At 56.9% G+C, this 56606-nt stretch carries 53 protein-coding genes and 2 pseudogenes (1 of these 55 running past the window's edge); 31 read left to right on the top strand and 24 right to left on the bottom strand.

The genetic code is table 11. The annotated features are described in order from the left end of the window. Positions 1 to 366, bottom strand: partial view of a D-serine transporter DsdX gene (dsdX, locus tag A9G06_RS12430; RefSeq protein WP_069555444.1) — the start only. It extends 972 nt beyond the left edge of the window; the window shows 366 of its 1338 coding nt (coding positions 1-366); it begins with the start codon at positions 364 to 366; its stop codon lies off the left edge, out of view. A gap of 223 nt (positions 367 to 589) precedes the next feature. On the opposite strand from dsdX, the gene dsdC reads away from it, so the two are divergent. Beyond that, a complete protein-coding gene (gene dsdC, locus A9G06_RS12425) occupies positions 590 to 1534 on the top strand; it encodes a DNA-binding transcriptional regulator DsdC (RefSeq protein WP_069555443.1) in 945 nt (314 codons plus the stop codon). 168 nt (positions 1535 to 1702) lie between these two features. Here the strand turns inward: dsdC and A9G06_RS21960 are convergent, their stop codons facing one another. The 3 genes from A9G06_RS21960 to A9G06_RS12415 form a co-directional block, all read right to left on the bottom strand. Then, positions 1703 to 1879, bottom strand: coding sequence for a hypothetical protein (locus A9G06_RS21960; RefSeq protein ID WP_005337704.1), 177 nt, complete (start codon positions 1877 to 1879; stop codon positions 1703 to 1705). 311 nt (positions 1880 to 2190) lie between these two features. Then, positions 2191 to 2640, bottom strand: a complete 450-nt coding sequence (locus tag A9G06_RS12420) for an NlpC/P60 family protein (RefSeq protein ID WP_069555442.1) — start codon at positions 2638 to 2640, stop codon at positions 2191 to 2193. 194 nt (positions 2641 to 2834) lie between these two features. Next, positions 2835 to 3743, bottom strand: a complete 909-nt coding sequence (locus A9G06_RS12415) for a hydrogen peroxide-inducible genes activator (RefSeq protein WP_005337702.1) — start codon at positions 3741 to 3743, stop codon at positions 2835 to 2837. 146 nt (positions 3744 to 3889) lie between these two features. Between A9G06_RS12415 and A9G06_RS12410 the strand changes: the two genes are divergently transcribed. Beyond that, complete coding sequence (locus A9G06_RS12410) at positions 3890 to 4492, top strand: peroxiredoxin C (RefSeq protein WP_005337701.1); 603 nt, start codon at positions 3890 to 3892, stop codon at positions 4490 to 4492. 247 nt (positions 4493 to 4739) lie between these two features. Here A9G06_RS12410 and A9G06_RS12405 read toward each other — a convergent pair whose 3' ends face one another. The 6 genes from A9G06_RS12405 to A9G06_RS12380 all read right to left on the bottom strand — a co-directional run bounded on the left by A9G06_RS12405 (position 4740) and on the right by A9G06_RS12380 (position 10936). Continuing rightward, positions 4740 to 5705, bottom strand: a complete 966-nt coding sequence (locus A9G06_RS12405; protein WP_069555441.1) for an alpha-L-glutamate ligase-like protein — start codon at positions 5703 to 5705, stop codon at positions 4740 to 4742. Positions 5706 to 5708: 3 nt separating this feature from the next. After that, on the bottom strand, positions 5709 to 7247 hold the full coding sequence (locus tag A9G06_RS12400) for an inactive transglutaminase family protein (protein ID WP_005337699.1): 1539 nt from the start codon (positions 7245 to 7247) through the stop codon (positions 5709 to 5711). Between the two features lie 3 nt (positions 7248 to 7250). Then, positions 7251 to 8039 carry an ATP-dependent zinc protease gene (locus A9G06_RS12395; RefSeq protein ID WP_005337698.1) on the bottom strand — a complete coding sequence of 263 codons (789 nt, stop codon included), beginning with the start codon at positions 8037 to 8039 and terminating at the stop codon, positions 7251 to 7253. Positions 8040 to 8091: 52 nt separating this feature from the next. Next, on the bottom strand, positions 8092 to 9069 hold the full coding sequence (gene cmoB, locus A9G06_RS12390; protein WP_019446645.1) for a tRNA 5-methoxyuridine(34)/uridine 5-oxyacetic acid(34) synthase CmoB: 978 nt from the start codon (positions 9067 to 9069) through the stop codon (positions 8092 to 8094). After that, positions 9066 to 9812 carry a carboxy-S-adenosyl-L-methionine synthase CmoA gene (gene cmoA, locus A9G06_RS12385; protein WP_005353159.1) on the bottom strand — a complete coding sequence of 249 codons (747 nt, stop codon included), beginning with the start codon at positions 9810 to 9812 and terminating at the stop codon, positions 9066 to 9068. The genes cmoB and cmoA overlap by 4 nt, the downstream gene beginning before the upstream one ends. A 275-nt stretch (positions 9813 to 10087) precedes the next feature. After that, positions 10088 to 10936, bottom strand: coding sequence for a DUF72 domain-containing protein (locus tag A9G06_RS12380; protein WP_069555440.1), 849 nt, complete (start codon positions 10934 to 10936; stop codon positions 10088 to 10090). A 162-nt stretch (positions 10937 to 11098) separates the two neighbouring features. Here A9G06_RS12380 and A9G06_RS21540 point away from each other — a divergent pair, with 162 nt between their 5' ends. The 3 genes from A9G06_RS21540 (at position 11099) to A9G06_RS12370 (ending at position 13989) form a co-directional block, all read left to right on the top strand. Further along, a complete protein-coding gene (locus A9G06_RS21540) occupies positions 11099 to 11350 on the top strand; it encodes an FmdB family zinc ribbon protein (protein WP_005337686.1) in 252 nt (83 codons plus the stop codon). 32 nt (positions 11351 to 11382) lie between these two features. Next, a complete protein-coding gene (aspS, locus tag A9G06_RS12375; protein ID WP_069555439.1) occupies positions 11383 to 13146 on the top strand; it encodes an aspartate--tRNA ligase in 1764 nt (587 codons plus the stop codon). Positions 13147 to 13248: 102 nt separating this feature from the next. After that, positions 13249 to 13989 carry a YebC/PmpR family DNA-binding transcriptional regulator gene (locus A9G06_RS12370; RefSeq protein ID WP_005337681.1) on the top strand — a complete coding sequence of 247 codons (741 nt, stop codon included), beginning with the start codon at positions 13249 to 13251 and terminating at the stop codon, positions 13987 to 13989. 524 nt (positions 13990 to 14513) lie between these two features. Here the strand turns inward: A9G06_RS12370 and adhE are convergent. Further along, complete coding sequence (gene adhE, locus A9G06_RS12365) at positions 14514 to 17180, bottom strand: bifunctional acetaldehyde-CoA/alcohol dehydrogenase (protein WP_019446648.1); 2667 nt, start codon at positions 17178 to 17180, stop codon at positions 14514 to 14516. A gap of 840 nt (positions 17181 to 18020) precedes the next feature. On the opposite strand from adhE, the gene A9G06_RS12360 reads away from it, so the two are divergent. From A9G06_RS12360 to A9G06_RS12330, 7 genes are all read left to right on the top strand, one after another. Next, a complete protein-coding gene (locus tag A9G06_RS12360; protein ID WP_005337678.1) occupies positions 18021 to 18656 on the top strand; it encodes a YchE family NAAT transporter in 636 nt (211 codons plus the stop codon). Between the two features lie 279 nt (positions 18657 to 18935). Further along, on the top strand, positions 18936 to 20555 hold the full coding sequence (locus tag A9G06_RS12355; RefSeq protein ID WP_069555438.1) for an ABC transporter substrate-binding protein: 1620 nt from the start codon (positions 18936 to 18938) through the stop codon (positions 20553 to 20555). Positions 20556 to 20653: 98 nt separating this feature from the next. Continuing rightward, complete coding sequence (gene oppB / locus A9G06_RS12350; protein ID WP_069555437.1) at positions 20654 to 21574, top strand: oligopeptide ABC transporter permease OppB; 921 nt, start codon at positions 20654 to 20656, stop codon at positions 21572 to 21574. 14 nt (positions 21575 to 21588) lie between these two features. Beyond that, entirely contained in the window at positions 21589 to 22500 is a 912-nt protein-coding gene (gene oppC, locus A9G06_RS12345; protein WP_005347162.1) for an oligopeptide ABC transporter permease OppC, read from the top strand. 55 nt (positions 22501 to 22555) lie between these two features. After that, positions 22556 to 23536 carry an ABC transporter ATP-binding protein gene (locus A9G06_RS12340; protein ID WP_069555436.1) on the top strand — a complete coding sequence of 327 codons (981 nt, stop codon included), beginning with the start codon at positions 22556 to 22558 and terminating at the stop codon, positions 23534 to 23536. Next, on the top strand, positions 23537 to 24532 hold the full coding sequence (oppF, locus tag A9G06_RS12335) for a murein tripeptide/oligopeptide ABC transporter ATP binding protein OppF (protein WP_005337666.1): 996 nt from the start codon (positions 23537 to 23539) through the stop codon (positions 24530 to 24532). It begins immediately after the preceding gene. Between the two features lie 302 nt (positions 24533 to 24834). Then, complete coding sequence (locus tag A9G06_RS12330) at positions 24835 to 25779, top strand: TerC family protein (RefSeq protein ID WP_005337664.1); 945 nt, start codon at positions 24835 to 24837, stop codon at positions 25777 to 25779. Positions 25780 to 25844: 65 nt separating this feature from the next. On the opposite strand, the gene alr is transcribed toward A9G06_RS12330, so the two are convergent. Next, positions 25845 to 27071, bottom strand: coding sequence for an alanine racemase (alr, locus tag A9G06_RS12325; RefSeq protein ID WP_069555435.1), 1227 nt, complete (start codon positions 27069 to 27071; stop codon positions 25845 to 25847). Positions 27072 to 27244: 173 nt separating this feature from the next. Between alr and A9G06_RS12320 the strand changes: the two genes are divergently transcribed. Then, the gene (locus tag A9G06_RS12320; RefSeq protein WP_069555434.1) at positions 27245 to 27694 is read left to right on the top strand and encodes an isoprenylcysteine carboxylmethyltransferase family protein; all 450 of its coding nucleotides are present in this window, start codon (positions 27245 to 27247) and stop codon (positions 27692 to 27694) included. 94 nt (positions 27695 to 27788) lie between these two features. On the opposite strand, the gene tapW is transcribed toward A9G06_RS12320, so the two are convergent. Together tapW and A9G06_RS12310 are read right to left on the bottom strand one after the other, a co-directional pair. Next, the gene (gene tapW, locus A9G06_RS12315; RefSeq protein ID WP_069555433.1) at positions 27789 to 28928 is read right to left on the bottom strand and encodes a type IVa pilus ATPase TapW; all 1140 of its coding nucleotides are present in this window, start codon (positions 28926 to 28928) and stop codon (positions 27789 to 27791) included. A 58-nt stretch (positions 28929 to 28986) separates the two neighbouring features. Then, complete coding sequence (locus A9G06_RS12310; protein ID WP_005353120.1) at positions 28987 to 29343, bottom strand: DMT family protein; 357 nt, start codon at positions 29341 to 29343, stop codon at positions 28987 to 28989. Between the two features lie 112 nt (positions 29344 to 29455). Here A9G06_RS12310 and A9G06_RS12305 point away from each other — a divergent pair, with 112 nt between their 5' ends. From A9G06_RS12305 to A9G06_RS12295, 3 genes are all read left to right on the top strand, one after another. Continuing rightward, positions 29456 to 30187, top strand: coding sequence for an ABC transporter substrate-binding protein (locus A9G06_RS12305; RefSeq protein WP_021230624.1), 732 nt, complete (start codon positions 29456 to 29458; stop codon positions 30185 to 30187). A 97-nt stretch (positions 30188 to 30284) separates the two neighbouring features. Then, positions 30285 to 31292 carry a vitamin B12 ABC transporter permease BtuC gene (gene btuC / locus A9G06_RS12300; protein ID WP_069555432.1) on the top strand — a complete coding sequence of 336 codons (1008 nt, stop codon included), beginning with the start codon at positions 30285 to 30287 and terminating at the stop codon, positions 31290 to 31292. A 65-nt stretch (positions 31293 to 31357) separates the two neighbouring features. Further along, entirely contained in the window at positions 31358 to 32158 is an 801-nt protein-coding gene (locus A9G06_RS12295; protein WP_069555431.1) for an ATP-binding cassette domain-containing protein, read from the top strand. Positions 32159 to 32274: 116 nt separating this feature from the next. Here A9G06_RS12295 and A9G06_RS12290 read toward each other — a convergent pair whose 3' ends face one another. Beyond that, a complete protein-coding gene (locus A9G06_RS12290; protein ID WP_064336455.1) occupies positions 32275 to 33336 on the bottom strand; it encodes a 3-deoxy-7-phosphoheptulonate synthase in 1062 nt (353 codons plus the stop codon). Between the two features lie 144 nt (positions 33337 to 33480). Between A9G06_RS12290 and A9G06_RS12285 the strand changes: the two genes are divergently transcribed. Beyond that, entirely contained in the window at positions 33481 to 33861 is a 381-nt protein-coding gene (locus A9G06_RS12285; protein ID WP_069555430.1) for a diacylglycerol kinase, read from the top strand. An 81-nt stretch (positions 33862 to 33942) separates the two neighbouring features. Here the strand turns inward: A9G06_RS12285 and serA are convergent, their stop codons facing one another. The 9 genes from serA to pseF form a co-directional block, all read right to left on the bottom strand. Beyond that, complete coding sequence (gene serA / locus A9G06_RS12280) at positions 33943 to 35175, bottom strand: phosphoglycerate dehydrogenase (protein WP_005337639.1); 1233 nt, start codon at positions 35173 to 35175, stop codon at positions 33943 to 33945. 324 nt (positions 35176 to 35499) lie between these two features. Then, a complete protein-coding gene (gene rpiA / locus A9G06_RS12275) occupies positions 35500 to 36153 on the bottom strand; it encodes a ribose-5-phosphate isomerase RpiA (RefSeq protein WP_005353106.1) in 654 nt (217 codons plus the stop codon). Positions 36154 to 36314: 161 nt separating this feature from the next. Continuing rightward, a complete protein-coding gene (locus A9G06_RS12270) occupies positions 36315 to 36911 on the bottom strand; it encodes a 5-formyltetrahydrofolate cyclo-ligase (RefSeq protein ID WP_069555429.1) in 597 nt (198 codons plus the stop codon). Positions 36912 to 37122: 211 nt separating this feature from the next. Next, positions 37123 to 38457: a Na+/H+ antiporter NhaC family protein gene (locus tag A9G06_RS12265; protein WP_069555428.1), complete on the bottom strand. Its 1335-nt coding sequence runs from the start codon at positions 38455 to 38457 to the stop codon at positions 37123 to 37125. Positions 38458 to 38765: 308 nt separating this feature from the next. After that, on the bottom strand, positions 38766 to 39023 hold the full coding sequence (locus tag A9G06_RS12260) for a hypothetical protein (protein ID WP_069555427.1): 258 nt from the start codon (positions 39021 to 39023) through the stop codon (positions 38766 to 38768). Beyond that, positions 39020 to 40312 (bottom strand): 6-hydroxymethylpterin diphosphokinase MptE-like protein, encoded by a 1293-nt coding sequence (locus A9G06_RS12255; RefSeq protein WP_069555426.1) that lies wholly within the window; start codon positions 40310 to 40312, stop codon positions 39020 to 39022. The genes A9G06_RS12260 and A9G06_RS12255 overlap by 4 nt, the downstream gene beginning before the upstream one ends. Then, positions 40305 to 41351, bottom strand: a complete 1047-nt coding sequence (gene pseI, locus A9G06_RS12250; RefSeq protein ID WP_069555425.1) for a pseudaminic acid synthase — start codon at positions 41349 to 41351, stop codon at positions 40305 to 40307. Before pseI ends, A9G06_RS12255 begins: the two co-directional genes overlap by 8 nt. Before the next feature lie 6 nt (positions 41352 to 41357). After that, positions 41358 to 42614 (bottom strand): UDP-2,4-diacetamido-2,4,6-trideoxy-beta-L-altropyranose hydrolase, encoded by a 1257-nt coding sequence (gene pseG / locus A9G06_RS12245; RefSeq protein WP_069555424.1) that lies wholly within the window; start codon positions 42612 to 42614, stop codon positions 41358 to 41360. Then, complete coding sequence (gene pseF / locus A9G06_RS12240) at positions 42604 to 43299, bottom strand: pseudaminic acid cytidylyltransferase (protein WP_069555423.1); 696 nt, start codon at positions 43297 to 43299, stop codon at positions 42604 to 42606. Before pseF ends, pseG begins: the two co-directional genes overlap by 11 nt. Positions 43300 to 43463: 164 nt before the next feature. On the opposite strand from pseF, the gene A9G06_RS12235 reads away from it, so the two are divergent. From A9G06_RS12235 to A9G06_RS21955, 14 genes and pseudogenes are all read left to right on the top strand, one after another. Then, entirely contained in the window at positions 43464 to 44000 is a 537-nt protein-coding gene (locus A9G06_RS12235; protein ID WP_069555422.1) for a GNAT family N-acetyltransferase, read from the top strand. Beyond that, positions 43997 to 44230, top strand: coding sequence for an acyl carrier protein (locus A9G06_RS12230; RefSeq protein ID WP_042012685.1), 234 nt, complete (start codon positions 43997 to 43999; stop codon positions 44228 to 44230). The genes A9G06_RS12235 and A9G06_RS12230 overlap by 4 nt, the downstream gene beginning before the upstream one ends. Beyond that, positions 44230 to 44979 (top strand): SDR family NAD(P)-dependent oxidoreductase, encoded by a 750-nt coding sequence (locus A9G06_RS12225; protein WP_069555421.1) that lies wholly within the window; start codon positions 44230 to 44232, stop codon positions 44977 to 44979. Before A9G06_RS12230 ends, A9G06_RS12225 begins: the two co-directional genes overlap by 1 nt. After that, positions 44976 to 46334 (top strand): AMP-binding protein, encoded by a 1359-nt coding sequence (locus A9G06_RS12220; RefSeq protein WP_083243786.1) that lies wholly within the window; start codon positions 44976 to 44978, stop codon positions 46332 to 46334. Before A9G06_RS12225 ends, A9G06_RS12220 begins: the two co-directional genes overlap by 4 nt. Next, positions 46331 to 47386, top strand: a complete 1056-nt coding sequence (locus A9G06_RS12215; RefSeq protein WP_069555420.1) for an acyl-protein synthetase — start codon at positions 46331 to 46333, stop codon at positions 47384 to 47386. The genes A9G06_RS12220 and A9G06_RS12215 overlap by 4 nt, the downstream gene beginning before the upstream one ends. Further along, a complete protein-coding gene (locus A9G06_RS12210) occupies positions 47365 to 48570 on the top strand; it encodes an acyl-CoA reductase (RefSeq protein WP_069555419.1) in 1206 nt (401 codons plus the stop codon). Before A9G06_RS12215 ends, A9G06_RS12210 begins: the two co-directional genes overlap by 22 nt. 168 nt (positions 48571 to 48738) lie before the next feature. Further along, positions 48739 to 49710, top strand: a complete 972-nt coding sequence (locus A9G06_RS12205; protein WP_069555418.1) for a glycosyltransferase — start codon at positions 48739 to 48741, stop codon at positions 49708 to 49710. Further along, positions 49707 to 50834: pseudogene (gene glf / locus A9G06_RS22555) on the top strand (UDP-galactopyranose mutase); the annotation flags it as partial. The gene A9G06_RS12205 and the pseudogene glf, both read left to right, overlap by 4 nt. Then, complete coding sequence (locus A9G06_RS22550; RefSeq protein WP_367141887.1) at positions 50808 to 51827, top strand: glycosyltransferase family 2 protein; 1020 nt, start codon at positions 50808 to 50810, stop codon at positions 51825 to 51827. The pseudogene glf and the gene A9G06_RS22550, both read left to right, overlap by 27 nt. A 71-nt stretch (positions 51828 to 51898) precedes the next feature. Then, positions 51899 to 53122 (top strand): hypothetical protein, encoded by a 1224-nt coding sequence (locus A9G06_RS12195; protein ID WP_069555417.1) that lies wholly within the window; start codon positions 51899 to 51901, stop codon positions 53120 to 53122. 40 nt (positions 53123 to 53162) lie between these two features. Continuing rightward, on the top strand, positions 53163 to 54278 hold the full coding sequence (locus A9G06_RS12190) for a bifunctional 2-polyprenyl-6-hydroxyphenol methylase/3-demethylubiquinol 3-O-methyltransferase UbiG (RefSeq protein WP_171903396.1): 1116 nt from the start codon (positions 53163 to 53165) through the stop codon (positions 54276 to 54278). A gap of 7 nt (positions 54279 to 54285) precedes the next feature. Then, complete coding sequence (locus tag A9G06_RS12185; protein WP_069555416.1) at positions 54286 to 55473, top strand: glycosyltransferase family 2 protein; 1188 nt, start codon at positions 54286 to 54288, stop codon at positions 55471 to 55473. A 139-nt stretch (positions 55474 to 55612) separates the two neighbouring features. Beyond that, the gene (locus A9G06_RS21530; protein ID WP_083243783.1) at positions 55613 to 56248 is read left to right on the top strand and encodes a class I SAM-dependent methyltransferase; all 636 of its coding nucleotides are present in this window, start codon (positions 55613 to 55615) and stop codon (positions 56246 to 56248) included. 264 nt (positions 56249 to 56512) lie between these two features. Further along, positions 56513 to 56606 (top strand): annotated as a pseudogene (locus A9G06_RS21955) (IS5/IS1182 family transposase); the annotation flags it as partial.

The following is a 56606-nucleotide window of genomic DNA, read 5'->3' as shown; positions in this document are numbered from 1 at the left end:
CACCCCGACTTCGACAAACAGGGTGATGCCGCACACCAGACCCACCAGCACCATGATGACCTGAGGCGAAAGCCAGCGGCATCTCTGCAGGGCGAGGCCGATGCGCTCTGCAGCCCCAGACACCTCCATCATCTTGCCAAGTATGGTGCCAAGACCAATGACGGCGGCGAGAAAACCGAGGGTGCCACCAATGCCCGCTTCCATGGCGTTGACCATCTTGAGGGGCTCCATCCCCATCAGGGTGCCGACATAGAAGCTGGCCAGCAGCAGGGCAAGGAAAGGATGCACCTTGCCCTTCACTATGGTGACCACGATAAGAACGATGCTACTTAGCAAGGTAGCGATGACCCATACCTCTGAACTCATACTGCGCCTCGACATCTATTGTTTGTGATTGTTTATGCGCTTATTGAATGAAAATGAGGCGGGGCTGACAAATGATGAAATTGACCACTTGGGTGAGCTGAGGTGATGCAAAGGCGCTACATTGGTCACAATTTATCTAAATCACACTCTTTGGGTCTTTTGACTTCATCCTGAAGGTGGCCTGTGGGTGTATCATCGGTGGCCATTGCGAAGAGGGGGATGAATGTATAACGGGGATAATTACATATCGCGCAACAAGCTGCTGAGTGGCTACCAGCTGGCCAAGCTGCACACCTTCGAGGCGGCCGCCCGCCACGGATCCTTTGCCATGGCAGCAGATGAGTTGTCGCTGAGCCCCAGTGCCGTGAGTCACCGGATCAGCGCGCTGGAAGAGGAGCTGGGGTTCAAGCTCTTTGAGCGTTTTCACCGCAAGGTGGTACTGACGGCGGATGGGCAGCGGGTGTTCTGGGCGCTCAAATCTTCGCTGGAGTTCATCAATCAGGAGATCCTGGAGATCAAGAATCAGGAGCTCTCCGGCACCCTGACCATCTATTCGCGCCCCTCTATCGCCCAGTGCTGGCTGGTGCCCAGGTTGGCTGATTTCTCCCGCCTGCATCCGCAGATCGAGCTCAATATCATCACCGGCAACGAGAACATCAACCTGCATGGTTATGGCATCGATTTGACCCTCTATTTCGATGAGAAGAGCCAGGAGCGGCTTGCCATCCACCCACTGATGGATGAGTACATGCTGCCGGTCTGCAGCCCGGAATATGCCGAGCAGCACGGGCTTGTCGGCAATCCAGCCAACTTGTCCTTGTGCCGTTTGCTCCATGATCGGCAGGCATGGGGATTTCACTCGGATACTGACGAGTGGAGCAGTTGGGCTCGCCACGCCGGGGTCAGCCTCGAGGCATGTCAGCTGAGCATGGGTTTTGATCGTTCGGATCTCGCCATCATCGCCGCCATGAATCACGCCGGGATCGCCATGGGGCGCAAGAATCTGGTGAGCAAGCGACTGGCCCGCAACGAGCTGGTGGCCCCTTTTGCCGGGCTGGAGATCAAGTGCGAGCAGCGTTATTACATGGCGACCCTGCCCAATCGGGCGTGTCCCAAGATCCAGGCCTTTATCGACTGGGCGCAGAAAATGGCTGCCGAGATGGAATGAACAGAGGCCGGTGCGCAAGAGCAAAATGAAGATGGTAAAGCGCGAGTGAACGAAGGTAGCGGTTTAACGTAGCGGGAAAATTAGGGGAGAGGGGTTGGCTGATGGTGGTTGGTCGCGAGTGGCCTTGCTGCCAACACCTGATGGCTGGCAGCAAGGCAACGGTCGGGATCAGGTGGTCTTTTCCAGATGGTTCTGGTAAATCTGCTGCCACTTGTCCAGTTCGTTTTCATCTCCCTGCTGCTGCCAGAACTCGCAGATGGAACTCGCCATCTCGCATGCCATGGCGTGGTCACCGTCACGGCGACTCATCAGGTATTGCCCCAGCCAGCTTTGATACTGTTTCATTGCACGATCTCCTTATCTATTTAACCCTTGATACTGCAGCTGTGGGACACCCGTCCGGCAGTGTCGCGCCACACTCCACTTTCGCCGCGCGCTGCTTGTTATTGCCTCGCTTGTTGTCAATCAGGACAGAGAGCGTATGAGAAAAAGGCGAAAGTGTTAAAAATTGGCCACCACCTTATCACAAAATGGTGTGATATGCAGGTTTTGGGGCCAATTGAGTTATAAGCGCGGGTTGTGTGTCCCGACATAGCGACAGGGATTGACGGAGAGTATCGGCACGCAACTTGTGCCGCAAGCAGGCGTTTGAGTGGTTACTGGGTCACCCGACGTGCCTGCCAGTAGCGACTGTTCCAGTAGACGTTGTCGAGGCGGGAGCGGATCACTCCCTTGCTGGTGGAGGCGTGAATAAACTCGCCGGCACCTGTGTAGACACCCACATGGTACTGCTGCCAGCCGGTTTTGAAGAAGACCAGATCCCCGTGTTGCAGCCGGTAGCGATCCACCGGTTTGCCAATGCTGGCCTGAGATTCGGTGGTTCTTGGCAGGTTGAAGCCCAGCACCTGACTGTAGGCGAGCTGGGTGAAGGCGGAGCAGTCTAGCCCGGCGCGGCTGGCGCCGCCCATGCGGTAGGGAACACCGCGCCACTGTTGGTAGAAGTCATCAAAGGCACTGCTCTGCCGGGGGGCCGGAGGTGGCTCCGGCGTGCTGGAGCAGGCGGCCAGCAGCAGAGTCAGCAGGGATAGCAGCAGCTTGCGATACATCGGGCTCTCTCCACGGACGGGTCTACCAAACGAGACATTTATCGAGCGCCATATCCTGCCAAATCGTTCTGTCGGCAGGAGGGCTCGCGACAACTTTTCCATCATAAACAGGGATCTGGCTCCAGACCTAGTCTCCGAGGGGAAAAATGTGGTGGGGAACTGAAAAACGCCAACCCGAGGGCTGGCGTTTGTTGTCACTCGTTGTGGCTGATCAGCGGTTTAAGCAGCTCGGCCAGTTTGTAGAAGGTCTGCACCCGGGTGGTGCTGGGGCGCCAGACCAGCCCAATCTCGCGATAGGAGGTCTCTCCCGGCAGCGGGATGGCCACCAGATCGGAGTTGGCAAGAATGCCGGCATCGATGGCCATCTGTGGCAGGAAGGTGGTGCCAAGACCCGCTTCCACCATCTGCACCAGGGTGTGCAGACTGGTTGCAGCAAACGGGTTGATCTTGCTTTTGTCCCGCAGGCGGCAGGCGCTCACTGCGTGCTCGGTGAGGCAGTGCTCCCGCTCCAGCAGGAAGATGCTCTGGTTGGGCAGCTCCTTGTAGTCGAACGGGGTATGCAGACCGGCCGCCATGCTGGCGGGCATCACCATGTGGAACGGATCCTGGCCGACGGTCTTGCAGTGAAATCCACCGATCTCGATGGGCAGGGCGAGGATCAGCAAGTCGAGCTGACCCTGTTCCAGCTGCTTGAGCAGATTGCTGGTGGTGTCTTCACGCAGCAACAATTCGAGGTCAGGATAGGTTTTGCTGCACTCTTTCAGCAGCTTGCTCAGTAGGAAGGGGGCGATGGTGGGAATGCAGCCAAGACGTACCGTCCCCTGCATCACACCACCCTGATGTTGCCCGAGCTCCATCAGATCCCGCGCATCGGAGAGCAAATTGCGAGCGCGCTCGACGATTTCCATGCCGACCGGGGTCATAATGAAGCTCTTGTGGTCCCGCTCCACCAGTTGCAGGTTCATCATGTCCTCCAGCGTCTGGATCCCGGTACTCAGGGTCGACTGGCTGACATGACAGGCCTTGGCGGCGCGGTTGAAGTTCTTGTGCTCATCGAGAGCGACCAGATATTGCAGCTGTTTGAGGCTGGGCCAACGTTGCATAGAAAAACCCGATTAATGCTATCTATTTAATTTGATTTAACTAATCTACCACCGGGTCTATAGTTTGTCGCTTGAATTAGATGGACTTGGCTCTAGGTAGCCCAATCCTCACCGGATTGTTCACTTCACATAAAGAGGAATTGAATATGGTATTGGTAGGCCGTCCCGCACCCGATTTTACCGCCGCAGCTGTTCTGGGTAATGGCGAGATCGTTGATTCATTCAACCTGTCATCCCACATCAAAGGCAAAGCTGCCGTTGTCTTCTTCTACCCGCTCGATTTCACCTTCGTCTGCCCGTCCGAGCTGATTGCCTTCGATCACCGTTATGAAGAGTTCCAGAAGCGTGGCGTGGAAGTGATCGGTGTTTCCATCGATTCCCAGTTCTCCCACAACGCATGGCGCAACACCAAAGTGGAAGATGGCGGTATCGGTCAGGTCAAGTACCCGCTGATCGCCGACGTGAAACACGAAATCTGCAAAGCCTATGACGTTGAGCATCCGGAAGCCGGTGTGGCGTTCCGTGGCTCCTTCCTGATCGACAAGAACGGTGTCGTTCGCCATCAGGTTGTCAACGATCTGCCGCTGGGCCGCAACATCGACGAGATGCTGCGCATGGTTGATGCCCTGCAATTCCACGAAGAGCACGGCGAAGTGTGCCCGGCTCAGTGGGAAAAAGGCAAAAAAGGTATGCAAGCCTCTCCGGACGGCGTTGCCAAGTACCTGTCCGAGAACGCTGACTCCCTGTAATCGGATCGTACTCTCCTTGAAAAACCGGTGCCTTGGCACCGGTTTTTTTATATCTGAGATTTCTCTATCCCCTGACATTGCGGTCACACTTTTCTCGCTCCATTGTTATGCCAAGCAGCCGTTCGCTGGCGTACTCGTTGTTTCGAAATGAGGTGCTGATCCGAATGGCTGGGTGGGGGGATATGCCGACAGACAATAGCCATAAAAAAAGCGCGCCACAGGCGCGCTCAGTTCACAAGCGGAGGCGTTATTCCTCAAAGATCCCGAAGTGATCCTTGGCGAAATTGACCCGTTGCTCCACGTTCATCTTCACCTGTCCCAGCTTCTCGATGGTCTTGAGGTTGGGCACCAGGCCGCGACCGTTGGCGATCTGGATGGCAAGGCCGGGGCGGGCGTTGAGCTCCAGCAGCATGGGGCCGCGGAACTTGTCCAGCACCATGTCAGTACCGATATAGCCCAGACCCGACATCTCGTAGCAGGAGGCGGCCAGAGTTAGCAGGGTATCCCAGTGGGGCACCTTGAGCTCATAGAGGTCGCGGCCGGTATCCGGATGGTGGCGCAGCGGATTGCCAAACTGCACCGCCCGCAGTGCACGACCGGTACGCAGGCACAGACCCACCCCCACGGCGCCCTGGTGCAGGTTCGCCTTGCCGTCCGAGGCGGCGGTGGAGAGGCGCATCATCGCCATCACCGGGAACCCCTTGAAGATGATGACCCGGGCATCAGGTACCCCTTCGAAGGAGTAGCCGTCGAACACATCATCAAAGTTGATGAGGCCTTCCACCAGCGCCACGTCGGGCTTGCCGCCGAGGGAATAGAGCCCCGCCAGAATGTTGGAGACATGGCGCTCCAGATCCTGACCGGTAGAAGCGCTGCCGTTGGGTTTATAGAAGAGGCCATCTTCCTGACGCAGGATCACCAAGATCCCCTTGCCGCCCGAGCCACGAGCCGGCTTGATGCAGAAGCCCGGCCAATCTTTTACCAGCTCGGTGATGCGACCCACATCGTGCTGGGCACGGATGGTACCGATCAGCTCAGGTACGGTAACGCCTGCATCCAGCGCAATTTGCTTGGTCTGCAGCTTGTCATCCACCAGCGGATAGAGGCTGCGCGGATTGTAGCGGCTGATGTAGGAGTGGTTGCGCTTGTTCATGCCGAGGATGCCTGATTGGGACAGGCTCCACGGGGTGGTGTATTTTTCCCAGAACCACATCGGTTACTTGTCCTTACCCGGGGTGACGCCAGATTTCATCTCGTCCACCAGCGGCTTGAAGCGCTTCAGTTCGCTCAGCTTGTAGCCGGTGTAGTTACCCATCAACAGCACGGTCGCCATCAGCACCAGCTGCAGGCCGAGGAAGTTGAAGGTGAGGTGACGAATTAGCTCGTTATCCATGGCCAGATAGGCGATGACTGCAACCAGCAGAGAGCCGCCGCCCTGGCGGAACACCTCTTTCGGGCCCTCTTCTTCCCACAGGATGGACATCCGTTCGATGGTCCAGGAGAGGATGATCATCGGGAAGAAGGTGATCTTCATACCGTCGGTCAGCCCCAGCTTGAAGGCGAACGCGGAGAAGATACCGATCATCGAGATAACCATGATGATGATGGCCGATATTCGGGCGACCAGCAGCAGGTTAAGCCGAGACAGATAGGAGCGAATGATGAGACCGGTGCCGACGATCAGCAGGAAGCCGATGAGACCGGTGACCAGCGAGGTCTGGATAAAGGCGACCGCGATCAGCACCGGCATAAAGGTACCTGAGGTCTTGATCCCCACCAGCACCCGCAGGAACACCACCATCAGCACGCCGATCGGGATCAGCAGCAAGCCCTTGAACAGGGTCTGCTCTTCCAGTGGCAGGCTGTGGATGGAGAAGTTCATCATCTCCGATTTTTCGAACTTCTGCGCCAGTGCCACGCTGACCGGCTGCTCCTGTTCGATCATCGAGAAGCTGACACGGGAGTTGTGACCACCGGTCACGTCCAGCAGGGCGCCGGAGTTGTATTCCCACAGCAGCAGGTTGGCCGGACGGCCCTGTTCACCGGTTTGCGGGTTAAACAGCTTGTAGTCGGTCGGGCTGTTGAATACCTGCAGGTAATCCACCAGCTCCTGACGACGGCGCCCATCTTCCAGATTCAGGGCATGCACCACGCGGGTGGGGACGTCAGCATTGTTGAGCAACTCGGCGATCAGGTTGGCGCGGCTCTTGTGCTTTTTCAGCAGCTCGGCATTCTGCTCCTGTTTCTCGATCTCTTTGATGATCTCGCGAGTCAGAGTGTAGCCGTCGGCAGAGCGCTCCTGTGCCCGCTCGAGGATCTGCTTCATCGCGGTGGCATAAGGCTCACTCTCGATCTGCTTCTCGATGGCAGGCGGCTGCGGATTGGCGGCCGGTTTGGCGTGGGCATCCGCCATCATGTCGACGCGGTAGTAGAGCTCCTGACGGCCAGAGGCGGTGCGGATGGACCACTCGGCGCGGGCATCGCCATCTTTCTCGACAAAGGAGAGGCCGTAGCCGGGGCTGGCGGCGTTCTCGTTCATCAGGGTGAAACCGGGCTGGGTGCCCGGAATGGCCAGGGAGGCGATCACCGGCTCACCGGTCGCCTCAAACTCCAGCTTGGCTTCGATGGACCAGATCTGGCGCTTTTCACCGGGCGTCAGCGGCACATCCAACGCGATATGGTGATAGATCGTCATCCCCAGGCCGACAATGTACAGCAGGGCTACCAGCAAATAGAACGGCTTACGGGAAACCATGGATTATTTCACATCCTTGAGCTTGGGTTTGGGTTGGATATATTCGCGGGCAACATCAACCACGGCGATGTCTTTCAAAAATTCGCGACCCAGCAGCACAGGGAAGGTCATGTCGCTACGGTCTTTCAGGGTAAATTCGGCTTTCTCGGTCATGTCGCCAATGCGCACGGCCAGACGCACCACCGGACGGCGGTCCAGATCGTCGGCAGAGGCCTGACGCACCCGTACATGGCGTACCAGCGGCGCTTCGATCTGGATCTTGTCGTCCACTTCCTGATGGCTCAGGAAGAAGCGCACCCAGTTTTTGCCGTTGCGCTCGAAAATGGTGATCTCCTGCGCACTGATGGAGGAGGTGGTCGCACCGGTATCGACCCGCGCCTGGAAGGCGTCGTTGGCCGCATCAACCCAGATCCACTCGGCTTCACCGACCATCAGCTTGCCATCGATGGTGTGACCCTGATTGGGGGCCGGGCACTTCTCGGTGGGGATGGCCATCGGCTTGGGCGGCTCGGAGGGGAGGGTGGCGAGCTTGTGGTCTACTTGCTTGACGGACTCTTTCATATTGGTGACATCTGTGTTGAGCTGAACCAGCAGGTGCTGTTGCTGCACATACTGCTTCTGTTGCTGTTCCATGGATGTTTGCAGGCGTTGCTCGCTCTGGCTCAGCTCGCTACGAAGCTCGGCCAGCGTCAGAGCAGGGACCTGAGGCGCTTTTTCCATATTGACACACCCGCCGAGACTAAGCAGGGAGAGCAGGGTCATTCCTTTTAATTTGCTTTTCATGTCATTCATTTAACTGTGCTTCCTGGAATTGGGTCAGTGTAACTTCCACAAGCGCCACCGGCTAGTCTTTGGCCTTGCGGGCAATCAGTACGGCACGTTTCGGCGCCGGGTGTCCTTCTACCGTGAGTGCCGGATTGTCTGGATCCAGATAGTCACTCAGGGATTCATTAATCATCCAGTCGGTACGACGCTGTTCGTCGGTGCTGGTCATATTCTCGTCTACTATCCGCACGTCGGTGAAGCCGCAGCGCTCGACCCACAGCTTGAGGGCGCGGCTTGAGGGAATAAACCAGACGTTGCGCATCTTGCCGTAACGATCGGTGGGCATCAGCACGTCGTTGACCCCGCCGTCAATCACTAGCGTTTCCAGCACCAGCTCGCCATCATCTTTCAATTGATTGCGCAGTTGCTCGATGTGCTCGATGGGGGATTTGCGGTGATAGAGCACCCCCATGGAGAAGACGGTGTCAAAAGCACGCAGCTCCGGCAGCTCCTGAATGCCGAGCGGCAGCAGGTGGGCACGCTGATCATTGCCTGCGAAGTGGCGAATGGCCTCGAACTGGCAGAGGAACAGCGGACTCGGGTCTATGCCGACCGCCAGCTTGGCCCCTTCACCCACCATGCGCCAGAGGTGGTAACCGCTGCCGCAGCCCACATCCAGCACGTAACGGCCTTCGAGCGGGCTGATATGGGGCAGCACCCGATCCCACTTCCAGTCAGAGCGCCACTCGGTATCGATGTGGATGCCGTGCACGGTGAACGGCCCCTTGCGCCAGGGCATGAAGTGGCGCAGCAGGCTCTCCACCTTCTTGCGCTCCCCTTCGCCAAGGCTCTCGGCCGAGCCAATCTCGACCCGGCTTTTCAGCTCGACGTTGCCGGGGGAGACCACCGGCAGCTTGTTGAGGGCGCGGTTCCAGCGCGGCAGGTCGCCATGCTGGTTGTCATGTTGCCAGGCGTGCAGCTGGGCGGGCAGGGTATGCAGCCAGTGGCTCAGCCGGTTTTTGGCTATCAGTTGATAGAAATTGGCAAAGTCGATCATGGCTGGGCGTCGCTGGATTTGATGGCAATCATGGAACCGAAGTTGAAACACTGGAACCAGAGATCCTGATGGACGAAACCGGCATCCCGCAGACGAGCCTGATGCACCGGCAGGCTGTCGGTGCGCATCACGTTCTCAAGGGCGGTGCGTTTCTGGCTGATCTCCAGCTCGCTGTAGCCATTGGCCCGCTTGAAGTCGAGATGCAGATCGATAAGCAGCTCGTTGACCGGTTCATCTTCGAAGCGGAACTTTTCGCTCAGGATCAGGATCCCGCCCGGGCGCAGACCATCGTGAATGCGCTGGATCAGGGCGGCCCGTTTTTCTGGCTCGACAAATTGCAGAGTGAAGTTGAGCACCACAACGGAGGCGTTCTCGATCTCGATGTCGCAGATATCCGCCTCTACCAGCTCCACCGGCACCTCGGATTTGAAACCGGAGAGGTGGGCGCGGGCACGCTCGATCATCGGATGGGAGAGATCCACCGCGGTGATGCGGCAGCCGGGCTGGCTGACATGGCGACGCATCGCCTGGGTCGCGGCGCCCAGTGAGCAGCCGAGATCATAGAGTCGGCTCTCGGGTTGGGCGTAGCGGGCGGCCATCATGCCGATGGCAGAGATGATGTTGCTGTAACCCGGCACCGAGCGCTGGATCATATCGGGAAAAACGTCGACGACCTGTTCGTCAAAACAGAAGTCTCCCAATCGGGCGATCGGGGCGGCAAAAATTTGATCTTTGGTATGCATGCTGGCGCAACCTGACAGTCGGGACATCACCCGGCTGTATTGTTCAATTGAGTCGTTGGGTGACACCCATCAGAGTAGATTTATCACCTGTTTACGAACGGGGTGGCTGGTCATGAAATCCTTTGGACCTGTCCTGTTCGTACGGGCCATGTTCCGGACCCTTACTTGGGGCGGTAGTGTAGAGGATTGATGGCCGTTTGTCTTGACGCCAGGGCTTGCCACGCCACAAAAAAGCACTTTTTTTGCAGCGAAACGATGGCCGCAGAATGGGTTGGCTAAAAGCGCAGCACTCCCTGCCGTGCGCGATCGTTTTCCCCCGGCCAGGGGGCCATCTCCTGCTCCAGCAAGCGGGTGATCTGACGGGCCAACTCAGGTGCCTGGGCGTTGTCGGCAGTATGTATATAGAGGTAGAGGTCCTTGCCCTCCGCGAGCCACTGGCGCCAGTGGGGGAGCCAGCTGGGCAGGAAGGGGTGATTGGCCGCCGGATCCGGCAGGCCGATAAAGCGCACCATGGGGGCGTTGGCGGTGGCCAGCAGATGCACCGGCAGGCGCGGTTTCTTGCCCTGGGCATCGACAAGGGCTGGCGTGGTTGCTTGCACCGAGAAGAGTGGCCGGCTGTCGAGCATCACCCGGTTCACACCCTGTTCCATCAGCAGCCGGTTCAATGCCCGCTCGGCCTCCCCCTTGGCGAAGAAGTCGGGGTGACGCACTTCGAGGGCGTAGCGAAACGCCCGCGGCAGCCGATCGATGAAGGCCGCCAGTCTGGCCAGCCCCAGTGGCCCGAAACGGGCGGGCAACTGTAGGGTGAGCAGCCCCAGCTTGTCGTGCAGCGGGGCGAGCAGACGAATAAAGTCGGCGACTTGTTTGTCTGCGCTCACCAGATCGCTCTGGTGGCTGATGGTTTGCGGAAATTTGAAGTTGAAACGAAAGTGATCGGGCACCGCATCGGCCCAGCGCTGTACCGTGTCCGGTGTCGGCAGGGCGTAGAAGGTGGTGTTACCCTCCACCGAGTTGAAGACGGTCGCGTAGTGGGCGAGGTGTTCGGCAGGCTTGGCGCCAAGGCCCAGCAACTGGCCGGGCCAGCTGGGGTGGGACCACTGTGGCAGGCCCAAATAGAGGCTCATGGTGGCTAATCTCTTCGCTCTTGGTGCATTCGTGCCGATTTTTTGCCCGCTTTTTGCCATCGAGTGCAAAAAACTGGCGAAAGGAGGCTGCTGGCCATTTTACCCAAAAGGGGGTTTTCCTCTATAATGCCAGCCCTTTTGTTTTTCAATTTCTTGTGACCCATGCCTATCTACGAATATCGTTGCGACGTCTGTGGCCATGAATTGGCAAAACTGCAAAAGCTTTCCGATGCCCCCCTGACCGACTGTCCGGCCTGTAGCAAGCCGAATCTGGTCAAGCTGATATCGGCGGCAGGCTTCCGGCTCAAGGGAACCGGATGGTACGAGACTGATTTCAAACCGGGTAAGAAAAAGAATCTGGCCAGCTGTGAGACAGACGGTGCTTGCCAGTCGTGCCCGGCGGCCCAAGGTTAACCGTCTCTCTACAATTTCGAAGGAAGAAGTCCATGCGCTCTATCTATTGCGGACAGGTCAATGAGGCCCATGCAGGGCAGACCATTACATTGTGCGGTTGGGTTCATCGTCGTCGTGATCTCGGCGGTCTGATCTTTATCGATATGCGCGACCGGGAAGGGATCGTTCAGGTGTTCTTCGATCCGGACAAGCCGGACGCGTTCGCCTTGGCCTCCGAGCTGCGCGGCGAGTTCTGCATCCAGGTGACCGGCGTGGTGCGCACCCGTCCCGAGTCCCAGCGCAACAGCGACATGGCCACTGGCGCCATCGAAGTGTTCGCCCACGAACTCAACATCATCAACCGTGCCGAACCGCTGCCGCTGGACTTCAATCAGGTCAACAGCGAAGAGATCAGCCTCAAGTATCGCTACCTGGATCTGCGTCGTCCCGAGATGGCCAAGTACCTGAAGACCCGTGCCAAGGCCAGCGCCTTCGTACGCCGCTTCATGGACGAGCACGGCTTCCTCGATATCGAGACCCCGATGCTGACCAAGGCCACTCCGGAAGGTGCCCGTGACTATCTGGTGCCGAGCCGCGTGCACAAGGGCAAGTTCTACGCTCTGCCGCAATCCCCCCAGCTGTTCAAGCAGTTGCTGATGATGTCCGGCTTCGATCGCTACTACCAGATCGTCAAGTGCTTCCGCGACGAAGACCTGCGTGCCGACCGCCAGCCGGAATTCACCCAGATCGACGTGGAGACCTCCTTCATGACCGCGCCGCAGGTGCGTGAAATCATGGAAGAGATGATCCGCAAACTGTGGCTGCACATCCTGAACGTGGATCTGGGCGACTTCCCGATCATGACCTTCGACGAAGCCATGCGTCGCTTCGGCTCAGACAAGCCGGACCTGCGTCTGCCGATGGAGCTGGTTGATGTGGCAGACCTCTTGACCGCTGTCGAGTTTTCCGTGTTCGCTGGCCCTGCCAATGATCCGAAAGGCCGCGTGGCTGCCCTGAAAGTCCCGGGCGGTGCCGTGCTCTCTCGCAAGCAGATCGACGAATACACCAAGTTTGTCGGCATCTACGGTGCCAAGGGCCTGGCCTGGATGAAGGTCAACTCAGAAACAAACATTGAACGTGTACAATCCCCGGTGGCCAAGTTCCTATCCGACGATATCGTGTGCGGGATCCTGAATCGTACCGGTGCTGTTGACGGCGACATCATCTTCTTCGGCGCCGACTCCAAGAAAGTGGTCTGCGATGCCATGGGCGCTCTGCGCCTGAAAGTGGGCCGCGATCTGGGTCTGCTGGAGAACAGCTGGAAGCCGCTGTGGGTTATCGACTTCCCGATGTTCGAAGAGGATGGCGAAGGCGGTCTGGCTGCCATGCACCACCCGTTCACCGCGCCGAGCAACATGAGCCCGGCCGAGCTGAAAGCCAATCCGGTGGGTGCTTACGCCAACGCCTACGACATGGTGATCAACGGCTACGAAGTGGGTGGCGGCTCTGTCCGTATCCACAACAGCGAGATGCAATCCACCGTGTTCGATATCCTGGGTATCACCCCGGCCGAGCAGCGTCTGAAGTTTGGCTTCCTGCTGGATGCCCTGAAGTACGGCACCCCGCCGCACGCCGGTCTGGCCTTCGGTCTGGACCGTCTCAGCATGCTGCTGACCGGCACCGAAAACATTCGGGACGTCATCGCCTTCCCGAAAACGACCGCGGCTGCCTGTCTGATGACAGACGCCCCCAGCCTTGCCAATGCCGCCCAACTGGGTGAGCTGGCGATTGCAACCACCGTCAAGGGCGACGAGTAAGCCGATACCGGCACCGGAGGCCGCCGCCGTGCGGCCTCTGTGTTTCCCTTGGGTTAGTCATGATCAGTGTTACTGACATTTAAAAAATAACGGAGAGTCTCTATGGCAGGTCACAGTAAATGGGCCAACATCAAACACCGCAAGGCCGCTCAGGACGCCAAGCGTGGCAAGATCTTCACCAAGCTGATCCGCGAAATCACTACCTCCGCGCGTCTGGGTGATGCCGATCCGGCCAACAACCCGCGTCTGCGTGCTGCGGTGACTGCCGCCCTGACCAACAACATGACCCGCGACACCATCAACCGTGCCATTCAGCGTGGCGCCGGTGGTGGCGATGGTGAACAGCTCGAGACCATCGTATACGAAGGTTACGGCCCGGCTGGCTCTGCCGTGATGGTAGAGTGCCTGACCGACAACCGTAACCGTACCGTAGCCGAAGTGCGTCACGCCTTCAGCAAGTGCGGTGGCAACCTGGGCACCGACGGCTCCGTTGCCTATCTGTTCAGCAAGAAAGGTCTGCTGACTTTCGTGGGTGTAGACGAAGATGCCCTGATGGATGCCGCGCTGGAAGCGGGCGCCGATGACGTGGTCACCGAAGAGGATGGCACCATCGAGGTGTACACCACCCCGAACGACTTCGGTACCGTGCTGGACGGTCTGGAAGCTGCCGGCTTCAAGGCCCAGAGCGCCGAAGTGACCATGATCCCCTCCACTGAAGCGGAGCTGGATGCAGAAACTGCACCCAAGCTGATGCGTCTGATCGACATGCTGGAAGATCTGGACGATGTGCAAGAGGTGTATCACAACGGCTCCATCTCCGATGAAGTCGCTGCGACCCTGTGATCGCTTAATCGTGCTCTCCCGATGGCAGCCTGATGGCTGCCATTTTTTTATCTTTGCATCGTGGCATCTGCTGATGTGTCGGTTGAGCACCCGGTGCAACAACTCTCTTTACTGACAATCTTTCCAGCTTTCTCTGCGAATTATCATTGCTCTGTCCATGCCAGTCGGTTGGCCCTGCACGTATGCCAGTCGCAGTTCTGCTGCGTTGCGTTAGCGAGGCTCCGCTGATCCTGTTTATCACACCTCTAGCTCTTGAGATGGCGTTGACTGCTCACATCTGCCCGTCAGGGTAATTCGTTGGGGGGAGGGGATAGGAGGTGATGGAGCGTGCTCTTGTTATCACAGGTGCCCATCAATACAGAGTGACAGGTTGGGATGTCGATAAAGGATTGGCTGGGGCGAGTTGGTTGGTTGGGACGTTAGGGGCTGCACTACCGCAATCGGCTGGAGAGAGGATCGCTGTGATAAGTGGCAGATAAAAAAAGCCCGCGCAGTGCGCGGGCTTGTTATCTCAGGACTGGTTATCAGGCCTTGGATTTCTTCTTGCCTTCAACCTTGGCTTCAACCGGGGCAGCAGTTACCGGAGCGGCTTCGGTGAACGGACGACCGTAGTAGGAGTCCAGCAGCACCTGCTTCAGCTCGCTGATCAGTGGGTAGCGCGGGTTGGCGCCGGTGCACTGGTCATCGAAGGCTTCGATAGCCAGCTGGTCAACCTTGGCCAGGAAGTCAGCTTCAGTCACGCCAGCTTCGCGGATAGAGGCCGGGATACCCAGGGTAGCCTTCAGCTCGTCCAGCCAGGTCAGCAGCTTCTCGATCTTGGCAGCGGTACGGTCACCGGCAGCAGTCAGACCCAGGTGGTCAGCGACTTCGGCGTAACGACGACGAGCCTGCGGACGGTCGTACTGGGAGAACGCAGTCTGCTTGGTCGGGTTGTCGTTCGCGTTGTAGCGGATGACGTTGCTGATCAGCAGGGCGTTAGCCAAACCGTGCGGAATATGGAACTCGGCACCCAGTTTGTGAGCCATGGAGTGGCACACACCCAGGAAGGCGTTGGCGAACGCGATACCGGCGATGGTGGCAGCATTGTGCACCTTCTCACGAGCGATCGGGTCGTTGGCACCGTTCTGGTAGCTGGACGGCAGGTACTCTTTCAGCATTTTCAGGGCTTGCAGCGCCTGGCCGTCGGAGTACTCGTTAGCCAGTACGGAAACATAGGCTTCCATGGCGTGAGTCACGGCATCGATACCACCGAAGGCACACAGGGACTTCGGCATGCCCATGACCAGGTTGGCATCAACGATGGCCATGTTCGGGGTCAGCTCGTAGTCAGCCAGCGGATACTTTTGACCAGACACTTCATCGGTTACTACTGCAAACGGAGTGACTTCAGAGCCGGTACCTGAAGTGGTGGTGATACAGACCAGTTCGGCCTTCACGCCCATTTTCGGGAACTTGTAGATACGCTTGCGGATGTCCATGAAGCGCATGGCCAGATCTTCGAACGCAGTGTTCGGGTGCTCGTACATCACCCACATGATCTTGGCCGCATCCATCGGTGAACCACCGCCCAGCGCCAGGATAACGTCCGGTTTGAAGGAGTTGGCCATCTCGGCACCCTTGCGAACCACAGCCAGGGTCGGGTCAGCTTCTACTTCGTAGAACACTTCCACTTCCATATTCTGTGCTTTCAGCAGGCTGACCAGTTCATCGGCGTAGCCGTTGTTGAACAGGAAGCGGTCAGTTACGACCATGGCACGCTTTTTACCTTCCAGGTCGCTCAGAGCGATCGGCAGGGAACCACGACGGAAGTAGATGGATTTCGGAAGTTTGTGCCACAGCATGTTTTCTGCCCGTTTTGCGACTGTCTTCTTGTTGATCAGGTGCTTCGGACCCACGTTTTCGGAGATGGAGTTACCGCTCCAGGAGCCGCAACCCAGGGTCAGGGACGGTGCCATTGCGAAGTTGTACAGGTCACCGATACCGCCTTGGGTAGACGGAGTGTTGATCAGGATACGCGCGGTCTTCATCTTGTCGCCGAAGTACTTGATGCGGTCAGCGTTGCGGTCCTGGTCGGTGTACAGACCTGATGTGTGGCCGATACCACCGATGTTGACCATGTCACAGGCCATATCTACGGCGTTTTCGAAGCTGCTTGCACGGAACATACCGAGCAGCGGTGACAATTTCTCGTGAGCAAACTCGTCTTCTGCACACAGCTTGACGCCTTCACCGATCAGGATCTTGGTATCAGCCGGTACAGTCACGCCTGCCATCTCGGCAATCTTGGTGGCTGGCTGGCCAACGATGTTGGCGTTCAGGGCACCGTTGATCAGGATGACTTTACGCACCTTGTCAGCATCTTCTTTGGAGAGCACGTGGCCCTTGTGGGATGCAAAGCGCTCTTTAACCTGGTCGTAGATGGCATCAACAACGATGACTGCCTGCTCGGAAGCACAGACCACGCCGTTATCGAAAGTCTTGGACATCAGGATGGAGGCAACGGCACGCTTCACGTCGGCAGTTTCGTCGATAACGATAGGTACGTTACCGGCACCCACGCCGATAGCAGGCTTACCGGAGGAGTAGGCTGCTTTCACCATGCCCGGGCCACCGGTGGCCAGGATCAGGTTGATGTCTTCGTGCTTCATCAGGGCGTTGGAGAGCTCAACAGACGGTTGGTCGATCCAGCCGATGATGTCTTTCGGCGCACCAGCGGCAACAGCTGCATCCAGTACCAGCTTGGCAGCGGTATTGGTGGAGTTCTTGGCACGGGGGTGCGGGGAGAAGATGATGGCGTTGCGGGTCTTGAGCGCGATCATGGATTTGAAGATCGCAGTGGAGGTCGGGTTGGTGGTCGGAACGATACCACAGATGATACCTACCGGCTCGGCGATGGTGATGGTACCCATCTGATCATCTTCGCTCAGAATGCCGCAGGTCTTCTCGTCTTTGTACTTGTTGTAGATGTATTCGGAGGCGAAGTGGTTCTTGATAACCTTGTCTTCGATGATACCCATACCGGATTCTTCCACGGCCATCTGGGCCAGGGGGATACGGGCGTTGTTGGCGGCCAGGGCGGCGGCACGGAAGATCTTGTCTACCTGCTCTTGAGAGAAGCTGGCGAATTCACGCTGGGCTTCCTTAACGCGGGCGACCAGTGCATCCAGTTCAGCCAAATTGGTTACTGCCATGTTTATCTCCTGATTATTTGAAAACTGTTTAGTAAGACGTTGGCAATGCCCGGCAATTATAGTCGCCCTGTCAAGACGGTATCGTTGCAACAGCTTTTTCACATGCCTTACTAAATCGCTTTCTGAGTCGATTATAGAGCGGGGCTGACTCAGAAAAACTTGATCTGGATCATGTGTAACAAAAGAACAAAAGAAATTTTATTTCACAATCCTTGTTTGATTGATGTTATCGGAATGTGCATCAAAGGGAAAGGTGAGAGACTTGTTAATGCAGAGTAATAAACCACATTTATCAAGTGGTTAATTGCACTCGGCCATAGTATTACAGAGCTATTTTGGCGGTATAGGTTAGCAAATATGAGTGAATCGGTTTCAAAATCACCGACAAACGCACTTTATTCCAGCGTTTGTTGCAAAAATGATTGTTGTTTTAATCCATGACTAATCCGCTTTATTCCCCAAGGAGGCTATTTCTGCCCGCTTTCCCGGTTTTTGCATTGTTGCTCTCTTGCCGAGTCAATGAAGTGATGTCTGGCCTGAAATAGTGGGAAGGCAAAGCCTGGATCCTCTCGAGTCGCTTGGTCATTCGGTCAGTCATCATCGGACTCTCTGGTCATGATTAAGCAGGCTTGCGCTCACTTTTCTAACGCGTGTCGGGCGGTAGAAAGGGCTTTTGGCATCGATTTATGCCAGTTAGCGCGGATGCATTAGATGAACTAACTAAAAAACCCTCGAAATGGTGAGATTATTTGATTGGTGCCCGCTCTGGCTATGATGTAAATTTACGCACGAAATTAATGGACTGGCCCGCTGGGCCCGAAACTCTATTGGAAGGCGCCTATGGCAGCAATTGACGTCTCGTTGTATCTGAAGTTTTTTGTCGGTTTGTTCGCAATTATCAACCCGCTTGGTTTGTTGCCGGTGTTTGTCAGTCTGACCAGCCACCATACCCAGGCCGAGCGGATGAAAACCAATACCACCGCCAATATCGCGGTGATGGTGATCCTGCTGGTCTCCATGTATATGGGGCAGCTGATCCTCGACGGTTTCGGTATCTCGCTGGCGTCGTTCCGGATCGCCGGTGGGTCGCTGATTACCCTGATTGCCTGGTCGATGCTGCAGGGCAAGCTGGGCGAGGTGAAGCACAACAAACAGGAGAAGGGTGAACTGGCGGTGCGCGAGTCTATCGCCGTGGTACCGCTGGCGTTGCCGCTGATGGCGGGCCCAGGTGCCATCTCCTCGGTGATTGTCTATGCCAGCCAGAGCCACTGGCAGCAACTGCTCGGCATGTCAGTTGTTGTCGTGGTCTTCTCTTTCTGCTCCTGGCTCATCTTCCGCGCCGCGCCGCTGCTGTTCAAGATCATGGGCAACACCGGCATCAACGTGGTGACCCGTATCATGGGTCTTATCATGATGTCGCTGGGGATCGAGATCATGGTGGCCGGCATCAAGGGGGTTTTCCCCAGCCTGATGTGAGCCAGCTCCGCTTTATGAAAGCCGGTCCTCGTGACCGGCTTTTTATTGGTTGCTTTTTGCCCGGTCTTTTCTAGAATCGGTCGTTTGTGTGAAAAGTGAGCGCTTTGCTGGTGTTTTAATACTGAAAAAGGGCATGGCGGCTGATTTTTTGACCAGAAAATGACGATTACCCTGACAATATCTGTTGCATTATCGGAATTGGCAGGGAATTATGCTGGGAGCGGGTTTTAACCCCGTCACTTTAAAAAATGCATGGAATGTTCTTGTTGGAGTAGGGAAATGACTCATAAAAAAACAATGATTAACACATTGCTGGTGGCTGCACTGTTTGGTGGCGTCAATGTGGCTCAGGCTGCCGATGTCCCGGCGGGAACCAAGCTGGCTGAAGTCCAGCAACTGGTAAAAGGCAACGGCTCGGAGCCTGCGACCCTTGACCCGCACAAGACCGAAGGAACGGTCGAATCCAATATCCTGCGCGACCTGTTCGAGGGTCTCGTTGCTTCCGGCCCGAAAGGGGAAGTTCTCCCGGCGGTGGCCGAATCCTGGGAAACCAAGGATAACAAGCACTACGTCTTCCACCTGCGCAAAGATGCCAAGTGGTCCAACGGTGACCCGGTCACTGCCCACGATTTCGTTTTTGCTTTCCAGCGTGCCGTTGATCCGAAAACCGCCTCTCCTTACTCCTGGTATCTGGAGATCCCGACCATTGCCAATGCCTCCGAGATCATCGCAGGTAAAAAGCCGGCTGATACGCTGGGCGTGAAGGCGACCGACGACTACACCTTCGAAGTGCAGCTCGAGAAAGCCATCCCTTACTTCGTCAGCATGCTCTCCCACACTACCACCTATCCGGTACCGAAGAAGGTGATCGAGAAGTTCGGTGACAAGTGGACCCAGCCGGAGAATATGGTATCCAACGGTGCCTATACCCTGAAGAACTGGGTGGTGAACGAGCGCGTCGAAGTGGAGCGCAACAAGCACTACTGGAACGATGGCAAGACCGTCATCAACAAGGTGGTCTATCTGCCCATCCAGTCTACCAACGCCGATCTGAGCCGCTATCTGGCGGGCGAAGTGGACATCACCTATCAGATGCCCATCGAGCGCTTCAAGCAGATGAAGAAAGAGAAGCCGGACGAGCTGAAAGTGACCGGTTATGTTGGTACTTACTACTACCAGTACAACGTCAAGAAGAAGCCGTTTGACGATGTGCGTGTCCGTACTGCGCTCTCCTATGCCATCGATCGCGACGTGATCGCCGACAAGGTGATGGGTCAGGGTCAGACGCCCGGTTACACCCTGGTGCCGGACTTCGTCGATGGCTTCAAGCCGGTCGCCCCCGAGTGGTCGAAGATGACCCAGGCCGAGCGTGATGCCAAGGCCAAGGCGCTGCTGCAAGAAGCCGGTTTCGATGCCAGCAAGCCGCTCAAGTTCGAGCTGCTTTACAACACCGATGACAACCACAAGAAAGTGGCTGTGGCCGTGGCCTCCATGTGGAAGAAGCTGGGCGTGCAGGTGAGCCTGGTCAACCAGGAGTGGAAAACTTACCTGGAAACCAAGAAACAGGGTCAGTTTGACGTAGGTCGTGCCGGCTGGATCGCCGACTACAACGAAGCCTCCTCCATGCTGGATCTGATGCAGACCACCCACGGTAACAACGACGGCAAGTACTCCAATCCGGAGTTCGACAAGCTGATGGATTCATCCCGTGATCAGGTCGATGTGGCTGCCCGTAACAAGCTCTACGTCCAGGCTGAAGAGATCCTGGCCAAAGACATGCCGATCGCCCCCATCTACCAGTACGTGACTGCTCGTATGGTCAAACCCTATGTAGGCGGCTACCCGGCCAACCCGCTGGATAACCTCTACAGCAAAGATATGTACATCATTGCTCATTGATTTAAAGCAACAAGTCGCATAACAAGCAGGGCCCGCCGGACGGCGGGCCTTTATTACAACCGCGACCATTTGGAAGCAGTACAGGACAGGAAATGTCTATGTTGAAATTCATTTTTAAACGGCTATTGGAAGCGATCCCGACTCTGCTGGTCTTGATCACTGTCTCTTTCTTCATGATGCGTTTCGCCCCGGGTAACCCCTTTACCAGCGAACGTTCACTCCCCCCTGAAGTGATGGCTAACATCGAAGCCAAATATGGTCTCGACAAACCCATTGGCATGCAATATCTCACTTACCTGGGCAACCTGGTGCAGGGTGATTTGGGCCCCTCTTTCAAATACAAGGATTTCACCGTCAATGATCTGGTGAGTCAGGCGCTGCCTGTTTCCGCCAAGATCGGGACCACGGCCTTCTTCTTCGCCGTATTGCTGGGGGTCACCTTCGGCACCATAGCGGCCCTGAAACAGAACACCATTATCGACTATCTGCTGATGTCGTCGGCCATGGCCGGGGTGGTGATCCCGGGCTTTGTGCTGGCGCCCTTGCTGGTGCTCTTTTTCAGTATTCATCTGGGTTGGTTCCCTGCCGGTGGCTGGCAGGGTGGTGGCATCCAGTTTATGGTGCTGCCGGTGTTCGGCATGATGATGTACTACATCTCCGCCATCTCGCGGATCATGCGGGGCAGCATGATCGAGACCATGAACTCCAACTTCATCCGGACCGCTCGTGCCAAGGGCTTGCCGCTGCGCCACATCATCCTGAAACACGCGCTGCGTCCGGCAATGCTGCCGGTGGTCTCATATCTGGGCCCGGCCTTTGTCGGCATCATCACAGGTTCGGTGGTGATCGAGACCATCTTCGGCCTGCCGGGGATCGGTCAGCTGTTCGTCAACGGTGCCCTTAACCGTGATTACTCCATGGTGCTCGGTCTGACCATTCTGGTCGGCGCCCTTACCATCACCTTTAACGCTGTGGTCGATATTCTCTACGCCTTTATCGATCCCAAGATCCGTTACTAATTCGGGAGTTCATCATGGTTGTTTCAACTGAAAAACGCGATGCCGTCGAGGCGTTCGCGCAAAAAGTGGAAGTGGTGGAGGGGCGCTCCCTGTGGAAGGATGCCCGTCGCCGTTTCCTGCGCAACAAGGCGGCACTGACCAGCCTGATCATTCTGACCATCATCGGTCTGGCGGTCATCTTTGGCCCCCATCTGTCCCAATACACCTTTGACGATCCGGACTGGGGCGCCATGCAGTCGCCGCCCGATATGGAAGCGGGTCACTACTTCGGTACCGACAGCCTGGGGCGCGATCTGTTCGTGCGCACTCTGCTGGGTGGCCGGATTTCCCTGATGGTCGGCATCATGGGCGCCATGGTGGCGGTCATCATCGGCACCCTGTATGGCGCAGCCTCCGGCTTTATCGGCGGGCGGGTCGACAGCCTGATGATGCGGGTACTGGAGATCCTCAACGCCTTCCCCTTCATGTTCTTTGTCATCATGCTGGTCACCTTCTTTGGCCGCAATCTGGCACTCATCTTTATCGCTATCGGGGCGGTGAGCTGGCTCGACATGGCGCGTATCGTGCGCGGCCAGACTCTCAGCCTCAAGAGCAAGGAGTTTATCGAGGCGGCCCACGTCTGTGGCGTCTCCAAGTGGAAGATCATCACCCGTCACATCGTACCGAACGTACTCGGTATCGTGGCCGTCTACGCCACCTTGCTGGTGCCGGGCATGATCATGTTTGAATCCTTCCTGAGTTTCCTGGGCCTTGGGGTTCAGGAACCGATGACCAGCTGGGGTGCCCTGCTGGATGAAGGCTCCAAGTCGATGGAAGTGGCCATCTGGCAACTCCTGTTCCCCGCCAGCTTTATGGTGGTGACCCTGTTTTGCTTCAACTTCCTCGGGGATGGTCTGCGTGACGCCCTCGATCCGAAAGATCGTTAATCGAGCATCGGGTCGACAGGAAAGCATCACGAAAGATCGATAAGGAGTTTTTTATATGAAGTTACTGGATGTGAAAGATCTGCGGGTCGAGTTCAAGACCCCGGACGGCAATGTGGTGGCGGTCAACGACCTCAATTTTTCTCTCTCTGCGGGTGAAACCCTGGGGATCGTCGGCGAGTCCGGCTCCGGCAAATCCCAGACGGCCTTTGCCATCATGGGGCTGCTGGCCAAAAACGGCATTATTACCGGTTCCGCCAAGTTTCAGGGTGAGGAGATCCTCAACCTGCCGGAGTCCAAGCTCAACAAGATCCGCTCCGAGAAGATCGCCATGATCTTCCAGGACCCCATGACCTCGCTCAACCCCTACATGAAGGTGCAGGATCAGCTGATGGAAGTGCTGATGCTGCACAAAGGGGTGAGCAAGGCGGAAGCGTTCGAAGAGTCGGTACGGATGCTCGATGCGGTCAAAATTCCCGAAGCACGCAAGCGGATGGGCATGTATCCCCACGAGTTCTCCGGCGGCATGCGTCAGCGGGTGATGATCGCCATGGCACTGCTCTGCCGGCCGCAACTGCTGATCGCCGACGAACCGACTACCGCACTTGACGTGACCGTACAGGCCCAGATCATGACTCTGATGAACGAGCTCAAGCGCGAGTTCAACACCGCCATCATCATGATCACCCATGACCTTGGCGTGGTCGCCGGTATCTGCAACAAGGTGCTGGTGATGTATGCCGGTCGTACCATGGAGTACGGCAAGGTCGACGATATCTTCTATCGCCCAAGCCACCCCTACACCGAAGGCCTGCTGCGCGCCATTCCTCGTCTCGATACCGAAGGGGAAGTGCTGCCCACCATCCCGGGCAATCCGCCCAACCTGCTGCGTCTGCCCACCGGCTGCCCCTTCCAGGAGCGTTGCCACCGGGTCAGCGAGATTTGCAGCCAGCAGTCACCGATCCTGACTCCGTTCAACGATGGTCGGGAGCGTGCTTGTCACTGGGTTTCGGATGCCATGAACAAGGGGGCCAACTAAATGGGTGCCGACAAAAAATTGCTGTTGGAAGTGTCTGACCTCAAGGTCCACTTCAGTATCAAGAGTGGCAAGGCGTGGCCCTGGGCCAAGCCGTCTGACCTCAAGGCGGTCGATGGGGTGACCTTGCGTCTCTATGAGGGTGAAACCCTCGGTGTGGTGGGGGAGTCCGGCTGCGGCAAATCGACCTTTGCCCGCGCCATCATCGGTCTGGTACCGGCCACCGATGGCAAGGTGGTGTGGCTGGGTGACGATCTCACCAAGCTCGATCAGAATGCTCTGCGCGAGAAGCGCAAAGAGATCCAGATGATCTTCCAGGACCCGCTGGCCTCCCTGAACCCGCGTATGACCATTGGCGACATCATTGCCGAGCCGCTCATCACCTTCTATCCCAACCTGCCACGGGAAGAGGTGAAGGAGAAGGTACGCGCCATGATGAGCAAGGTGGGGTTGTTGCCCAACCTGGTCAACCGCTACCCGCACGAGTTTTCTGGCGGCCAGTGCCAGCGTATCGGTATCGCCCGGGCGCTGATCCTCGAGCCCAAGATGATCATCTGCGATGAGCCGGTGTCGGCGCTCGACGTCTCTATCCAGGCGCAGGTGGTCAACCTGCTCAAATCCCTGCAAAAGGAGATGGGGCTGTCGCTTATCTTCATCGCCCACGACCTGTCGGTGGTCAAGCATATCTCCGATCGGGTGCTGGTGATGTATCTGGGCAACGCCGTCGAGCTGGGGACCCGCAAGGAGATCTTTGCCAATCCGCTGCACCCCTACACCAAGGCGCTGATGTCTGCTGTGCCGATCCCGGACCCTGAGCTGGAGCGCAACAAGGTGATCCAGATCCTGGAAGGGGACTTGCCATCGCCGATGAACCCGCCGTCAGGCTGCGTGTTCCGCACCCGCTGCCCGGTGGCTGGCCCCGAGTGTGCCAAGACCCGCCCCGTGCTGGAGGGGAACTTCGATCACGCGGTCTCCTGCCTCAAGGTCGACCCGCTCTGATGGGGATGTGTTGAACCTGTTTGCGGGGCTCCTTGATGGGGCCCCGATTTATTTTTGACGGCAGTGAAGATGCCTCTTGGCGTTATCTTTTACCGCTGCTACTATCCGCGCAACAAGGGGAGTAACTTCTCGCCGGTTTGTCGTCATTACGGTGCACCCATATCCTGCAGTGCACCCGGCAGCCGGGCAGTTGACGAAAATCAGCTGTAAGTGAGACCTTGCCGAGAGGCAAGGTGTATCTGCTCCAAACGCAAACCCACGCCTCTCGGTCGTGGGTTTTGTCGTTTTTGGGAGAAGTGAAAATGGGTGAATGGTGGATGTGGACCGGTTTCTTCAGCATAGTGCTGGTCCTGTTATGGATAGACATACGCTTTGTCGGTGGCGGCAAGTCACACAAGGTGTCTCTCAAAGAGGCGGGTGTCTGGTCCCTTATCTGGGTCAGCGTGGCCCTGCTCTTCAACCTGGCCATCTGGCTCTGGCTGGATCACAGCGCGGGCCGTGAAATCGCCAACCAGAAGGGACTGGAGTTCCTCACCGGCTACCTCATCGAGAAAGCGCTGGCAGTGGACAACGTATTCGTCTGGCTGATGCTGTTCGGTTACTTTGCCATTCCGGCCGAGTTGCAGCGCCGGGTGCTGCTCTACGGGGTACTGGGTGCCATCGTGATGCGGGCCGGCATGGTGTTCGCGGGCAGCTGGCTCATCGAGCAGTTCCACTGGATCCTCTATCTGTTCGGCGCTTTCTTGCTGCTGACCGGTGCCAAGATGCTGTGGGCGGCCGACAAGGAGCCTGACCTCGCCAACAACCCGTTGCTGGGCTGGATGCGCCGTCGCTTCAAGGTGACCGAGACCCTGGAAGGGGAGAAGTTCTTCGTCTGGCGTGACGGTGTGCGCTATGCCACCCCACTGCTGTTGATCCTGGTGCTGGTGGAGGTGAGCGATCTTATCTTCGCGGTGGACAGTATCCCGGCCATCTTCGCGGTGACCACGGATCCCTTCATCGTGCTGACCTCCAACATCTTCGCCATCATGGGTCTGCGTGCCATGTACTTCCTGCTGGCCGGTGTGGCTGATCGCTTCGCCCTGCTCAAATACGGTCTGGCGCTGATCCTGATGTTTATCGGGGTCAAGATGCTGCTGCTGGATATCTTCAAGATCCCGACCGGCATAGCACTGGGCGTAGTCGCGTTGATACTGCTGGCATCCATGGGGCTGAGTCTGTTTGTGACCCGTAAAAAGGCCGCTTGAGCGCGGCAGACAATGAAGCAATAACAACAAGGGCTCCCGCGGGAGCCCTTTTTCATATCGCGTGATCAGCGTTTGATCTTCTTGGGGTTGGTGTAGCCCCAGATGGTGTACATGTCCGCCAGCAGGGCTCCATTGTACTCCTCCAGATCCGCCTGTTTCACTTCGGCTTCACCCTGACGGCCAAACAGCACCACCTCGTCGCCGGGTTTCACCCCTTTCAGATCAGTCACATCCACCATGATGGTGTTCATGGAGGTCTTGCCTACCACCGGCACCTTCTGACCCTGGATCAGCACATAGGCCTTGTTGCTCAGGGAGCGGCGATAACCATCGGAGTAGCCCAGCGGCAGGTTGGCGAGCCAGGAGTCACGCTTGAGGGTAAAGGTGCGGTCATAACCGACGGTGTTACCCGCGGCATAGTGGTTGACCGAGGCGACCTGGGTCTTGAATGCCATCACCCGCTTGTACTCGGTGTGGGAGGGGATGGAGTCACCGTAGAGCAGGCCACCCGGGCGCACCATGTCGAAGTAGGCGTCCGGCACGGCCAGGGTGGCGAAGGAGTTGGCGGCGTGGATGGTGATCTTGCTGCGATCCAGCTTGCCCGCTTCCAGCAGCCACTGGGAGTCCAGTTTGAACTGGGCCAGCCCCATCTTGACGTCCTCTTTCTCCTCCACCGGGAAGTGGGTCATGATGCCGACCGGGGTGATCCCCTTTAGCTTGAGCATGGCCAGCGTATCCTGTTTGGCATCGGCCAGACGCAGGTCGATGCCGTTGCGACTCATGCCGGCGGAGTTGAGGGCGATATGCACCGGAATGGTGGTGTGGTGGCGCTGGGCGATATCGGCGATACCCTGGGCACTGACCAGACTGCCGATCAGCTCCTCCATCTTGTAGGGCAGGGCCTGCTCTACTTCATCCGGGGTGGCAGCACGCACCCGCATCAGACGGCCGGTAAAGCCCTTCTCGCGGGCGACGCGCGCCTCTTCGTTGCTGGCGATGCCGATGCAGGGGATATTGGCCTTGACCACGGAGGGGACCAGCAGGTCGATGCCATGACCATAAGCGTCGGCCTTCATGATGGCGCAGATCTGCGGGCCCTTGTCACCGAGACGATCCTTGAGGGTCTGGATATTGTGTTCAAAGGCGCCCAGATCCACTTCCAACCAGGCGTTGCTGGCGGTTTGCTCCTGGCCGTTGCGATGATCCGTCGCAAGGGGTAGATAGGGAGCTGCAACGGCTTGGCCCGCGAGCAGGCCGAAGATCAGGGTAGCCAGCAGAGTTTTCTTGTGCATGGTGATTCCTTTTTGTTGTTCGCGTTGGATAGTTTGGACGGGGTCGGCCACATTGGTGGTGGTTTAACCACAACTTGTTGTTATTATTATGATCTTTGTCACTCTCAACAGGCGCTGACTGGTTGGGAGTCTACCGCAACACGGGTTCGGCCGACACTCGTCAGGGGAAGAAAATGGTCAATCTTGAGTTACGTTTGCCACCACCGCTGATCTTCCTGCTCTGTGCCGGGGCCATGTGGTGGCTAAGAGGGGAGAGCCAGCCTGGCATCTGGGCAATGGCGCTGATGGCTGTACTGGTCGTTACGGGGGCCATCATGGGCTTTGGTGCCCTGCAACGGTTTCGTCACCACCAGACCACGGTCAGCCCCACCAAACCTCAGCACACCAGTCGTCTGGTGACCTGTGGCGTCTATCGTGTCAGTCGCAATCCCATGTATCTGGGGCTGCTCTGCTGGCTGGCCGCTTGGGGCTGTTATCTCGGTGGAAGTTGGGTCTGGGTTGGGCCAATTGTGCTGGTGGCCTGGTTGACCCGCTTTCAGATCATGCCGGAGGAGCGGCTGCTGCGCGCCCGTTTCGGCGACGAATATGTGGCGTATTGCCAGCGCGTGCGCCGTTGGTGCTGACTGGCAGTGACCTGCGTGGGCTGAGCGGATAATTCGGGTCAGCCGTGCTGGATAAAGAGAACCCCGGGCGGGCCCAGGGTTCTCGAGGAACTGGTTAGAAAAAATCGCCCTTCTCGTCCTTGGTGGGTTCTAGGCTCCAGCCGGTGGCATCGCAGCTGCTGGCGATCTGCCCCTTCTCCTTCCACAGCTTGATCTTGAGGCGCAGGTTGTTGGCCGAGTCGGCGTTTTTCACCGCCTCTTCTTCCTCAATCACCCCTTCCACCACCAGATCGAACAGGGCACTGTCGAAGGTGACCATGCCAAGGGCCTTGGATTTCTCCATCACCTCCTTGAGGCCGCCAAATTCGCCGCGCTTGATCATGTCGCGGATGGTGTGGGTGCCGAGCATAATCTCCACTGCGGCCCGGCGACCGCCATCGGTGGTTTTCACCAGTCGCTGGGAGACAAAAGCCTTGAGGTTGTTGCCCAGATCGTTGAGCAGTTGCGGACGGCGTTCCTCGGGGAAGAAGTTGATGATGCGATCCAGCGCCTGGTTGGCGTTGTTGGCGTGCAGGGTGGAGATGGCAAGGTGGCCGGTTTCGGAGAAGGCCAGCGCATGCTCCATGGTCTCGCGATCGCGAATTTCGCCGATAAGAATGACGTCCGGCGCCTGACGCAGGGTGTTTTTCAGGGCTGCGTGGAAGCTGCGGGTATCCACGCCAACCTCCCGCTGGTTGATGATGCTCTTGCGGTGGCGATGAACGAACTCCACCGGATCCTCGATGGTAATGATGTGGCCGCCGCTGTTGCGGTTGCGGTGGTCGATAAGCGCCGCCAGCGAAGTGGATTTACCCGAGCCGGTACCGCCGACAAACAGCACCAGGCCGCGCTTCTCCATGATGGTGTCGAGCAGCACGGGGGGCAGTATCAGATCTTCGAAGCGGGGGATTTCGGTCTTGATGTTGCGGGCCACCAGAGAGACTTCGTTGCGCTGCTTGAAGATGTTGACCCGAAAGCGGCCGATCTGGGGCAGGGAGATGGCGAGGTTCATCTCCAGATCCTTCTCGAACTGCTGCTTCTGCTCGCCATCCATGATCTCGGCGGCGATCCGCGCCACTTCCCCCGGCTCCAGCGGCGTTTCGTTGAGGGGGCGCAGGCCGCCGTTAAATTTGGCGCAGGGGGGCGCGCCGGTCGACAGATAGAGGTCTGAGCCATCCTGCTTGGCCAGGATCTGTAACATGTCTCGCAATTCCATTTTTTTGCCTCGTCGATCAATGAGATGCCATGAGCTGGATGATATTGAGTGTACAGCCTCAGGCGCCGGTCAGTTTCTCGCGAAAGACAAAAAAGACCGCACCGAGAATGCAGAGCCCTGCCCAGAGATAGTCCCATTTCAGATCTTCCTTGAGATAGAAGATAGAGAAGGGGACGAATACGGTGAGTGTGATCACTTCTTGCAGGATTTTAAGTTGGCCCACGCTCATCACCGTATGGCCGATGCGGTTGGCAGGCACTTGCAGCAGGTATTCGAACAGGGCGATACCCCAGCTCACCAGGGCGGCAATGATCCAGGGTTTATGGTTCATGCTCTTGAGGTGAGCGTACCAGGCGAAGGTCATAAAGACGTTGCTGCAGAGCAGCAGACCGATACTGGCGAAAATCGGGTTCATAGGGTTCTCCTTGAAAATCCGGCGCATTTTATCCCTGAACCACGGGTTTTCATACGTGGTGCGGGAGGGTATTTTTAACCAACAGGATAAGCCGTGCGAGGTATGCGACGGGATGGGCAAGTTATGCGGGATTGTGTTGTTACTGTTATTTGCCATGCCGGTGCGTGCGGCCCCGACGCTGACGGTGGCCACTGATCTGTGGCCGCCATTTCGCATCCTGCAAGCGGATGGCCGGTTGCAGGGGCTCGACATGGACATCCTGCGCCGGTTGCAACAGGCGAGCGGCATTGAGTTGCAGGTACGGCGGATGCCGTGGGGCAGGGCGCTCAAGCAGATGCAGACCGGCCAGGTCGATCTGATGATTGGCCTCGCCTATACCGCCGAGCGGGCGCAGTTCATCGACTATCTGCAGCCTGCCTACTATCAGTGCTGGCCCGCGTTTTATGGTCAGCCGGTCAATGTGGCCCGGATCCACCAATACCGCGATCTGCAGGGGGTGAAGGTGGGCTATGTGCTCAACTCCGCCTACTTTGAGCCCTTCAACAGTGACAGCCGCCTCGACAAGCACGGAGTACCCACCGAAGATCAGCTGCTGCGCATGGTGCAGCGCGGTCACCTGCCGCTGATGATTGGCACCGACTGCCAGGTGGACTATGCCCTGAGTCAGGGAAATGCAAGCCGGATAGGCAAGGCGGACTACCGCCCCGCCACGCCGGTGACCCTCTATCTGGGGATGAGCAAGCACTCACCTCACCAGTCGCTGCGCCAGCCTTTGCTGGTGGCGCTGCAAAATCTGGTGGCCAGCGGCGAGATAAGCGTGATGGCCAAGCGTTACCAGCCTTGACCTTGGGTGGCAAGCCACTGTTATCATGCCCTTTTCCTGCTTTCCCCCGGCGCTGTGACAGGGCCGGGGAAAGCCTAGTTATTGTCGGGGATTATCCTTGTACCTCTCCCTTATCGCCCGCCAGCAGCGCTGGCAGCGGCGCTGGCTCTGTGGCCTGACGCTGCTGACCTTGCTGCTGTTTCTCTTCTCCCTCGTCTGGGGCGAGTATGTGCTGCTGCCCTGGCAGCCCCTTGGCGATCTCGAACAGCGCATCCTGCTGGAGCTGCGTCTGCCCCGCGCCTTGCTGGCCCTCTTGGCTGGCGCAGCCCTTGCCTGTGGTGGCGCCGTATTGCAGGTGATGCTGCACAATCCGGTGGCGGAGCCCGGGCTGCTTGGTGTCTCGAGTGGAGCAGGCCTTGCCGCCATGGTGGCGATGGCGGTGGCCAAGTCCCTCGGCCTCTATCTGCCCGGCTGGGGGCTGTCGCTGGCGGCCTTCGGTGGCGCCCTGCTGGTGACCATGCTGCTCATTCGGCTGGCTCGTCGGGCGCGTCTCGGCCATGCCCGCTTGCTGTTGTTTGGCGTCGCCATCGGTATTCTTACCAATGCCGCCATGACCTGGTTGATGTACTTTGCCGACGACGGCTCCTTGCGTGAATTCATGTTCTGGATGATGGGCAGCCTCTCTTACGGCAGCCAGCAGTTTGCCTGGTGGTGGCTGGTGCTGCCGCTCACCCTGGGCTGGCTCTGTTGGCAGGGCAAGGCGCTGCAACAGTTGTTGTTGGGGGAGACCCAGGCCCGCCTGATGGGGATGGATGTCGACAAGATGCGGGTGCGGCTGGTGCTGGCGGTCTGTCTGCTGACCGGTGTGGCGGTGTCGTTGTGTGGTGTCATCGGTTTTGTCGGGCTGGTGGTGCCCCATCTGCTGCGGCTCTGCGGTGGCAGCGATCAGCGCTTTCTGCTGCCTGCCTCGGCGCTTGGCGGCGGGGCCCTGCTGCTGGCGGCCGATCTGGTTGCTCGATCCACCCTGAGCGCGGGGGAGTTGCCTATCGGCGTCATCACCGCCTCGGTGGGGGCGCCGCTCTTTATCTACCTGCTATTGAGGCAAGCTGCCGATGGTGCTGCATGAATATCTGCATGATTTGGTCGGGGCGCGCAGTCTCCTTATTTACCCGTTGTTGAGGCAAGATGCCGATGTCACCCGCTGATCCCATGCCGGTTTCTTCTCGTGCTGCTGCGCCGCTGCTGCTGGAGGCGAGCGCACTCGCCATTGCCGGACGGCTCTCTCCCCTAGATATCCGCTGGCATGGTGGCCAGCTGGTGGCGCTGCTCGGCCCCAATGGCAGTGGCAAGTCGACCCTGCTCGGGGCGCTGGCGGGGATTTTACCTGCCGATGGCACAGTGCTGCTGGGGGGGGAAGTGCTTACTGACATGAGTTGGCCCGAGCTTGCCAAACGGCGCGCCATGCTGCCCCAACGTCAGCCCCAGCTGTTTCATATTCCGGTGTTTCAGGTGTTGAGCCTGGGGCTCGATGAGATGGTTGCACCTGCCAGACAGAACGAGGCGATAAATGCATTGTGCGAGGCACTGGAGCTGGAAGCCTTGCTGGCTCGTGACTTCAGCCGGTTGTCGGGCGGTGAACAGCAGCGAGTGCTGATTGCCCGCACCCTGCTGCAGGTGTGGCCGAGCCTCAATCCGACCGGCAAGGTGCTGCTGCTGGACGAGCCGCTGGCGGGGCTCGACCTGCATCACCAGCTGGCGCTGTTGCGGTTGCTGAAAACCTTGGCCGGGCAGGGCTTGCTGGTGGTGCTCGCCATCCACGATATCAATCTGGCCATTGACTGGGCCGACCGCATTCTCTGCCTGCAACAGGGCTCGGTGGTGCGCGAAGGGGGTGTCGAGCTGGTGGATGAGGCGCTGCTGGCACAGGTATTCCAGATCCGCACCGACCGCATCGAAGCGGCAGGGCGCGTGTGGTTTATGCCCAGTTTGTAAGTCGGGTGTACAGGAAAGAGGGCGCATGTAGGGCCGATTAGCGAAGCGTAATCGGCCGACAGCAAGAAGAAGGGGCCGGTATCAAAAATACCGGCCCCTTTGGTTTTATTCGCAGTTCAAGCCTGTTTGCTCAGGCGTACCTGCGCGGCCTCTGCCAGCATCGCCAGCAGGGTTTCGGTGTCGCTCCATGACAGGCAGGCATCGGTGATGCTCTGGCCAAAGGTGGCGGCGCAGCCGTTCTCCACATCCTGACGCCCTTCCACCAGGAAGCTTTCTGCCATGATGCCGGCGATGCCGGTACGGCCGCGGCGCAGCTGATCGCAGATATCTTGCGCCACCAGCAGCTGACGGCGGTGATCCTTCATGCTGTTGCCGTGGCTGAAATCGACCACCAGACGCTCCGGCAGGCCCACATCGGCCAACGCTTCACACGCTTCATCGACACTGGCGGTGTCGTAGTTGGGGCGGTGGCCGCCACGCAGGATCACATGACCAAAGGGGTTACCGGCGGTGCGGTAGATGGTCATCTTGCCGTCTTTGTCCGGCGAATAGAAGATGTGGCTGTGACGGGCGGCGCGCACCGCATCGATGGCGATGCGGGTATTGCCGTCGGTGCCGTTCTTGAAGCCAACCGGGCAGGAGAGGGCCGAAGCCATCTCGCGGTGTACCTGGGATTCGGTGGTACGCGCGCCGATGGCGCCCCAGGTGATCAGGTCGGCAATATACTGGCCGGTCACCATATCGAGGAATTCGGTGGCGGTGGGCATGCCGATCTCGTTGATGTCGACCAGCAGTTTGCGCGCCAGTTTCAGCCCTTCGTTGACGTCGAAACTGCCATCGAGTCGCGGATCGTTGATGAGCCCTTTCCAGCCGACGATGGTGCGCGGCTTCTCGAAATAGGTGCGCATCACGATGCAGAGGCTCTCTTTATACTGCTCGCGCAGGGCGTTGAGGCGCTGGGCATACTCGCGAGCAGCAGCGGGATCATGAATAGAGCAGGGGCCGACAATGACCAGCAGGCGCTGATCGTCTCCGGCCAGAATGGCTTCCACTTCGCGACGGGCATCCAGCAGATTCTGGGCAATGGTATCGGTGATCGGAAACGCGTGTGCAAGCTCGCTCGGAGTGATCAGTGACTCCAGGCGACGGGTGCGCAATTCATCTGTGTGAATGGACATACAACTCAAGTCTCGAGTGGGTGGTGTCAGCCGCAAGGGGCGAAAAAGCAAAGAGATAAAATAAAGCAAAAGTCCCCTGATTGAAACCTTGGGGGGCTCTGATAGGATGTGAAGCCAAAATCGATTCCAAATGAGGTAGATAGCGTGGCAAAGCCAGGGGCAACCGGGGTCACCCGCATCATCAATGCAGCCGGTTACAGCATGAAAGGACTCAGGTCAGCCTGGATCAACGAGGCGGCGTTTCGGCAGGAGCTGATGCTGATCCTGTTGCTGATGCCGCTGGCCTTCTGGCTGGGGGATTCTCTCAACCAGATCCTGCTGCTTATCGTCATCAGCTGGCTGGTGGTGATCGTCGAGATCCTCAACTCCGCCATTGAAGCTGTGGTAGACAGGGTTGGCTCCGAGCATCATGAGCTCTCCGGTCGCGCCAAGGATTTGGGCTCCGCCGCCGTCTTTATCGCGCTGGCCCTCAATGCCTTGGTATGGGGCGCGCTGGTGGGCCGCAACCTGTTGGGATGGTGGTAAGCAACTACGCTGCCTTTGGGTTCTGCTTCATACAAAAGCCCGTCATCACGACGGGCTTTTTGCTGCGCAGATAAGGGGCTATCAGTGGAGGATGCGGGCGCGGATGGTGCCGTTGATCTCCTTGAGCTTGGCGAGCGCCTTCTCGCTGTGCTCGGTCTCCACGTCGATCACCACGTAACCGATATGGCTGCTGGTTTGCAGGTATTGACCGGCGATGTTGATCCCCTCTTCGGCGAAGATCTGGTTGATCTGGTTCATCACGCCCGGCTGGTTGCGGTGAATGTGCAGCAGGCGGCTGGAGCCCTTGTGGCCCGGCAGCGACACTTCCGGGAAGTTGACTGCAGAGAGGGTGGAGCCGTTGTCGGAGTATTTGACCAGCTTGTTGGCCACTTCCAGCCCGATGTTCTCCTGCGCCTCATGGGTGGTGCCACCGATGTGCGGGGTCAGGATGACGTTCTCCAGCCCACGCAGCGGGCTTTGGAACTCCTCGTCATTGGACTTGGGCTCGACCGGGAAGACGTCGATAGCGGCGCCGGCAATATGGCCGCTCTTGATAACGTCAGCCAGCGCATCGATATCCACCACGGTACCGCGGGCGGCGTTGATGAAGATGGCGCCCGGTTTCATCATCCGCAGCTGCTCGGCACCGATCATGTTCTTGGTGGAGGCGGTCTCCGGTACGTGCAGGCTGATGACGTCAGACATATTGAGCAGCTCGACCATGCTCGGCACCTGAATGGCGTTACCCAGCGAGAGCTTGTTCTCGATATCGTAGTAATAAACCTTCATGCCGATGCTTTCGGCGATGATGCCAAGCTGGGTACCGATGTGGCCGTAGCCGATGATGCCGAGCTTCTTGCCGCGCGCTTCCACCGAGCGGTTGGCCAGTTTTTCCCACACGCCGCGATGGCACTTGGCGTTCTTCTCGGGGATGCCGCGCAGCAGCAGCAGGATCTCGCCCAGAACCAGCTCGGCGACCGAGCGGGTGTTGGAGAAGGGGGCGTTGAAGACCGGAATACCGCGGATCTGGGCCGCTTCCAGCTCGACCTGGTTGGTACCGATGCAGAAGCAGCCGATGGCGACCAGCTTGTTGGCGGCGTCGAGGACTTTCTCGGTGATCTGGGTGCGGGAGCGCAGCCCGATGAAATGGACGTCGCGGATCTGCTCGATCAGCTCCTCTTCGGAGAGCGAGGTCTTGAGATACTCCACACTGGTGTAACCTGCGGCACGAAAGGTTTCTACGGTGTTGGGATGAACCCCCTCCAGCAGCAGAACCTTGATTTTATCCTTGTCCAACGAAAACTTGGCAGTCATGACGATCCCTCTGTATGTGCAAACGTAAGTGCAGATTTGGTGTGCGAAGAAAACCGTAAAGTAGCAAAAACGTTTGGGAGAGGGAATATTTGTGACGAAAGTCAAATTCTTTGAAGTTATCAACGAATGTTGTAAACATCCGTATGCAACTTGTTGAGGGATAAATAAAAACGGCGCCATCAGGCGCCGTCATTTATTCACAGTGCAATGTTTGGGTCATATCCCATCCAGGGGCTCAATCAACGCCGCTGCTGCGTCAGAGGTTGCAGAGTGGCGCTGGCGTGCGAGGGAGGATGCCGCTGCACTGTGCTGCCGGTGTCGGGATTACTGGGTAATCACGCCGTCCGGCGTACCGATCAGGACCACATCGGCGCCGCGCGCGGCGAACAGGCCGTTGGTGACCACGCCAACAATGGCGTTCAGTCGTACTTCCAGCGCCTTGGCGTCGGTAATGGCCATGCCTTTCACATCCAGAATGTGGTTGCCGTTGTCGGTGACCACGCCTTCACGCCACACCGGGTTACCACCCAGTTTGCGAATTTCGCGGGCCACGTATTCGCGGGCCATCGGGATCACTTCCACCGGCAGCGGGAACTGGCCCAGCACGTCGACGGTCTTGGTGTTGTCGATGATGCAGATGAACTTGTCAGCGACGGCGGCAACGATCTTCTCGCGGGTCAGGGCTGCGCCACCGCCCTTGATCATGTCGCGGGTTGCGTTGATCTCGTCGGCGCCATCCACATAGACGGAGAGGGCGTCGATCTCGTTGAGATCATATACGGTGATGCCGAAGCCCTTGAGGCGCTCGGTAGAGGCCACGGAGCTGGAAACCGCCCCCTTGATCTCGTCCTTCATGGTCGCCAGCGCGTCGATAAAGTGGTTGACGGTAGAGCCGGTGCCCACCCCGACGATGGTGCCGGGAACCACATACTTGAGCGCAGCCCAACCGGCCGCCTTCTTCATTTCATCTTGAGTCATGATCGTTCCTTAAGAAAAAAGCGGGCGCATTATATCCAACCCGGTACCCCGTCGCGACCTTGTTGCTCACGTTCCGGGGCAAAAAGAGGGACTTTGTAAATCGTTTGCCTGTTTATTCTGCGTTTGCGCGCACAAAGCAGGGGCTGCCTGCCAAAAACAGCCTATTCAAAGCGCCAGCAGTGGCTCGGGGTGATGATTTGGGGCAGCGGCACATCCCACTCCTCTTGCGGGATGGCATCTACCTGCTGGCAGTCGTGGGCAATGCCGAGTGGCTTGGGGCCCAGTTTGTGCTCATGCCAGATGGCGAGAGTGCGATCGTAGTAGCCGCCCCCCATGCCAAGGCGATTACCTTGAGCATCGAAGGCGACCAGCGGGGTGCAGATAAGATCGAGCGTGCTGTGGGGCACCACCTGCAGGATATCCAGCTCCGGTTCTTCGATGCCGTAGCGGTTGCGCACCATGGGACTGGTGGCGGTATAGCGCAAAAAGAGCAGGTGACCCGGGGTAAAGGGGTGGAGCACCGGCAGGTAGACCTCTTTGTGCTGGGCCCATAGCCAATGGATGGTGGGCAAGGGGTTGATCTCCCCATCATTGGCCAGATAGAGGGCAATGCGTTTGGCGGCGAGGATCTCGGGGTGTTGCTTGAACTGGGCCAGCAGCTGTTGGGCCGCCGCTTGCTGCTCGGCCGGACTCAGATTTTTGCGGCGTTGACGAACCAGTTGGCGCAGGGATTGACGTTCGGGTTGGGACTCATGCATAGGGAACCTCTGGTATAGCTGCGCATCAATGGCTTGAACGCGCTCTACCTTAGCACATTCACTCTTGACGTTAAGGGGGGCAGGGAAACCCCGTCCCGGACGGCTGATGCCCGGAACGGTGGGATAAATGCTGGCGGCTCCGATAGTGAGTCAACAAGGGCCAGGGTGTGACCCCTGTTGATGGCATGTCGGCGCGCCAGCGTCTGGTCAGCTACTTCTCAGCCTTGCCGCGCATCTGGTGCTTCACAAACACTGCAATGAGTGCCGCTACCGCGAGCGCCATCGGGTAGAAACTCATGCTCACCACGGCTAGCGGCGAGAGGGCGAAGATGGATCCCAGCAGCAGCGCCTGCGCGCCCCAGGGGATCAGACCCTGTACCACGCAGGAGAAAATATCGAGCATGGAAGCGGCTCGGCGCGGGGTGACACCGTGGTGTTCGGCCAGATCCCGGGCCACCTTGCTCGCAACGATAATGGCCACCGTGTTGTTGGCGGTGCAGAGGTTGGTGAGGCTCACTACCCCGGCGATGCCGAGCTCGGCCGCTTTCTCGTTCTGTTCACCATTGTGCTCGCGAGTGAAACGGGCAATCAGGGCGCTGATGCGCTCGCTGATCCATGCCAGTCCACCCTGACGCTCCATCAGGGCACCGAGGCCGCCGATGAGCATGGAGAGCAGGAAGATCTCCTGCATGCCGGTAAAGCCCTGATAGATATCCTTGCTGAACTGACCGATGGCGTAGCCGTTGATCATGCCCACCACTCCGGCGGCCAGAATGCCGATCCCCAGCACCACAAACACATTCACTCCGGCGAGCGCCAGCCCCAGGATCAGCAGATAAGGCATCACCTTGAACAGCTCGATGGCGCTGCCGCTGGCAGGGGATTCACCCACTGAGCCCAGGGTCAGATAGAGCAGGATCACCGCGATGGCGGCAGGGGCCGCAATCTTGAAGTTCTCGCGGAACTTGTCCTTCATCTCGCACCCCTGACTGCGGGTTGCTGCTATGGTGGTGTCGGAGATGATGGAGAGGTTATCGCCAAACATGGCGCCGGAGAGAATGGTGCCTGCCATCAGCACAGGATCGATACCGGCAGCCTGCGCCACGCCCAGCGCGACCGGCGCCACGGCACCTATGGTGCCCATGGAGGTGCCCATGGCGGTAGCAATAAAGGCAGAGATGAGGAACAGTCCGGGCAACAGCGCCCAGCCGGGAATGAGGGAGAGACCCAGCGCCACGGTGGCGTCAACGCCGCCAGTGGCCTTGGCCACGCTGGCAAAGGCGCCTGCCAGCAGATAGATAAGGCACATCGCCATGATATTGCTGTGGCCGACCCCCTTGAAGAAGGTCTCCAGATTGCTGTTGAAGCTCTCTTTGCCAAGCAACAGGGCCAGCATCACCGCAGGCAGGGCAGCAACCGGAGCGGGCAGCTGATAGAAAGCGAACTCGACCCCCTGCAGGGTCAGCCAGGTACCGGTACCGATAAAGAGTGCGAGAAAAACCAGAAGTGGCAGCAAGGCCCTGGCACTGGGTTGGGTCTGGATCATGTGTTCCTCTGAAATTGAACAATGACCTCCTGTCGTGAACTGCTTTGTGCCTTTATCGGATCGGAATAGGGGGAAAACAGCGCGGGCATCCTGCCGCATCGGGGGGCCCACAGTAGTGAGTCAACCTCGCTTGGTCAAGATAGACGTCCAGATGGATAGGTGTTTTTGTTTGGTGATTTCGCTCATGCGATTAAATCCGTTAAATGTTCTGAAATATCAAAAAATTCCGTTTAAATGTCGGTGTGGTTGCTACCATGAAATGTCTGAGTAGCGTACCAATGGATTGGCTGCTATCTCCGATCCGGATGTCAGGAGGGGCTTGTTTCTGAGGCGACCGTCAGGAGCGCAGCCAGCTCTCCTTCAAGCCAGTCGGCCAATCCCAGCCAGTCATGGCGCTCCTGGCAAGCCAGCAGGGCACTCACTATGGTCACGGCATCGCCTTGGTGCTCAGGAGGTAGAGCATGCAAGGCCTGCTCTACCAGACCGGGAAGCTGCAGCGCACTTTCAACATGAAGGCCAAGGCGAAAATTGTGTGCCAGTGCAATGCACTGCTCTGTGATGATCATTGCATCAGCTCCGGATGATAGTCACAACCGAGCAGGGCGGCGCCGTCGCGGCTGCTGTTCCAGAATTTGACCTCCGGGTGGCTTGCCATATAGCGCTCAAGCTCGATCTGATAGGTGGTGAAATTGGGGTTGGTGCTGACGCGCTGACCATGACCATCCAGTACCCAGCTGAGGGCCTGGCTGGCAACAGGACCCAAAGCACCATCATCCCAGCCGGTATGGGTCTGACCACCGGGGAAGGCGAAGTCACAGCCGAGCAGAATGATCTCTCGACAACCCATCTTGACGGCGAGATCGACGGTGGGATGGATCACGCTGCCTCCTTGATGGAGTAACCCTTTGGGATGAGTGTGACGAAGCTGCTTATACACCGGGCTGATGGAGTAGGCGGTAAAACGCGGCCCTTGCCAACTTGCGAGCGTCTCATGGGGCACCATGGGGGCATATACCAGAGGAACCGAGGTGAGCCCCTGGCTTGCCAGCCGATCCGGAGTCAGAGCGTCGTCGATAGTTACGACCAGATCCACACTGATACCGTATTGTCGCAGAGGGGTGAGCGCAGTATCGACACAGAGTACCTTCCACTCCGGATGTTGCTGCAACAAGCCAGCAAGGCGAGGGAGATGGTGTTGCAGGCTGGGACCGCTGGCGATGACCAGTGCAGTAGCATCCGTGTGTGAGCCAAAAAGCGTGGCAACATCGCCATCTTCACCCACAAGTGGCAGATTCTCGGTCAGTCGCCCGGTAATGCGCGGCAAGTCGGGGACGAAGCGTTGCCTGGTGTAAGTCGCCATCACTTCGCTCACCAGTCGACCACGAATACGGCAGGCAGCATCTTCGGCCAGCTCCAGTTCGCTGGGGAGGGCGAAGAAGGGGAGGACAATCTCCTGTTCATCGGCCGCGAGGCTCAGCTCTACCCTGGGGTCTTGCAGCCACTCGTCGTGCTCGAGCAAGGCCAGCACCAGAGTGAAGAGATTGTGGTGCATGATATGGATATGGAGGGTTTCTAACCGAGGGCGTGCCAGCAGCACCTTCTGCAGATCGCCGAGTCCGGTGCCATAAAGATGCAGCACGGGTACATCGGGAAGAGTTGCCGCTTGCAGTTCTGCCTCGGCCACCCGGTCATGGCGGCTGGTAAGCTGGATGCCATTGACCAGCAGTGTGCTGCTGAGGCCTTCACACAACTCCACCTGCAGATCGCCCAGCTGTGCCACCATGAGGTGGGCTGCAAGCCGTGGCCAACGCTGTTCGATTATCGCCAGATGGTGGCGCAACAGATCTTCATTCATCTTGTGCAATCCACTCCCAGTTGAGAGGCTGATTGGCGCTCAGATCGCGGCTGACCCGCTTGCCGATGAGTCGATCGTAATCGGCCGGGGGCAGGCCGAGGGCGGGGCGCACCGACTTGATGTGCTCTGCGGTGAGCACATCTCCGGCTGCAATATCCCTGACCAGATAGAGGGAGCGGCGAAACGCACGGTTACCCTGTTCACTGGCGGTGAGCTGGTAATCGGCCACCCCGAGCGCTGCATGGGCGGTATTGACCGAGGCAATCAGCTCGGCGAGCTCGGCCGGCTCCATGGAGAAGGCGCAATCCGGCCCGCCGTCGGCGCGGGCCAGGGTGAAGTGCTTCTCGATCAGGGTTGCCCCGAGCGCAGTGGCGGCGATGGCCGTGGCCGATCCCAGAGTGTGATCAGAGAGCCCCACCTCGACCCCGAAGCGCTGGCGCAACATAGGGATGGTACGCAGGTTGTATTCGGCGGCTGGGGCCGGGTAACCGCTGACACAGTGCAACAGTGCCAGATGGCCGTTGCCATGCTTGAGCGCCATCTCGACTGCCGCGGTGATCTCGGGCTCGTTCGCCATGCCGGTGGACATTATGAGCGGCTTGCCGGTCTGGGCGGCGTAGCGAATGAGGGGAAGGTCCACCAGCTCGAAGGAGGCGATCTTGTAGGCCGGGCAGTCGAGGGATTCCAGCAGATCCACCGCGCTGAAGTCGAACGGACTGCTCAAGACCGTCAGCCCCAGCTCGCGCCCCTTGGCAAACAGCGCCTGGTGCCACTCCCACGGGGTGTGCGCCCACTCATAAAGATCGTAGAGGCTGTGGCCATCCCACAAACCGCCGTGGATCTGAAATTCCGGTCGATCACTTTTGAGGGTGATGGTATCCGGGCGGTAGGTTTGCAGCTTGACGGCGCTGGCACCCGCTGCTTTGGCGGCGGTCATAATGGCCAGGGCGCGATCCAGATTGCCATTGTGGTTGGCCGACAGTTCGGCAATCACATAGGGGGCCTGTTCCTGGTTGATGGGGCGATGATCGATCTGCATCTGTGTTCAGATTCCTATGCCAAGTTGCCAGCCTTGCGGCGCCGGCTGCCAGGGGGCAGGGGGCGCTATCTGCGGTGGCTCGGCAAGATAGAGGGGAAATTGGGAGAAAATTGTTTGCAAGCGATGTGCCAGCTCTTGCCACTCAGTTGGTTGAAGTGGCCGGGCGGCCTGCCATGTCAGATGTTGACCGTCCAGAATCAGGGTGAGCAGCAGTTGGCCATCATGGCGTAGTTGCCACTGTTGACCATCAGGTAACAGCTGATAATCGGGTTGTGGTAGCAGCCAGGCGGTGAGGCGATCCAGCCCCAGCCCATCCACCTGCTGCTGGCCGCGGCGGCGGTAATCGTCTGACTGTTGCTCAAGCCGGTGCAGGGCTGGCAGCAGCCGCTCAGGCTCGGCCAGCTCGCTCAGGGTCAGCCGCTCGGCCAACTGGAAGCTGGCGATCACTTCGTCGTTGAACTGCTGATTGTCGACGATGGGGACCGCCAGGGTCGGCAGGCCGAGACAGGCCCGCTCCCAGGTCATGCCCCCCGCAGCGCCGATGGCGAAGTCGTGTTGGCTCATCAGGTCGGCCATCTGGTCGCTCTGGCGCAGCAGCACCAAATCAAGGTCGGCCAGTTCAGCCACTCTCTGTTCCAGTTCGGGCCAGAAGGGATTGGCGCCGCCCGCCACCAGGGTCCACTGGATGGTGCGGGCCCAAGGCAGTCGAACCAGGCTGTTGAGGGTCGTGAGACAGGCTCCGGCCGGATCGGCACCGCCAAAGCAGATGAGGCCACGTTGCCACCGGCTGACCTTTTGGCGTGCAAGCTGGCGATAGGCAGGGCGCAACAGAGCATAGTCGGTGCCCAGCAGCAGCCGACAGTCGGCAGGAGCGAGTGACTGGTAATCGGCGGCGCTGCGTAGTGGCCCCTGATCCAGCAGTAACTGACCATGATGAGGGCGATCGGCCAGATCGTCGATCACCAGCAACTGACCACAGTGGATTGCCAGTGTCTGTTCGATCTGCCGATCAATCTGGTAGTGATCACACACCAGCCACGCTGGGCGCAAGGTGGGCAAGGGGCCTGCATCGTCCAGAGCGCAAAGGGGGTGATGCTGGTGGGATTGCAGCAGTGGCAACAGGTGCATAGGTAGCTGATGGCAGAGGAAGTGGCACTCGGCGCCAGCCGTTTTCAGCCGATCGGCGATGGCCAGACAGCGCATCAGATGACCCAGCCCAATCTCGGCGCCGGCGTCGAGCCGGAAGGCAACCTTAAACGCCATCTTGGGCCAGCACTTGATAGAGCAGTTCGGCCAGATGCCAATCTTCCGGCGTATCGATATCGACCACTCTGTGTCTTGGCAGAATATGGCCGATCCCCTCTCCACCGATGGGGCTGATCCCGCCCAACCAGGCAGCCCGCGTCCCCCAATAGAACTGACCTGCATCCTGATAGGCCGGCTCGAGATCCTGGGAGCGTTTCGCCATCTGCTCCGGCCAGAAGGGGGTGACCCGGTCCTGCTCATCCATGCGCACGGCGCGCTGGATAGGGAAGCCGAATTCAGCCACCGTGTAGACGAAGGGGGCCTTGCTGGCGAGCAGGCGATCGTGGGCGGCGCGCAGGTCGGCCGCCTGGATCAGCGGCACCGTGGCATAGATACAGCAGTAGTGCTCTGCCTGGATGCCGAGCTGGTCGAGTCGCTGGATGGTGTCGATCACCACAGGGGTGGTACCTGTGTGATCATCGGCGAGGTTGGCTGGCCGCAGAAATGGCACATCCGCGCCCAGTTGACGAGCGACCTTGGCAATCTCCTCATCATCGGTGGAGACCACCACCTTGCTGAAACAGCCAGATTGTTGCGCCGCCTGGATGGCATAGGCGAGCATGGGCTGGCCACAGAAGGGGCGGATATTCTTGCGTGGAATGCGTTTGCTGCCACCCCGGGCCGGGATAATGGCGATGGCCATGATGGGCTCTCTCTGCTGGATTAATGACTTGCCAACGCCAGGATAATCGATGACAACTCTTTGATTATTTTTGATATTATACTGGTTTTTCTGCTTGTATTATCGATTTTTGCTACGGAATGGCAGCTGTGTGGTCGATAAGAGAGACAGGTCATGGAAACGGGATGGCGTTGAAGATGAGCTATGGCGTTGAGTTACGCCCGATAGAGCCGTGGGATCTTCCTGCCTTGCGACGTTGGCGCAATCAGGATGAGGTGCGAATGCAGATGGTATCTCAGACGCGTATTTCGCCGCAGCAACAGCGCCAATGGTTCACCGCTACCCGTGAGCGGCGGGATCAGCAGCACTGGGTGCTCTGGTGCAAGGGCGTGCGAGCGGGTTACGTCAATCTGAAAGGTGAGTGCCAGGGCAAGCTGCAGGGGCAGGCGATTGCCGATGCGGGGCTCTATCTGGGTAAGTCAACCGTGCGGCATCCCATGTTGGCGATTGCTGCTGCCTTATCCCAGCTTGATCAGGGGTTTGATGAGTTGCATATCGGTTGTATCCGCACCCTGGTTCGGGAGAACAATCGCTCGGCCCTGCGCTTGAATGAACAACTGGGTTACCGCCAGATAGGACAAGATAACGGATTTTTTGCATTGGAACTGCTGCCGGCGAATTACTATGCCGCCCGTGAGCGGCTACGGAGATTTTTCAGATGACAATCGCATTGGAACAGGTTTTTGCCGAGGCTTTGGGTATTGATATCGGCAGCGTCAGCGATGGGCTGGCCTACAACAGCATCCCGCAGTGGGATTCCGTCGCCCACATGGGGCTGATTGCCCAGTTGGAGGATAACTACGGCGTGCTGCTCGATACCGATGACATTATCGACATGAGTTCGGTCGGCAAGGCGCGGGAGATCCTGGCCAAATACGGGGTCGCTTTCTGATGCAGGGACTGTTGCAGGGCAAGCGGGTGTTGATCACCGGTGCCGGGCGTGGCATCGGGCTTGCCATCGCCCGCCTGTTTGCCTCTCAGGGGGCTGAACTGTGGCTGGGAGGCCGTGATGAGGTGGCAATGAGCCAACTGGCGACCGAGCTTGGTTCAGAGTTTGTCGTGCCCTGCCAGCCCCTCTGTTTTGATGTGGCTGATCCGTTGGCGGTCAAGCAGGCCTTTCAGCAGTTGTTTGCTCAGACTCGCCAGCTGGACGTGCTGATCAACAATGCTGGCATGCTGGAAGAGGCGTTATTGGGGATGGCGAACCAGACCCATCTGCAAAAGACATTCAGCAACAATACCTTTAGCGTAATCTACTGCAGCCAGTATGCCGCCCGCCTGATGCAGCGCTGCGGTGGCGGCAGCATCATCAATCTCGCCTCCCTGATGGGGCAAGTGGGAGCTGCGGGGCTCAGCTGCTATGCCGGCAGCAAGGCGGCGGTGATCGGTTTTACCCAGTCACTGGCCAAGGAGCTGGCCGCCAGCCAGATCCGGGTCAATGCGATTGCCCCCGGTTTTATCAATACCGATATGGCCCATGCCATCCCGCAAGATAAGTTTGCCGAGCGGGTGGCCAGCATCGCAATGGGGCGGATTGGTACGCCAGATGAAGTGGCCAAGGTGGCCCTGTTTCTTGCATCCGACTTGTCGAGCTATGTGACCGGGCAGGTGATTGGGGTCGATGGAGGGATGGTGATTTGAGCCAGCCTGATTTGTTGACACATCTGGTTGAAAGCAATGACGAGCCCGCCTGGCGAGACCCGCAAGAAGGGTGGCTCAGTTATGGTGAGCTGGCTCGGCGTGTGGCGCAGTTGGCCACCACCTATCCTGTCGGTCGTCATTTGGTCTACCTGCCATTTGTTACGTCCACCCTGCATCTGCTGCACTACTTGCTGGCCCTGCGTGATGGCCACGCCATTATGCTGGCCGATCCTGCACAGGATGCCCAGTTGCACCATGAGCAGTGCCAGCGCTTTAGTGTCAGTCTGCGGGTACTGGAGGATGGGGCAGTTGCGCATCTTGGCGATGCGCCTTCAATTCACCCTGAGCTGGCCATGCTGCTGCCGACATCGGGCAGTACCGGCTCCTGTAAATGGGTGCGATTGTCGCGAACCAATCTGGATGCCAATGCCGCGGCCATCGCTGAATATCTGGTGCTGAACGGGGGTGAGCGAGCCATCACCTCGTTGCCACTTTTTTACTCCTTCGGTATGTCGGTGCTCAACAGCCATCTTTTGGCTGGCGCCTCTCTGGTTTCATGCACTGCCAGCCCCCTTGAGCGCCAATTCTGGGATGAGGTCAATCGCTATCAGGTCACCAGCGTGGCGGGGGTCCCGTTTACCTTTCAGATGCTAAACCGCTTGCGTTTTGACTGGGCCAGCTATCCCAGCCTGATGACACTGACCCAGGCTGGAGGACGGCTTGAGCCGACACTGGCAAAACGGTTTGCCGAGCAGGCCTCCACGTTGGGACGCCGTTTTTTCGTGATGTATGGTCAGACCGAAGCGGCGCCGCGCATCGCCTGGTTGGCGCACGATGAAGTGATGATTGCCCCGGATGCCATCGGCCGCGCCGTACCGGGTGGTCGTCTCTCTCTGCGTCATGAGCCCGGATTTCCCGATGGGGAAGGGGAATTGGTCTACGAAGGGCCCAATGTGATGTTTGGTTATGCCGAGCAGACTGAAGATTTGGTTCGGGGGCGTGATATGGATGCGCTGTTTACCGGTGATCTGGCTCGTTGTGATGAGGCGGGCCGCTTCTATCTGACCGGGCGGCTCAGCCGTTTCCTTAAGTTGTTTGGCAAACGGGTGAGCTTGGCGGAAGTGGAGGCCTGGTTACAGGGGAGGGGCTATTCCTGCGCCGCGACCGGCCGCGATGATCGCCTGCTGGTAGCCATCGAGGCAGATGCGTGTCCCAGTGATGCACTACAGCTGGAGCTGGCCCGCTGGCTGATGGTGCCACCATCAAGCGTTCGTATTTACCAACATCATTTGCCACGACGCAGCAATATGAAGATTGATTATCCGGCCCTGTTAACAGAGCTGGAGCAGCTATGAACAGGCTGTTTGATGCGTCGGTTTTCGGGCTGCTCCAACAGGAAAAAAGTGGGCTGCTCCTTGCTCGCCTGAATGAATTGACGCAGCGCCATGCGCAGGGATGCCCAGCTTTTGCCAATATTCTGTCGGCATTTGGTTGGGGGCAGGCTTCGACTTATCAAGAGCTTCCCTATCTGGCCGCCCGCTTGTTCAAATTGGACCAATGGCAGAGTGTGCCGCAAGAAGAAGTGTTCAAGGTGCTCACCTCCTCTGGCACTACCGGAACGCCGTCACGCATTGTGCTGGATCGGGATACAGCCGCGTTGCAGAGCAAGGTGCTGGTGAAGATCCTGCAAGAGTTTGTCGGCAAGCAACGGCTGCCCATGCTGCTGGTGGAGCAACCCGCCCTGATTCAAAACCGCAGCGGCTTTTCTGCTCGGGGAGCCGGTGCGCTGGGCCTCTCCTTCCTTGGCCGTGACCATACCTATGCTCTCGATGAGCAGATGCGGCCCAACTGGCCGGTCATCGAGGCGTTTTGTGACAAATATGCGGGCCAGCCGGTCCTGTTGTTCGGCTTTACCTTCATGGTGTGGCAATGTTTGCTGGAACCGCTGCGTGAGCGCGGTCTGCAATTGCAACTGACGCAGGGCACGCTTTTTCACAGCGGTGGCTGGAAGAAGCTGCAGCACCTCGCGGTGGATAATCCTGCCTTCAAGCAGCGCTGCCATGAACAGCTGGGGCTGAGTCGGGTCCACAACTTCTATGGCATGGTGGAGCAGGTGGGGTCGGTGTTTGTCGAGTGCGAACAGGGCCATCTTCATGCGCCTCTCTTTGCCGATCTGCTGGTGCGCGATCCGCTGACCCATCAGCCGCTTGGTATCGGTCAGCCCGGTCTGTTGCAGGTGATCTCGGCCATTCCTCAAAGTTATCCCGGCCACAGCTTACTCAGCGAAGATCTCGGTGTGCTGCTGGGGGAGGATGATTGCCCCTGCGGCCGTCGTGGCCGTTATTTTCATGTATCAGGGCGTCAGCAAGGCGCCGAGGTGAGGGGATGCAGCGACACTTTCCAGTGATCCGGTCAGATGCAGAAGATGCCATGTGGCAAGCGGGGCCCGAGGTCGCTTTCGTCGCTCCCGTCAGCGGCTGGCAAGGTTTTGTCACTCGCTTGCTGCCAAGCTTTGCACCCGTCATTTGTGACTTTGTGGCTGCGCTCTCTGCTCGTTTGCAGCAGGAGGGGCGAGAGAACCCGGATCTGGCTGCATTTGGTTTTTGGTTGCGCCCACGTCAGCTTGAGCAGCAGAAAATTCGTATGGCAGGGCGTGCACCTCTGGGCATGGTTTTTCATCTGGTACCCTCCAACGTGCCGACCGTTGCCTTCTACTCCTGGATCATGGCGCTGCTGATGGGCAATCCATCGGTAGTAAGGCTGTCATCGCGCATCGACCCGGTGCAAGAGGCCATGCTGGCCATCCTCAACGACCTCTTCTCTCTGCCTGAGTGGCAAGAGATCGCCTCGCGTACCCGCTTCATCCGCTATGACCATGACGAGCACGTTACCGCCTGGTTGTCTGCCCGGTGCCGCCTTCGCATTATCTGGGGGGGGGATGAAACCATCGGTCGGGTACGGGCTATTCCACTTTCTCCTCATGCCCAGGAGTTGGTGTTTCCGGATCGCCGCTCCATGGCTGTATTTGACAGCCAATGGTTGGCTAGCCTGGATGCTGCCAAGTGGCTACAAACTGTCGCTGCTTTGCAGCAGGACTTTACTCGCTTTAATCAGCAAGCTTGCGCCTCGCCTACCACCATCTGTTGGCTGGGGACGCCCGATGCAGCGGTACGGCGCAGTTTGCTCGAAGCTATCTTCACTCCCTTCGCCCAAGATCCTGCGCTGATGATGGAGCGATTTATCAATAGTCAACAAAATGCCGCTAATGATGACGGAATCCAGTTGGATAGCTTTACTGGCGTCGCTTTATTGACTCCTACCACCTCTCTGCGACTTGCACACATCGGAGGAGGTACAGTCGCCGAGTTTATTGCCGATAACCTTGATGAGTTGCTGTTACAGCCTTGGGATATGCAGACCTGTGTCTGGGTTGGGCCAGATAAAATGCGGCTTGAGTGTGCTTTACAGCTGTCGCCTTGCTGCCGTATCGATAGGGTGGCAAGTCCGGGACAAGCGCTGGCATTCGAATGGCTCTGGGACGGTATCGACATGCTGGTGGCCTGCAGCCGTCAGCTCGCTCGCATTGAATAGTGGATGCCAAGTCACATAAATCAAGTTATATCAATGAATTAGCTTGGTCTGGCACGGCTCTTGCAGTAAAGATTGCCATGAAGGGCAGGAAGGGTTGACAGAGACCGTGCGGTAGCCTTGTCCATTTTCTCCAATTCGCTTCTTTTTTACTCTAATTCTGGATTCTCTATGAAAGTCAGCGTACTGGTGCCGGTGTATAACCTCGGGCGCTTTATCGAGCCCTGTCTGCTAAGTCTGCTGGAACAGCAAACCAATCTCGATTTTGAGGTGATCGCCATTGATGACGGCTCGAGCGATGACTCCTGGGCCATTATGCAGCGGCTGGCGCAGCAGTGGCCTCAACTCAAGGCACTACAGAATTCGCAAAATATGGGGTTGGCCAAGACCCAGAAACGCTTGCTGAAAGAGGCTAGCGGTGAATACATCGCTTATGTCGACGGGGATGATCTTGCTCTGCCGGGCAAGCTGCAGAGCCAGGCCGATTATCTTGATTCGCACACTGACTGCACGCTTTGCTACCACGAGGCGGAGATGTTTGATGATGAAACTGGCGCACGGATCAAGCTATTTACCCGCGATTATTACAATGCTCGCTATCTCGAACCTGTGATGACACGGGAGGCATTGATCCGCTTCGGGGTGTTCGTCAATGCCAGTTCCATAATGTTTCGCCGTTATGAAGTGATGGAAAATGCCATCGATGAGGGGTGCAAGATCATCCTCGATTATCCCTGGCACATCTTGAACCTCTCCCAGAATCCGGGGACGCTGGACTTTATCCCCGAATTATTGGGCCGCTATCGCTTCCATACCCAGAGTTTTGGCGGGCAAACCCGCAAGTCGGCTGAGCGTCGTGAACAGTCGCTGCGCGATTTGCTGCGTGCCTGTGACAATGCGGCGGCATTCGGTGCTGATCCCGTGACCATTGCTCAGGGGCGTGCCCATCACTATTACTCTGCCGCACTCTACTTTCTGCGGCAGGATGACGTAGCCCGCTTCACGCAGCTTATCGAACAGTCAGTTACTGAGGTAGCGAAGCTGGCGCCAGGCTGGTTCTTCGATGAGCGACATCAACTGGCTTGGATGCAGCGGGCCCATCCAGCACGGGTTATGCAACAATTGTTTGGAGAGGCGGCATGAGTTATCAGGCGATCGTTATTGGCGCCGGGCTTTCCGGTGCCGTCATGGCTGAGCGAATGGCCAGCCAGCTCGGTTGGAAGGTACTTGTGTTGGAGCTGCGCGATCATATCGGTGGCAACTGCTTTGACGAGTATGATGAGCATGGGGTGTTGATCCATCGCTATGGACCGCACCTCTTCCATACCGATAACAAGGAGGTCTGGGATTACTTGTCGCAGTTTACCGAGTGGCTGCCTTATGAGCATCGTGTGTTGTCACGCATCGACGGGCAGTTGGTGCCGATCCCGTTCAACCTGACCAGCATCGAACGTTGCTTCCAGGCCGACAAAGCCGCCGCCATGATTGAGGCCCTGCGCACCCGGTTTGGTGATGGAGCCAGAGTCCCGATCCTAGAGCTACGCAAAGAGGCGAATCCCCTGCTGGGTGAATTGGCTGACTTCATCTATCAGAAAGTCTTTGTCAACTACACCAGCAAACAGTGGGGGGTTGCGCCAGACCAGATCTCCCCCGAGGTGACGGCGCGAGTGCCCGTGGTGGTGAGTCGGGATGATCGCTACTTCACCGATCCCTGGCAGGCGGTGCCGACTGAAGGTTATACCGCCATGTTTGAGCGCATGCTCGCACACCCGCTGATTGACGTGCGGCTGTCTACACCCATGGTGCAGCGTGTCAGATTGGATTGGCAGCAGAAGCTGGTGATGTTGGATTATGTGCCTTTCGACGGTCCACTGATCTATACCGGTATGCTGGATCAGTTGATGCTGGCAGAAAGGAATTGCCTGCCATACCGCTCGCTGCGTTTTGAACATCGCCATCTGGCGCAAGAGCAATTTCAACCTGTCACCACCGTCAATTATCCGAATGAAGAAACCTTCACTCGGATAACCGAATTCAAGCATTTCAGCGGGCAACAGCATCCCGGCACCAGTATCGTGTACGAATATCCTTGTGACTATAAGCCTGAGCAGGGGTTAGAGCCTTACTACCCGTTGTTTACCGATGAGGCCAAACAGAACTATCAGGCTTGCCGCGATGAATTGGCCCAGTTCCCGCAACTGATTGCTTTGGGCCGCCTTGCCGAATACCGCTATTTCGATATGGATGATGCAGTGAATAATGCATTAAATATTTTTGGCACAAGTTTTGAAAAAAAAACCAGTAAACCCTTGGTTTCGGTCATTATGTCTGTTCATAACTGTGCTAATTATATCGAAGATGCGCTGGATAGCATATTGAAGCAGACCTATAAGAATCTGGAGATAATAATAATTGATGACGGCTCAACTGATGAAACTGGATCTGTAATTGGCTGGATGGCAGCAAAGGACAGTCGAATCATTCATTATCATCGGCGGCAGCAGGGAATAGCCAATTGTCTGAACGAAGCGCTATTGCTAGCTCGGGGCGAATTTATAGCCAGGATGGATGGGGACGATATCTCGTTACCAGAGCGGATAGAGAAACAGATGGCGTTTTTACACGAAAACCCGCATATAGATCTAGTGGGGTGTTGGCTGAAACTGTTCGGTGCCCGTGATGAGGTATGGCATTACCGGACTTATGATAACTTTATCAAAAATGCGATTCTGCTATTTAGTAATGGAGTTGGACACAACGCGATTCTGGTGCGTGCTGATGTTTACAAGCGTTTTCGATATGACCCAGAATATACGGATGTTGAAGATACCGAGTTGTGGACCAGAATGGCTATCAGCAAGCCCGAAGTTCGTTTCGCCAACTTGCGTGAGGTGTTGGTGCTGTATCGTATTCATGGCGCCCAATCGTCCATATTGCGCAAAGTCAGACAACGAGAGCTTTACCGGCGTATTGTCAGCAAGTATCTGGATTCGCTAGGTGTTTCAGCAACTGAGCAAGATATGGAGGCTCATGAATGGCTGGTGGATCAACCGACTAACTTGTCGGATTCGCAGCTCTATCGCTTGGCCAATTGGCTGAACCATATCACGGTACTCAAGCATAGTGCACTGCCAGATGAGTATGGTGTGTTGGCCGAGCGCTGGCATCACCTGTGTCAAAAGAACCGAGCCCGCCTAGATATTTATCAGCGCTATCACGCAGAGTTCGATATTTGCTGGCTTCCACCGATGTCTGCGTAATGAAGGGAAGATGGACATGGTCGTTAAAAACATCCCCCTAGGATCAGAGATAGCTATGGTTGGGGGTTGCCATGAGATTTGAGATCGTCGGTCGGCAAGGGGTCTGCTCATTATCTATTGCTGAGCTGCCTTCATCAGGGTACCTGTTGGCTGGTATGGGAAATTACAGTCAACTGATCCTGCAACGGTTACAAGAGATGCAGCGCCCACTGCCTGTAGCTCTGATCGATACAATGACGAGCGATTGTTCGGAAAAGTTCGGGCTCCCGGTGATCGATATGACGCAGGCGAGCCAGCATGATCTGAGCATCATCATTGGTTCTTCTCCCTATGACTATGAGCAGGAGGTGATGGCCAAATTGCGGCAACATGGCTGCCATCGGCTGGTGGCTCTTGAGCCAGAAGAGATCCTGCCCCCCTTGCTCGATCCTTTGGCCGATTTGTTGGCCGATACAGAGACTTGGCCGGTGCTGTTACTTGTCTGTATGCTGGATCACCATGTTCAGCAGTTGGCTAGTCTTATGACTTGGCTACATCAGCGGCAGATTCTGTGCAGAGTTGTCCGCTCTTATGATACTCATGCGATTATGGCTATTCCCCCTTCACGCCTACTTGGCGCCATTATCTGGAATGGTACACCGGCCTACTATGACAGCGTAAAACAGTATCTTCAGGATATGGGGAAGCGATATCTCTATGCCGAACTGGGTTTTTTCCCGCAAAGGGAGCATGTTTATCTAGATAGGCAAGGCGTCAACCTGGGGCGATGCATGGGGCTAATGCCATGTCAGAAAGATGACGCTGAGCAGGAGTTGGTGAGAGTGAGGGAACGGCTTCTGGGCGGACGTCTATGGGTTCCTGGTGATGCCATTCTTGTGCCTTTACAGATTGCTACCGACACCAACGTGCGTCTCTATTCCAACTATGGAGGCAAGATGCAGCAGTTTATTGACGATGTGATCCGCGATTACGGAAACGAACGACTGCTCTTTAAGCCCCACCCGCTGGATCCTCTGGGAGACACATATGATTTTCATGGCCGTGAAATTGTTAGTGGTGATTTCATGACGCTGGCGCTATCGAGCAAGTTTATTTGCGGTATCAACTCCAGCACTCTGTTTGAGGCTCGTCTGGTTGGAATTCCTGTGCACTTTTACGGTCGTTCATTGTTAAGCGAGTGCCCCGATGAGCAAGAGGTGATGTTGCAAATGGTTCAAAACCAGTTCCGGGTTGATGGGAGCGATTTAGTACGAAAAATCGGGCCTTACATGCAGCAGTTTGGAATTGAAATATAACGATGTTTATTCAATATCGGACAGTTAAAGGATGTATAAAATGAGAACGCTGGTGGTAACCCGTGCAACCTGTGGGCAGGTCACTCTGCGGGTCGAGGGACAGTCCGAGGTGAGTTGTCCGATCCCTGAAATTGCACATCAGTTGGATAGCGAGTTTGAGTTGATCCAAGTACTGGATTTGCAATTCTTGACCAGTATGGAAGCAGATACACTGTTAACACGTCTAGTCGATAAACTTGTAGTTAATGGTCACTTACAGGTTACGGTCCCCGATCTGGATTACGTCGTGGGCCAATGGCTACAGGCTGAGTGGGATGAAGGGACTTTACGAGATGTGACCTCAGTCGCTCGTCAGAGCTTCGCCGGGCTCTTTGGCCCCCAGCACGATGGTAATCCCATGCTACCGGGCTATTCGACGCATTATTCGGGCTGCAACAAGTCTGGTTATAACAGTAAACGACTGGCTTTTTTGCTCGCCCGCCAGGGGTTGATTGATATCAACATCGTGACTGATGATACCCACTTATTACAGGCTTCGGCTCGGCAGTCGATGGTGCGTGGTGAGCGACAAGTGGCACCGGATTTGCGTAATATCCGCCAGGACCACCTGAATCGTTACCGGTTCGCGGCAGAGTGCCTACGCGCTGTTATGCCGCAACGAGTGCTCGACTTGGCATGCGGGATCGGCTACGGCAGCCAACTGTTGGCTAACCAGCTTAATTGTCAGGTCACCTCCGTCGATATTGAACCCGAAGCGCTGGCTTATGCGCGAAAACACTATAGTTCACCGAAGATTACTCATCTGTGTGCCGATGCTAGAACTCTGAAGCTGGATTCATCTTCCTTTGACGCGGTTGTCTGTTTTGAAACCATTGAGCATGTGACATTTGATGAAGCCCTACTGGGTCAGTTTCATGAATGGCTACGGGCTGGTGGCAAGCTGGTGATGTCGACGCCGAACGAGAGTGTCATGCCTTTTAGTGCCGCACAATTTCCCTATCACGTGAAGCACTATACCTATGCCGAGTTGGAGTCGATGCTGGCACGCTGTGGCTTCCGCCTCCAGCAAGTCAGCAAGCAGCAAAGCCTCCAGAATCCAGAGATTGTTCCTGGCAGCGATGGCTGTTTCATGATCGTTATCGCGGAAAAGGTGTGAGGTCGGGATGAGCGCAGCATTTGTGCGGTTTAGTATTATTATTCCGGTCTATAACCGGGATGAGCCGTTACAGCGGGCGCTGGACTCACTTTCTCGGCAAACATTCGAAAACTTTGAGGTCATCATAATCGATGATGGTTCAACTACCGAGTTTGGTGAGCGAATACAAGCTTTAGTGACCACTTTATCTGATTCTCGCTTTTCGCTGATCTGCTACCAGCCTAACCGAAACGGCGCTTATGCGCGTAATCGTGGCATCGAGGTTGCTCGAGGCGAGTATCTATGTTTTTTGGATTCGGATGATGAGTGGTTACCGGAGAAACTGGAGCGCATCGACCAGATATTAGCGAGTGAGCCACATTGGCAGGTGATTCATCATCCGTATCAGAACGTGAGCCATGGTGAGCGTAGTGCTCCCTTTCCTCGGGAGGCCCGTCGCACCGATGAGAGCGTTGCTGAATACTCGTTCTGTACTAATCGTGTCGGTGGTATTCAATCGAGCTGTCTCATCGTCAAGCGTGAACTCGCGCAGAGGGTACGTTTCAATGACAAGTTGCGAGGGCATCAGGACTGGGATTTTGCATTGCGGCTTGGCGCAGAAACGGATCGCTTCTTGTTTATCGATCAGGTGTTGACGCTGCGTCATGTCGCTGACGCAACGACTGGCATGGTGTCCCGCTCTCTTGATTACGCATACTCGTTGGCCTTTTTACATGAGTATCGTGAGTATTTTTCGCTAGGAGCACAGGCTGGGTATGCCGCTCATATTCTTTTACCCAAAAAACGCAATTCTAGCGAGCAATTTTTGAATCGGTATGAAATACTGGCAATGTTATATTATCCGCGCTTGGTTGTAACGTGGGTCTATCAATTAGGTTTGCTGCATTTTCGCTGTTTCCGTTTACTCATCGGTTGCAAACGCAAAAGTTGGAAACGGATTGGTTTGATTGGATTTAATGATTACACCACTTTTTTTATGGAACACTATGCGAGTTGGATGGAAGATGTTTTATTGATCGACCGAAATAAGAGTGGCATTTCTGCCTATCAACGACAGATTGTCTCCATTGCAAATATCAGTAAAGAAGAATGGGGCAATTTGGATTGTGTTGTCACGATGACAGACCGGCATAGCCATAGTATGGCTGATGAAGTGTTTAACTATAACCAGCAAATTGCAGTTATTAACTTTTAAATGAATCAATTTAACAAAACAGTCGAATATGAATTTTAGATGGTGAACCGAAAATAATATTTTGATTTAATAAAAACTGGAGAAGTCTGTGTCAAATTATTGTTTTATATGCCCATTATGTGGATTCAATGGGAGATTCATGACTGTTAGAGGTCGGCCTCATGCGCAATGTCCACAATGTCTAAGCTTAGAACGTCACAGATTGCAATTTACCATACTAGATAAAGTTTTTGCAGAACGTGATACTAAAAAAATGACTGCATTACATTTTGCTCCAGAAGAATGTCTACGGATTCATATGTCGGTTATGTTTGAAAGCTATCAGACCGCGGATCTTTATAAGAAAAATGTAGATCATCAAGTGGATCTTCAGTGTTTGCCATTTGCCGATGAAACGTATGACTTTGTTTTTGCCTCACATGTATTAGAACACGTTAAGGATGATGTAAAAGCACTCTCTGAAATAAAAAGAATTCTTCGTCCTAATGGAATTGCCGTTCTTCCTGTACCTATTGTTGGAAGCATAACAATTGAATATGCCGAGCCTGACCCAAACCAAGATTATCATGTTCGCGCCCCCGGGATAGATTATTACGACAGATATAAGACTATATTTTCATCCATCGTAATTGCGAGTTCATTTGATGCTGATCCAAGCATTCAACCTTTTATTTACTCTAAGGATGAATATGTAGTGAGCGATGAAGAATGGGTGCACCCATATTGGATAGAAGGGTGTAAATTCATAGATGAAATACCAATTTGCTACCGTTGAACTGAGTGGTGCTAGACGGCTGAACCGAGTAGTTCTATATCTTCGCTGTCTCATAGCCATTCCCAAGTAAAAGAGGCTCTGTAGTCATGAAGTATTTTAATGTAGTGGTCTAATCATCCCGGACACCATTTTAGGTGGTACAGTCGCCACCATGACCTGAGGCGTTCAATGACAAGGGCGTTGTTGCCCAAATCGATGCAGCTTGAATGGAACTAACTGAGGACTTGGTGACCTGATCACCACCATCCTCTGCAAGTCTGCATCATGGGCACGTCGCTTCAACCCATCACTAACTGGCCTACATACAACAAGTCTTTGATTAACCGTGGTTCACTCACCTTCTGGGTTGATGCTGAGG

Origin of the sequence: Aeromonas sp. DNP9 (assembly GCF_001728955.1) — a bacterium.
Classification (GTDB): domain Bacteria; phylum Pseudomonadota; class Gammaproteobacteria; order Enterobacterales; family Aeromonadaceae; genus Aeromonas; species Aeromonas veronii.
Note: the sequence above shows the minus strand (reverse complement) of the source record. Positions and strands in the feature narration are given on the sequence as shown.

Bases quoted from the DNA above. Each gene is read 5' to 3' on its own strand.
- A9G06_RS12185 (WP_069555416.1), top strand. From the start codon at position 54,286: ATGAGCGCAGCATTTGTGCGGTTTAGTATTATTATTCCGGTCTATAAC.
- oppB (WP_069555437.1), top strand. From the start codon at position 20,654: ATGTTGAAATTCATTTTTAAACGGCTATTGGAAGCGATCCCGACTCTG.
- A9G06_RS12410 (WP_005337701.1), top strand. From the start codon at position 3,890: ATGGTATTGGTAGGCCGTCCCGCACCCGATTTTACCGCCGCAGCTGTT.
- A9G06_RS12205 (WP_069555418.1), top strand. From the start codon at position 48,739: ATGAAAGTCAGCGTACTGGTGCCGGTGTATAACCTCGGGCGCTTTATC.
- A9G06_RS12260 (WP_069555427.1), bottom strand. From the start codon at position 39,023: ATGATCATCACAGAGCAGTGCATTGCACTGGCACACAATTTTCGCCTT.
- oppF (WP_005337666.1), top strand. From the start codon at position 23,537: ATGGGTGCCGACAAAAAATTGCTGTTGGAAGTGTCTGACCTCAAGGTC.
- A9G06_RS12255 (WP_069555426.1), bottom strand. From the start codon at position 40,312: ATGAATGAAGATCTGTTGCGCCACCATCTGGCGATAATCGAACAGCGT.
- A9G06_RS12305 (WP_021230624.1), top strand. From the start codon at position 29,456: ATGGGCAAGTTATGCGGGATTGTGTTGTTACTGTTATTTGCCATGCCG.
- A9G06_RS22550 (WP_367141887.1), top strand. From the start codon at position 50,808: ATGGATGATGCAGTGAATAATGCATTAAATATTTTTGGCACAAGTTTT.
- A9G06_RS12215 (WP_069555420.1), top strand. From the start codon at position 46,331: ATGAACAGGCTGTTTGATGCGTCGGTTTTCGGGCTGCTCCAACAGGAA.
- A9G06_RS12380 (WP_069555440.1), bottom strand. From the start codon at position 10,936: ATGAGCCTCTATTTGGGCCTGCCACAGTGGTCCCACCCCAGCTGGCCC.
- serA (WP_005337639.1), bottom strand. From the start codon at position 35,175: ATGACTGCCAAGTTTTCGTTGGACAAGGATAAAATCAAGGTTCTGCTG.
- A9G06_RS12415 (WP_005337702.1), bottom strand. From the start codon at position 3,743: ATGCAACGTTGGCCCAGCCTCAAACAGCTGCAATATCTGGTCGCTCTC.
- A9G06_RS12340 (WP_069555436.1), top strand. From the start codon at position 22,556: ATGAAGTTACTGGATGTGAAAGATCTGCGGGTCGAGTTCAAGACCCCG.
- A9G06_RS12235 (WP_069555422.1), top strand. From the start codon at position 43,464: ATGGCGTTGAAGATGAGCTATGGCGTTGAGTTACGCCCGATAGAGCCG.
- pseG (WP_069555424.1), bottom strand. From the start codon at position 42,614: ATGGCGTTTAAGGTTGCCTTCCGGCTCGACGCCGGCGCCGAGATTGGG.
- cmoB (WP_019446645.1), bottom strand. From the start codon at position 9,069: ATGATCGACTTTGCCAATTTCTATCAACTGATAGCCAAAAACCGGCTG.
- A9G06_RS12405 (WP_069555441.1), bottom strand. From the start codon at position 5,705: ATGTGGTTCTGGGAAAAATACACCACCCCGTGGAGCCTGTCCCAATCA.
- oppC (WP_005347162.1), top strand. From the start codon at position 21,589: ATGGTTGTTTCAACTGAAAAACGCGATGCCGTCGAGGCGTTCGCGCAA.
- aspS (WP_069555439.1), top strand. From the start codon at position 11,383: ATGCGCTCTATCTATTGCGGACAGGTCAATGAGGCCCATGCAGGGCAG.
- A9G06_RS21540 (WP_005337686.1), top strand. From the start codon at position 11,099: ATGCCTATCTACGAATATCGTTGCGACGTCTGTGGCCATGAATTGGCA.
- A9G06_RS12210 (WP_069555419.1), top strand. From the start codon at position 47,365: ATGCAGCGACACTTTCCAGTGATCCGGTCAGATGCAGAAGATGCCATG.
- rpiA (WP_005353106.1), bottom strand. From the start codon at position 36,153: ATGACTCAAGATGAAATGAAGAAGGCGGCCGGTTGGGCTGCGCTCAAG.
- tapW (WP_069555433.1), bottom strand. From the start codon at position 28,928: ATGGAATTGCGAGACATGTTACAGATCCTGGCCAAGCAGGATGGCTCA.
- A9G06_RS12270 (WP_069555429.1), bottom strand. From the start codon at position 36,911: ATGCATGAGTCCCAACCCGAACGTCAATCCCTGCGCCAACTGGTTCGT.
- pseI (WP_069555425.1), bottom strand. From the start codon at position 41,351: ATGCAGATCGATCATCGCCCCATCAACCAGGAACAGGCCCCCTATGTG.
- A9G06_RS12370 (WP_005337681.1), top strand. From the start codon at position 13,249: ATGGCAGGTCACAGTAAATGGGCCAACATCAAACACCGCAAGGCCGCT.
- A9G06_RS12190 (WP_171903396.1), top strand. From the start codon at position 53,163: ATGAGAACGCTGGTGGTAACCCGTGCAACCTGTGGGCAGGTCACTCTG.
- A9G06_RS21960 (WP_005337704.1), bottom strand. From the start codon at position 1,879: ATGAAACAGTATCAAAGCTGGCTGGGGCAATACCTGATGAGTCGCCGT.
- pseF (WP_069555423.1), bottom strand. From the start codon at position 43,299: ATGGCCATCGCCATTATCCCGGCCCGGGGTGGCAGCAAACGCATTCCA.
- A9G06_RS12295 (WP_069555431.1), top strand. From the start codon at position 31,358: ATGTCACCCGCTGATCCCATGCCGGTTTCTTCTCGTGCTGCTGCGCCG.
- cmoA (WP_005353159.1), bottom strand. From the start codon at position 9,812: ATGCATACCAAAGATCAAATTTTTGCCGCCCCGATCGCCCGATTGGGA.
- A9G06_RS12395 (WP_005337698.1), bottom strand. From the start codon at position 8,039: ATGAATGACATGAAAAGCAAATTAAAAGGAATGACCCTGCTCTCCCTG.
- A9G06_RS12195 (WP_069555417.1), top strand. From the start codon at position 51,899: ATGAGATTTGAGATCGTCGGTCGGCAAGGGGTCTGCTCATTATCTATT.
- A9G06_RS12360 (WP_005337678.1), top strand. From the start codon at position 18,021: ATGGCAGCAATTGACGTCTCGTTGTATCTGAAGTTTTTTGTCGGTTTG.
- A9G06_RS12330 (WP_005337664.1), top strand. From the start codon at position 24,835: ATGGGTGAATGGTGGATGTGGACCGGTTTCTTCAGCATAGTGCTGGTC.
- A9G06_RS12225 (WP_069555421.1), top strand. From the start codon at position 44,230: ATGCAGGGACTGTTGCAGGGCAAGCGGGTGTTGATCACCGGTGCCGGG.
- alr (WP_069555435.1), bottom strand. From the start codon at position 27,071: ATGCACAAGAAAACTCTGCTGGCTACCCTGATCTTCGGCCTGCTCGCG.
- A9G06_RS12355 (WP_069555438.1), top strand. From the start codon at position 18,936: ATGACTCATAAAAAAACAATGATTAACACATTGCTGGTGGCTGCACTG.
- A9G06_RS12420 (WP_069555442.1), bottom strand. From the start codon at position 2,640: ATGTATCGCAAGCTGCTGCTATCCCTGCTGACTCTGCTGCTGGCCGCC.
- A9G06_RS12290 (WP_064336455.1), bottom strand. From the start codon at position 33,336: ATGTCCATTCACACAGATGAATTGCGCACCCGTCGCCTGGAGTCACTG.
- dsdC (WP_069555443.1), top strand. From the start codon at position 590: ATGTATAACGGGGATAATTACATATCGCGCAACAAGCTGCTGAGTGGC.
- A9G06_RS12310 (WP_005353120.1), bottom strand. From the start codon at position 29,343: ATGAACCCGATTTTCGCCAGTATCGGTCTGCTGCTCTGCAGCAACGTC.
- A9G06_RS21530 (WP_083243783.1), top strand. From the start codon at position 55,613: ATGACTGTTAGAGGTCGGCCTCATGCGCAATGTCCACAATGTCTAAGC.
- adhE (WP_019446648.1), bottom strand. From the start codon at position 17,180: ATGGCAGTAACCAATTTGGCTGAACTGGATGCACTGGTCGCCCGCGTT.
- A9G06_RS12320 (WP_069555434.1), top strand. From the start codon at position 27,245: ATGGTCAATCTTGAGTTACGTTTGCCACCACCGCTGATCTTCCTGCTC.
- A9G06_RS12230 (WP_042012685.1), top strand. From the start codon at position 43,997: ATGACAATCGCATTGGAACAGGTTTTTGCCGAGGCTTTGGGTATTGAT.
- A9G06_RS12400 (WP_005337699.1), bottom strand. From the start codon at position 7,247: ATGGTTTCCCGTAAGCCGTTCTATTTGCTGGTAGCCCTGCTGTACATT.
- A9G06_RS12265 (WP_069555428.1), bottom strand. From the start codon at position 38,457: ATGATCCAGACCCAACCCAGTGCCAGGGCCTTGCTGCCACTTCTGGTT.